A 57671-nucleotide genomic window follows, 5' to 3' on the forward strand; every position below is an offset into this window, starting at 1 on the left:
GCATCAGCCACAGCATACAAAAACGAAAAAATAAATAAGCCTAAATATTTCATTTACCGTGTTACTACAGAATTAACCGCCATTACGCCTGAGTATCTCCGGTGGACGCTCCATACCATCCGGCCTGCGCTGCTTGCGCTTCTTGGTCTGGTCGTTATCCTCGCCTACCTTTTCAGGTTTAAGTTGCTTTTTTGCTTTCGCAATTTCCTTTATTTTATTCTTTTCATCTTCCTCTTGTTGTTTTTTTGACCGCTTGTTGATAATTGTATCGCCACGGGTTTGAAAAAAGGAAGAAGTACGGGTTTCAAAAGTACGCAGATTGGATGCAGTATACCCACTTTTTTTTGCAGCGGATGATAATAGCGGCACTGCCAGGAGCAACAGTATTATGTAAAACCACTTTATCATTTAACGGAGGAAAGTAAAAATATTCTCAATATCACACAATTAAAATTATACCCGCGCATAAAAAAGATAAAACCGCTATAATTAATACAGCGGTTAATTAATTTAATTGTATATAAATTGTTTGGATGAAAATATCTGTTTAAAGGGTGATGCCTTTTGAAGTGTAAACCCTGTCATGATCATCAACAATAACACAAGCTATCTGGTTAAGCCTGTTAATAAGATACATACCCGCGTTAACACCTATGCTGATAACCGGTGAGGCCATAGCATCAGCCATTTCAGCAGTTGGGCTAACTATGGTAACGCTTTTAATGGCGCTAACCTCAAAGCCTTTGCTGGTGATAGCGGTAATGTTCTTTTTAATATTCTCGGCATCTACATTTACTGATGTAGCCAATGCCAGGTTGCTGATGTTCAGTTGAGCGTAAGGCTTGTCAGCTTGCTCCGGATCGGCGGCGGCAACTGTCCACGGCTCGCTGTCGGGTTGTGTACCCCAGCCTACCATGTCGCCACCGGCATTAATAACACCGCTGCTTACACCATTCATTTGTAATACAAACTTAGCCCTGTCGGCAGCGTACCCTTTGCCATTGGCGGCAAAGCTAATGCGCATACCCTCGTGAGTTAAAAACACGGTTTGGGTGTTGGCATCAAGCACAACATCCTTATAGCTAACACCGGCAACCGTTTTTGGCGCGGTGCTGTAAGTAATATCAAAAGTACCGTAAGTAAGTTCGGCAACCTGTAATGAGCGATCGATCAATCTAAATAATTCGCCACTAACCTTTACAGGAGCAATGCCCGCGTTACCGTTAATTTGGTTAATGCTGCTTTCGTCGCCAAAAGTGCTCAGCAATTTATCTACACGGTTAATTTCGGCAATGGCATCATTAATGCGCTCGGTAGCCCAGCCCGGATTTTCACCTACAACGGTGATCTCGAAACGGGTGCCCATTAACATGGTTGAATGCCTGTATATGGTTGATCTGCTTACTAAATTCTTTACTGCCAGCATATTTATCCGGTTTTAAATGAAACTTTTTATGCTAATACGAAAGCTAAAGTACAGGCGCTACATGAAATTAAAATGAAATGTCAGTTTAACTGTTAAAAACGCGTATAGGCATATAAATACCCGGTTAAAAAAATGCCTGCAATAGTTTACTTTTGCAAAGCATGGCAATACGCAACAAACTATACTTCGCATCCGATTTTCATTTGGGTACCGATAGCTACGGCCCCAGCCGCGACCGTGAAGCACGCATCACTCGCTGGCTCGACAGTATTAAGCACGATGCCGCCGAGCTATTTTTAATGGGCGATGTATTTGAGTTTTGGTTTGAGTACAAAACCGTAGTACCCAAAGGCTACATACGCTTTTTAGGCAAACTGGCCGAACTGACCGATGCCGGCGTAAAGCTTTACATATTTAAAGGTAACCACGATATGTGGATGTTCAGCTACTTTACTGAAGAGCTGGGCGCCACCATTATCAGCAATGAGCTGGAGATTGAGCGTAACGGCAAAAAATTCTTTCTGCACCATGGCGATGGCCTTGGCCCGGGCGATGAGGGCTACAAGATCCTGAAAAAAGTTTTCCGCAGTAAGTTGTGCCAATGGCTGTTCGCCCGCCTGCATCCTAACCTGGGTATCGGCATTGCCGGTGCGTGGTCGCAGCAAAGCAGGGATAAACACCTTAAAAAGCCCGACCTTAAACCCGGCGAGCACGAGTGGCTGGTAACCTACAGCAACGAGGTACTTGAGCAAAAACATTACGATTACTTTATTTTTGGCCACCGCCACCTGCCTATGGATGTGCCGTTAAATAAAGGCAGCTGCTACATTAACCTGGGCGAATGGTTTAATTATAACTCGTACGCTGTTTTTGACGGGGAGAACCTTAGCCTTGAGTATTTTGAAAATACTACCGTGCGCCCTTAACGTTTACCTTTCGCTGAAAAATATCCCGCAAAAAAACCGTACTTTTGTGCACTTTTTAGCACGGCACTTTGTCGGGCTAACTGACTGATATTTTTATGTTAGATAAATTAGAAGCTATACACCAACGCTGGAAAACAGTAGAAGGTGAACTGAGCAGCCCTGATGCCATGGCTGACATGAAGCGTTTTGCTCAGCTGAATAAGGAATATAAGGATTTGAACAAGATTGTTGACGAGTATTTTATCTACCGCAACATCATGAGTAATATTGATACCAATAAGGAGATACTGGCTACTGAAAAGGATGCTGAGTTTCGCGACATGGCCAAAGAGGAGCTGGATACCTTATTAGTACAGCAAGAGGAAAAAGAGGAACAGATACGTTTAATGCTGATCCCTAAAGATCCGGAAGATTCAAAGAATGCCATTATTGAGATACGTGGCGGTACAGGTGGTGACGAGGCTGCCCTTTTTGCCGGCGACCTTTACCGTATGTACATGCGCTTTTGCGAAAAACGCGGCTGGCGTACCGAATTGGTTGACTATACCGAAGGTACATCAGGCGGTTATAAGGAGATCGTGTTCAACGTATTGGCTGAGGATGCTTACGGCACATTAAAATTTGAATCGGGCGTGCACCGTGTACAACGTGTGCCAGATACCGAAACACAAGGCCGTGTACATACTTCGGCAGCATCAGTAGTGGTATTGCCCGAAGTTGATGAGTTTGACATCGACCTGAATATGAATGATATCCGTAAGGATCTGTTCTGTGCTTCAGGCCCGGGTGGTCAGTCGGTTAACACTACCTACTCGGCCGTTAGGTTAACACACATACCTACCGGTTTGGTTGCTCAATGCCAGGATCAAAAATCGCAGTTGAAGAACTTTGATAAGGCCTTACAGGTATTACGCTCACGTGTTTACGAAATGGAGCTGCAAAAACACCTGGAGGAAACATCTAAGAAACGTAAAACCATGGTTGCTACCGGCGACCGTTCGGCTAAGGTACGTACCTACAATTTCCCGCAAGGTCGTTTAACTGAGCACCGCATTGGTCTTACCATCTACAACCTGCCCGAAGTAATGAACGGCGGTATACAGGATATAATGGAAGCCCTGCAATTTGCCGAGAACGCCGAGAAACTAAAAGAAGGAACGGTAGCGTAATTGCACCAACCAATACCCGATATGCAAGTGTTATAAAATGTTAAACACTTGCATATCATCATAAAAGCACATAGATTTGTGTTATGCTTAAAAGATCAGGCGTTATAACTTTACTGCTGCTGTACTTTGCTACAGTATCCGGTTTCGCCCTGAACTTTCATTACTGCGGTAATACGGTAGCATCCGTAAAAATTGTGCAGCCTGCCAAAAAATGCCACTCCGAAACAGCGGCTTCAAAAATGAAGTGCTGCAAAGATAAAAAGGTAGATGTTAAGGTAAAGGATGCTCATCAGGCCGAAAAACCACAATCGCTATTAAGCAAAGTATTTTCATTTGATATTGCCGCGCTGCCATTCGAGGAGTTCTTTCTATCGGCACAACGCGCCTTATTTGATAAGCTTTTTGACCGTGGCCCACCGGATAATGAGCCGCAGAGCAAGCAATCCATTTTCCTCATCAACTGCAACTTCCGTATCTGATTCAAAAAATTAGTTTAAGATCAATTGCACGTGCTGTTTAACCGGCTCGTGATACATTTTTTTACATTAATTTTTTTGATAACGATATGAAAACCTTAAAAATATTCATAGCCATAATGGCTATATCTGTTGGCGTTGCCAAAGCCCAATTCACCAAAGCCGAAGTACAGGTTAGCGGCCTCACCTGCTCCATGTGCTCAAAAGCGACCGAAAAATCACTACGATCATTAAGCTTTGTAGGCGATGTAAAGCCCGACCTGAACCGCAACATCTTCATTGTAACCTTTAAAAAGGATGCCGCTGTTGATTTTGATAAACTGAGCAGCAAAGTGCAAAGCGCGGGCTTTTCGGTTAATAACCTGAAAGCTACCTACAACTTTGCCAGCACCAAACTCAGCAACAACATGTTCGAGTATTCGGGCAAGCACTTTCACCTGGTAAACGCCAGCGACAAAGACCTCAACGGCCCCGTAGCCATCACCTTTTTAGACAAAGGCTTTGCCCCTACCGCCACCAACAAAAAGTACGCCCCGCAAAAACCCGCCACACCTGATGGTAAGAAGGTTTATTGTGTAGCGATATAAGCACGCACCTTTGTCATTTCGAGCGATAGCGACAAATCTGCACGCGTTTATAATTAGGCGAGAGATTTCTCCTCGTACCTCGTTCGAAATGACAAAAAAGAAGTGCTATGAATAAAAAGAAGCGGTGGCCTGGCAGAAAACCGGGCCTGGGAGTATGGCCTTGCGGGCGGAAGGTTTTTTCTGCCTTGATGTTTGGTTACTTTGCATCTAAGGTAAAGTAACTGGCCTCTGCGGCCAAGAGCAGGCTGACGATTCGTTTAAAGCACAAGCCTTAGATAAAAGCACTTTCACTGCTAATGAGCACAAGGATATGCTTTATTATCGTTAGTGGTTGTCACTTTCTTTTTTGCAGAAAAAAGAAAGTAACCAAAGAAAAACTGCCGGCTGTTTAATTTTCTATTTACGGTAGTGCTTCAACCTGCTACCCGAAAATTAAGAGGCCGGAGAATTGGTTATGATTGGTTTTTGCTTTTACTTCTTTTTCAATTTTTAACCTATGTCATCTCGAACGATAGTGAGAGATCTGTCTGCGTTCATAGTCAGGCGGCAGATTTCTCCTTCGTCGAAATGACAAAGTATATTCAACACTACACGTCATTGCGAGGTACGAAGCAATCTCTTTAAGATATTCTTCAATACAAGTCGCTCGGGGATTGCTTCGTTCCTCGCAATGACGTGGTTTAAATCAAGTCGTCCCCCTTGGGGAGGATTTAGGAGGGGTTTCTATGAAAAAAATACTATTCATCGCCATGCTAATGGCGATCACTATAACAACCTACGCTCAGGAGCTTTACGTTAATACCGAACCGGCCAGCAACATGGCGGCACGATCATTAGGTATACGGGTGGAAAATCAGGGCTTTTTTGAGCCGGAGTACAAAAACCGCAGCACTATTGAGCTGATGTACGGCGCGAGCAAATACTTTATGTTTCATGGCTCGGCCTATATGTCAAACTTTTACCGGCAGGGACAACGGTTCGAGGGCGGCAGCGTGTATGCCAAATACCGGTTTTTATCGGTCGATTCTGTGCAGCGGCATTTCAGGGGGGCTGTGTTCGTTAAGGCATCGAGCATCAAAAACCCGCTGGTTAATCAGGAAATATCATTGGAGGGCGACAACTCCGGTATACAGAGCGGCTTGATATTTACACAACTGATGCACAAGCTGGCCCTATCCGGCTCGGCAAGTTACCTGCGCGGGTTTGACAACCGTGGCGGGTATAACTTCCCGGATGGCAATGCCCGTAACAGCGTCGGCTATAGTTTATCGGCAGGGTATCTGCTCCTACCCAAAAAGTATGAGAATTACGATCAGGTAAACCTTAACCTGTATGTTGAACTGCTTGGCAAAACCAACCCCGGCCATGCGCAAAGTTACTTGGATATTGCCCCGGCGGTACAGTTAATATTCAACAGCGTTTGCCGGTTAGATTTGAGTTACCGCACACCTTTATATAATGATATGGTGCGCAACAGCAAGAATATGTATTTGCTGAGGTTTGAGTATAATATTTTTGGATTGTAGCCCCCCGGCCCCCTAAAGGGGGAGTTATTGCACAAGCCCTTTCAGTTTTGTTAGGGCTTGTGTGTTAAAATCCATATTTCTTCCGTGTTTCGGTAATATGTGCCAGATGATGGCGGCCGTGCCATGAGTAGGTGGCCAGCGTTTTTTTCAATGAGTTGGTTGCGCCGGTTTCAGGGTGGATGAAGGTGCGTTCCCACTCGTTTGGGGTAAAGCTTTCAAACAGCACTATCATGCGCTGGTGTATACCGTCGAGCATTTTTAGCGAGGGTTCAACGGGCAAATGGTAATCGGCTTGCAGGGCCCAGTAGGCTTCTTCGTAGGGTTTTATGGTCGGGTTATCCTCGGTAAGGGCAAGCTTAATGCGGGTAATGGAGTTCATGTGACTGTCGGCTACGTGGTGCACCACCTGCCTTAGCGTCCAGCCGCCTTTGCGGTATGGGGTGTTCAGGTCATCATCATTTAAACCAATAACCGCCTGCCTTAATTGCCCCGGCAGCATGCGTATATCATTCATCCAACGGTACAGGTCATCATCCGTGTACGATGCCGGGGTTTGAAACTTGCCTATCGGGTAGCGCATTTGTTCGTCGGTAAGCATAGCAATATTATATTATGTATTAATTTTTTAGTTCAACAAGGTTTTGCCCAAATTAGCGTTTTGTATTTTGTTATTTAAAGCCTGATGTTAAAAAAGTTACTACTGCTTTGTATTTTCCTAAAATGTTCTGTTTGTTTTGCCGAAACTATTAAAACCGATGTACTTGTTATTGGCGGCAGTGCCAGCGGCACCGCGGCAGCCATACAATGCGCGCGCAGCAACGTAAAAACCATGCTGATTGAAACCGGCCCCTGGCTTGGCGGCAGCATAACGGCGGGCGGCATTTGCGTACTCCCGGCAAACAGAAACTTTCAATCGGGTATATGGGCGGAGTTTCGCAGGCATGTTACCGCGTTCTACAAAAAAACACCGGGGTATGATACCACACTAAACGCCATACTGCGTTACGAACCTTACACCGGCGCGGCCATCCTCAAAAAAATAGCCGATACGGTAAAAAATCTAACCTACAAACTCAATACGCCCTACACCAATCTTAAAAAAGATGGTACGGGCTGGGAGCTTACCATCACCGAAAAAAACGAATCCATAACCATCAAGGCCCGTGTGTTGATAGATGCTACCGAATTGGCCGATGCCGCCACCGCCGTAGGGGTAAAATTTGATGCCGGTACCGATAGTCGCACGCAAACAGGCGAGGCACTGGCCCAGACCAATGCCACTTCCGAAATTCAGGATATCAGCTTTGCCGCCATAGTGAAGGATAACGGCCGGGCGGCTGATCGTACCATCAAAAAACCTGAAGGCTATGACCCGGCAGCGTACAGCTGCCTTAAAGGCGTCGACGTAAAAAAATTATTGGCCGATAGTAAACTGCCTAATGATAAATACCTGATCAACTGGTGTGCTAATCAATACTCTGTTTCGGTAGAACAGTTAACGCCCGAGAATCGTGCCCAAACATTTAAAAAGGCACGCATGCATACCCTCGGACTGATCTATTACCTGCAAACCGTTTTAGGTTACAAAAGCTTTAGCTTAGAGGAATATAATACGCCCGATAAACTACCATACATTCCCTTTGTGCGCGAATATCAGCGGGCTAACGGCATCCTTAAGTTTAATATTGATGATATATATCAACCTTATTCAAGGCCGAACAAACTTTACCGTACATCCATATCTGTAGGCGATGCCTTGCCCATGCAAGCTTATAACGATGAAAAGAATAAGGTGAACTATCCGCCATTCCCGGCATACGGTATTCCGCTTACGGCCTTTGTAGCCCGCGATGCCGAAAATTTGGTGATTACCGAAAAAGCGTTATCGGTAACCCACCTGGCCAACGCCACAACGGCCGATCCGGCAGTGCAAATGACCTTGGGGCAAAGCGCCGGGGCAACAGCGGCATTCCTGGCATTTTTTAAAACCACTACCAAAAACCTGCATGTACGTATCATTCAGGGTGAGGTGCTTGATCATAAGGGTTACATCTTCCCTATCAGTGATATTCCGTTTAGTGATCCGTATTTCCGCGCTGTGCAGCAGGTTTGTGCTACGGGTTTATTGCAAGGCATTTTTAAAGCTGAAGGCGATCATGTAGCCATGATCTTTCAGCCGGATTCAACCATCAATACGGCCGATATCAAACCATTATTAAACGAGTATTACACACGCGCGTTCATCTGGTTCAACCAAAACAAACCGGGCGAAAAATTTACGGTGGGCAACCTCATGTCGTTCATTAGCGATGTTACCCTTACCGACCCCGAAACGCTGAAAAAGATGATGCAGAAAAACTGGCAACCGGTATACAAATTCAAATCGACGTTTGATATGAACCGCCCTGTTACCCGTTACGAGTTTGCAGCGCTGGCCAATAAATTCATTAATCCGTTTGCCCGCAGGGTAGACCTTACCGGCCGTATAATTAATTGATCGGCATGAAAAAATCGTGGTTGATATTATTGGTGTTGTTAGGGGCCTGTTCGTCTGCCCACGAGGAGCAGATCACGGTAAAGGTTAGCGGTAAAAACGAGATCAGGATACATGGTGTACCTGCCGAAGCGTTAAAGCAACTGGCACGTGATACCTCGAATACTATATGGCTAAGCTTATTGCCGGTATATCGCCAACCTGCCAATGAGGACCTGATTGATGACCAGCCCGAGCAGCCCGGAAAATACAAAATCGTGAATTCCGATATCAGTTTTACGCCTGATACGGCCTTTGTAAAAGGGCAGCCATATTTTGTGCGTTACTACCGCTATGCCGAGGGCGGCAGCCTGTGGGATATAGTGCGTAAAAAGAACAAACCGGGCGAACACCCGTACACCGATGTGCCTTTTAAACTATAACAAAGTACTTGAAAAACAAAATAAATATACTTATATTTGCATTTGAAATACGGAGGGGGCTGGTAGCCCCCTCTTTTATTTTACCGATAAAAACGGAAACAAGTACATGAATATTGAGCAAAGGGTTACCGAACTTGTTGAGGAGAAAATAGCCGACCGCCCTGACCTGTTCATCGTAAGCATAAAGTTTCATTCGAACGGAAAGCTGATGATATTGGTTGATGGTGATAACGGCATCGGCATTGATGATTGCGTGAAGATAAGTCGCCATGTAGGTTTTCATCTTGAGGAAGAAAACACTATTGATACCGCGTACAACCTCGAAGTATCATCGCCGGGTATTGATATGCCGCTTACGTTAACAAGGCAATACGCCAAAAACATAGGCAGGCAATTACTGGTTAAAACAACCGCCGGTGCCAAACGCGAAGGCAAGCTGTTAGCTGCCGACGAGAACACGGTGACCATTGAAGAAAAAGTAAAAGAAAAAGGGAAAAAGGCCGAACTGGTTGAAAGCGTTATCCCGGTAAATGAAATAACTGAAACCAAGGTTTTAATATCATTCAAATAAATAAATGAGCAATATTAATTTAATTGACTCTTTTCAGGAGTTCAAAGATTTTAAGAACATTGACCGCCCTACCATGATGAGCGTGCTTGAAGATGTTTTCAGAAGCATGATCAAAAAGAAATATGGTACCGACGAAAATTGCGACGTAATTGTTAACACCGACAATGGTGACTTAGAGATATGGCGCACACGCCAGATCGTAGAGGATGGCTTTAGTGAGGATGACGATCTGGAAATTGAATTGGCCGAAGCAAAACTGATTGACGAGGACTACGAGGTTGGCGACGAGCATGTAGAGCAGATCACGCTGGAAAGCTTTGGCCGCCGTGCTATTTTGGCCGCACGCCAAACACTGGTATCAAAAATATTGGAGCTTGAAAAAGACGAGATATTCAAGAAATATAAAGACCGCGTTGGCGAAGTTGTAACCGGTGAGGTTTATCAGGTTTGGAAAAAAGAAACTTTGGTACTTGATGATGAAGGCAACGAGCTTTTATTACCAAAAACCGAGCAGATACCTGCCGACTACTTTAAAAAAGGCGACAGCGTAAAAGCCGTAGTATCAAAGGTTGATATGATGAACAGCAACCCTAAGATCATCATATCGCGCACCGCGCCTGAATTCCTGCAACGTTTGTTTGAGCAGGAAGTACCGGAGATATTTGATGGTTTGATCACCATTAAAAAGATAGTTCGTGAGCCGGGCGAGAGAGCTAAGGTTGCGGTTGAATCATACGACGACCGTATTGACCCTGTAGGCGCCTGTGTGGGCATGAAGGGTTCACGTATACATGGCATCGTTCGTGAGTTGAAGAACGAGAACATTGACGTGATCAACTTTACCAACAATATTCAGTTATACATACAGCGTGCCCTGTCGCCAGCCAAGATCACCTCGATCAAACTTGACGACGAGAAGAAAACCGCTGCCGTTTACCTGAAACCAGACCAGGTATCACTGGCCATTGGTCGTGGCGGCCATAACATTAAACTGGCAGGTAAATTAACCGGCTACGAAATTGATGTTTACCGCGAAGCTGATGAATTGGAGGAGGACGTTGATATTGAAGAATTCTCAGACGAGATTGACAGCTGGATACTTGACGAGTTTAAACGTGTTGGTTTAGATACCGCAAAATCGGTTTTAGCGCTTAGCCTTGCCGAATTGGTTAAACGTACTGACCTTGAAGAGGAAACCATAAAAGAAGTTGTGTCGATATTGCAAGCAGAATTTGAATAAAATCAATTAAGCCGATATAAAATCGTATTTTTGCAAATAGTACAAGCAGAGAAAGTATAATAAATGTCAGAAGACAAAAGCATAAAATTAATTAAAGCAGTAAAGGAACTAAACATTGGTATGGGTACCATTGTCGATTTTCTGGCTACTAAAGGGTTTAAAGTTGAAAAACAACCTATGGCCAGGCTCGACAGCGATATGTACACTACCTTGTTAAAGGAATTTGCTGCCGACAAGATCATTAAGGAAGAAGCCAAGCAGATCAGCATAGGCAAGATCAGGAAAGAGGAAGTGCCTGCCACTTCTGAAAAACCTGCTGAGCAACGCCGTTCAAAAGAATTTGAGAACGAGGAGATACTGATCAAAAACGCGGGCAACTTTACTGCACAACAAACTGAAAAGGCAAAACCGGCCGAAGCTGCCGCGCCTGCTAAAACAGATGACCGCGGCGATAACCTGCCGGGTGTAAAAGTAGTGGGTAAAATTGACCTTGACAGCTTAAATGCAAGGCCGCAGCCTGCTGCCCCAAAACCGGCTGAAGAGCCAAAACCGCAACCTGCTCCTACTCCTGCCCCTGTGGCACCGGAGGTTAAGGCAGAAGTTAAGCCCGAAGTAAAACCGGAACCACCGGTTGCTGCTCCACCTGCTCCTGTTAAAGAGGAAGCGCCTGTTGTTGTTAAAGCTCCTGAAGCCCCAAAACCGGCTCCGGTAGTTGTTGAGAACAAACCTGCGCCGCAGCCGCAACAACCGGCAGCGCCTGAAGCGCCTGCAACTGAAAATAATGAGGTGATACGTGCCAAGGCCGAGCGCCTTACAGGCCCTAATATCATCGGTAAAATACAGCTTCCGGTTAACGAGCCGAAGCGTAACCCGGTGGCATCATCATCAAACCCTAACTCGGCCGACCATAAGCGCAAAAGAAAGCGTAAAGAAGGCGGAGGCCCTAATCAGCCTAACAACAATGGCCAGCAACAAGGCCAGGGTCAAGGACAAGGACAGGGAGGTCCGGGCGGCCGTCCTGATTTCAGGAACCGTGGTAACCATCCGGGTGGTAACAGGCCTGATAACCGTAACAACCGTAACGCTCAGCCAACTACTCCAAAAGAGGAACCATCTGAAAAAGATATACAAGATCAAATTAAGGCAACACTTGCACGCTTAAGCGGCGCGGGTAAATCGGGTAAGTTTGCACAGCGTGCAAAATTCCGTCGCCAAAAACGTGATGACGTAGCCGCCAACGCCGAAGAACTGGCAATGGAGCAGGAAGCACAATCAAGGGTACTTAAAGTAACCGAGTTTGTAACCGCTAACGAGCTTGCATCAATGATGGATGTGCCGGTAACGCAGATCATCTCAACTTGTATGAGTTTGGGCATGTTCGTATCCATCAACCAAAGGCTGGATGCTGAAACCCTGACCATTGTTGCCGATGAATTTGGTTACCAGATAGAATTTGTTAAACCGGAGGATGAGGAAACCAACCTTGAGGAGGTTGATGATCCGGCAGATCTGATCCCACGTGCGCCGATCGTAACCATCATGGGTCACGTTGACCACGGTAAAACATCATTACTGGATTTTATACGCAACACCAACGTAATTGGCGGTGAGGCCGGTGGTATAACCCAGCACATTGGTGCTTACGAGGTTACATTGCCTGAAAATAAGGGTAAGATCACCTTCCTGGATACGCCGGGTCACGAAGCCTTTACGGCGATGCGTGCACGTGGTGCCCAGGTAACAGATATTGTTATCATCGTGATAGCTGCTGACGATAGCGTGATGCCGCAAACCCGCGAGGCCATAAACCACGCGCAGGCTGCCGGTGCACCGATCATCTTCGCTTTCAATAAAATTGATAAACCAGGCGCCAATGCCGATAAGGTACGTGAGCAGCTGGCTACCATGAACATATTGGTTGAAGAATGGGGCGGTAAATACCAGTCGCAGGAAATTTCGGCCAAATCAGGTCTTAATGTTGATAAACTTTTAGAGAAGATATTACTTGAGGCCGAATTGCTTGAATTAAAAGCTAACCCGAACAAACGTGCCGTAGGTACCGTTATTGAGGCAGCTTTAGATAAAGGCCGTGGTATTGTTACTACTATATTGGTACAGGCCGGCCGCCTTAAAGTGGGCGACCCGATACTGGCAGGCTGTTACAGCGGCCGTGTTAAGGCATTGACTAATGAACGCGGTATGCGTGTTGAATCAGCAGGCCCATCTACACCGGTACAGGTGCTGGGTATGCAGGGTGCCCCTACCGCGGGCGATAAGTTCAACGCGATGGATAGCGAACCTGAAGCACGTGAAATAGCCAACAAACGTTTGCAATTACAACGCGAGCAAGGCTTACGTACGCAGAAACACATTACGCTTGATGAGATCGGCCGCCGTTTGGCAGTGGGTAACTTCAAGGAACTTAACATCATTGTTAAAGGTGACGTTGATGGTTCAATCGAGGCATTGTCTGACTCATTGCTGAAACTATCTACCGAGCAGATACAGGTTAACATCATATCAAAAGCAGTTGGTCAGATCTCTGAATCTGACGTATTGCTGGCTTCGGCATCTGATGCGATCATCATCGGTTTCCAGGTGCGCCCTTCAGGCAGTGCCCGTAAACTGGCCGAGCAGGAGCAAATTGATATCAGGCTTTACTCTATCATCTACGACGCGATCAACGAGATCAAGGCGGCGATGGAAGGTATGCTTGCGCCAACCTTTGAGGAGAAGATCGTTGCTAACGTTGAGATACGTGAAACCTTCAAGATCAGCAAGGTGGGTACCATTGCAGGTTGTATGGTGTTAGATGGTAAAATTACCCGTAACAGTAAGATACGCATCATCCGCGAGGGTGTGGTAATTTACACCGGCGAGCTTGCATCACTTAAACGTTATAAAGATGACGTGAAAGAAGTGAACGCCGGTTACGAGTGTGGTTTGAACATCCAAAACTTTAACAACATTGAAGTAGGCGACATAGTTGAAGCTTACGAAAACGTTGAAGTTAAACGTAAACTGTAACAGTTTAAAAACTGATATACATACTTAAGGCTTGCCAATCGGCAAGCCTTTTTTGTTACTCTATAATCTCCTTATAAAAGAAAAATAAATAAATATTTGTTTTATTACGAAATTTTCGTAGATTTACGATATAATAGTAATCTGTAATGGAAAAACTTACACAACAGGAAGAAGAAGCAATGCAGGTGGTATGGCAAAAAGCGCCGGCGTTTGTAAAAGACTTTTTAGATGCCATGCCCGAGCCTAAACCGCCTTACACCACCCTGGCATCAACCATAAAAAACCTGGAGAAAAAGGGCTATGTACAAGGCGAAAAAATGGCCAATTCGTATCGCTACTCCCCGCTTATAAAAGCAGAGGAATACAAAGCCAAATTCATGAAAGGCTTTGTGAAGGATTATTTTAAAAGCTCCTACAAAGACCTGATCGCGTTCTTTGCCAAAGAGGAAAAAATTAGTGCCGATGAACTGAAAGAGATCATCAGCATGATTGAAAAAGGTGATAACAAATAAACCCTACCGCTATGCCTGTCATATTTGAATACTTGTTAAAGCTATCTATCAGCATTGCTGTAATCCATCTGTTTTACCTACTGGTGCTGCGCAGGCTTACCTTTTATAACTTAAACCGATGGTATCTGGCGGGCTATACGGCGTTATGCTTTGTGATACCTTTTATTGATGTATCAACCATCACAGCCAATGTTAGTGACCAATCAGTGGTACACATTATACCAACTGTACAAGCCATCAGCGGCAAAGCTACAGTTCCGTCTGTGATCGAAGTAAGCCAGGCTACCGATTGGTGGCAGTTTAGCCTGTATGTTTTGGCAGCGGGTTCTGCTGCGTTGCTTCTCCGATTAGCCGGGCAATTATTCGCGCTCCGCAAAATAAAACGAACAGCTACGGCTATAAGCGATGGCGATACACCTATTTATCATACCGATAAGGAGATAACACCTTTCTCCTTCGGCAATAACATATACCTCAACAAAAACCTGCATACCGAGGCCGAACTGGAGGAGATCATTCTGCACGAATATGTCCACGTAAAGCAGCTGCATACCTTTGATATTATATTGGCCGAGCTGCTGTGCATCATCAACTGGTATAATCCGTTCGCATGGTTCATGAGGCACAGTATCAGGCAAAATCTGGAATACATTGCAGATGATAACGTAGTGAATACAGGCTTAGATAAAAAGGCTTATCAATATCATTTACTCAAAGTTATTGGTGTACCGCAGTACCGCATAGCCAATCAATTCAACTTTTCATCCCTAAAAAACCGTATCATGATGATGAACAAAGTACGCTCCGCTAAGATAAATCTGTTAAAATTCATGTTCATACTGCCGCTGCTGGCCGTTATTTTGGTGGCTTTCCGCAATCAGTTATTGCCGCAGCAAAAAGGACAATTGACGTATGCTATTATATTTTATGATATTGATACGCACCAACGCTTAAGTGATGTTGAAGTAAAAGAAATATACGGCAACAAAACATACAAGGCCGATGCTAAAGGATATACAGCCATGCCGGTAAACATCCAAAAAGATAAGGCATTGCACATAAGCCTTAGTTTTAAAAAGAGTGGTTATCTGGATGCCGAACGCCGCTTTCAATACCCGGTACACAGAAAGCAGGAAAGATCGGTTATTGAAATGATAGGCCTAAGTAAAACCAAGAATGCCAACTGTAAGGAATGCGCTAAATTTTCGGCAATTATGCAGCCATCTGCAAACACAGGCAATGCACTAAAAACTGATGCTGACTATTTTTACAATGCAGTTTCAAAAAGCAGGTCTGCTACTGCACGGAAAAAGAAACAGTCTGTGGCTTCAAAACCTAAAATCTGGAGAACATCAGCCGTATCAATTTCTATAACCGAGAAAGGCAAACCTAAAACATCGGTCAGCGCACATGATTCACTGGTGATAGATACCGCCAAAAAAATGATGACCTTTTATGGCAAAGTAAAAGTTCAGGATGGCGACAAAACCATTACAGCTAACAAAATGACCTTGCCACAAAATACCTGGCTCGGCTGGACAAATGCACTCCTGTTGATTGATGGAGTTGAACATCCTGTTGAAGATTTGCAGAATGTAGATGAAAAAAGTGTTACGTCTATCGAAATACTAAAAGATGCATCAGCCACTGCCCTATATGGCTCAAGAGCAATGAACGGTGTTGTACGGGTACAAACCAAAAAGCACACAGAGAAGAACTAACCTACGCCTTCAATAAATTACCGGCAAACACCTGCCAATGTGGGGCTGACAGGCCGTGACGGGCCGTTAGCCCTACAATGTAATTACGAGCCTTATCTAACAAGTTACCATCGGTATTTGGCTTTTCGTTACGGCCATGCACCTCGGCGCTTAGTTTGTTGCCGTTGCGCTCCACAATAAAAGTATTGGTTGAGCCATGCCCGAAAAAGTGCGCTACCTCTGCCTGGCTATGCGGATTGGCTATCGGCCTAACGGTCATTACATAATATTCGGCATCACCGGTTTCATCTTCCAGTTCGTGCACTTCTTCAATACGCACCCAATCGTACCCATCACCACCGGCCGGACCAGGGCCAGGCATATCCACATAAAATATGTCGCCTTTCTCGGCTATCTTGTAGGCCACATTCCCTTGCGCATCGGTAATGGCGAAGGTTGAACCTGCCTGCCCTACAAACTGATGCCAGTTACCCACATCCTTAAGCCGGTTTTTAATCAGCATAAAGTGCTTATGCGCCTCAATAGGCGAGCTTAATCCGGTAAACTCAACAATATCGTTATGTTCGCCTTCGGTTTGTTCGGGAATGAATTTGCGGGTAGCCTCCATAGGTGTGTTTTGGTGATAACAAAACAAGGGCTACTGTGTTCGGTAGTATTTAAATTTAACCTGATGCTATTGCAGCAACAGCTTCAGGTTAATACCAAAATTGGTGAACGATGTATTAAAGCTTTGCGAAGTATAAGGGCGTGTAATATTTGAATCGTAAAAGATATTGAGGTTAAAGCGCTGGTTGATCACGTAGTCAATTGCCGGGCGCAGGGTAATGTTTTGCGCGCCCGATGATATTTCGGCAGATTGAACATCGGCACGATAGATCAATGTTTTATTATCGCGCAGGGCAACATCCAGCTTAAAGTTCACATCGTTATTATTGCGCGAGTTACCGAACAAACCGAACGGGAATTTGAACTTAGTAGTACGATAGCCAAAGCCCAGCACCACAATGTTCTCATTCAATTGCGCTAACTGGCTGTTCAGCAAACTCAGGCTAAGCGTACGGCTCTTGCGGTATTCAAAGTTGGCCGTCATGCTATTTTTAAAGCGGATATCCATACCTACCAGCGGTACGAATTGCTCAAATATGGTAACCTGTGAAAACTGGTAATAAGGCAAAAAGTCGGCATCAACATCCCTGGAGTTCACCGCGCCATTCTGCTCCTGGTATTGCAGCAGCGTGGTATAGCCATTTACGTTGTATGATGAACGATAGCCATGTCGCAGGTCGAACGAGTCGAAGAAATCCGAAAGCAGCGGCATACGGCTTAATCCGCTGTAATTTATCTGCCAGTTAGGTATCGGCACAGATGGGAATGGGTTTAGGTTATAGCTTGCCGCGTTCTTGCCTGTATACGCCGCCAAAAACGAGGTAACCAATACATCCTGCGAGTTTGGCCCGTAGCCATCGGCATAACCATCAGTAACACCTGCCGAGTTAGGGTTGCCCCTACCCAAACGCTGCGATACTACCGAACGGTTTTGCAGGAATTGCTGAAACACGCTCGACAAATTATCAATGCCACTGGTGCCCTTAAACGCCGTAGCCAGCGACAGGAACGACACGCTATAGCTACCCGTAGTTACCGGACTCAGCTCCTCAAACTGACCTGATGTTTGCTGGAATTTATAATTAGTCTGGAAGTTACGATCCTTGGTGCGGAAGGCGATCAGTTCGATACGCAGATCCTTTATCGGTTCAATAGTACCTTTCAGCCTGATATCCTCATTAAAGGTTTTAACGTAGAGCTGATTCTGCAACGAATCGGTAGAGAGCCAGCCATTGGCAACCGCTTTGGCCCTTATATCTGCCTGACTACCCAGCACAAAGGCCAGCCCCGGCGCCCCGTAACCCAGATCCTGCCCGAATACATCGGTAATAGGCATATAGCCCGGCAAAAACGTACCCTCCGTTCGTGTAAGGGTACCGCTCAGGTTTTTTAAACTGGTGAGTAACCCAACCCAAAAACTTCCCTTATTGTTCGGGTTATTAGCCCTGCGGATGAACGGGAACTTGTTGTACAAGCTCACAAAATTCAGCGTCGGGTTAAGCTGAATGGTGCGCGCGTTCTGTATGCTGTTACCTACCTGCAATTGCGGGTCGCGCAGGGAAAACTCCGGTTGCGATTGCCAGTTAAAGTGCGTGCTGTAACGCAATATGGCCGATGTCCAATTCAGGCCCGGTATTTTGTTTATTGGTGTGGTATAGTTAAAGTTTAGCGTGTGGCTGTAATTGGTGGTACGCCCCAGGCTTTTCAGATTCTCCCACAGGGTATCACGCTTTAAACCATTGATACGCCCGGCGGGTTCATCTACTACCGAGAGGTTAGTGGCATCAATATCCATCTGTAATGATTTGGATATATTCCAGCCGATACCATACACACGGGTAATGTTAAAGTTCTTGTTAAATGTTGTAGGTATAGTGCTTGATGGTATGGCGATAGCGTTCAGAGGATCATTATTCAGGCGCAGGGTATTTTCTGAATAGAACCTGTCGAAATTGATACTGAAGTTCAACCTTGATGGCAGCAAACTAAAATTAATATCGCGGAACAAGGCCAGCAGGTTGTTCTTAATGCGCTTCTCAAACGGCGCGTAATATTTAGGCTGATTGCTGTAATTATATGCCAGCCCGAACCGGTAAGTTTTTTGCAGATCGAGCTCGGTAACGTAATCATGGTGCTGATACTCGGTGTAGGCATAGCTCACGCTAAGGTTCTCTACATCCCAAATACGTACCGGTGCCGATGGATCTGTTCGTGCCTTATGTACGTTGGTAAAGTTGAAGCTTTTGCGCACGGTATAATCTTCAGATACCTTACGTATCGAATCGCGCTGCTGTTCGCTTTTGGCGGCGGCCAGCCTGTCTTTCAGTTCAACATCACCCAGGGCAGGGTCAAACTGTGGTGTACCTTTTTGGGTAGATACGTTGATGTAGGCCGGTATGCGTATACCGCTCTTGTTCGGGAAGAACTTGCCCAGCTCGGCATTAGCGGCAACATCCAGCAATTGGTTATCGCTGCGGCTGCGTTCGCTCACGCGGGAATCCAACGCGCCAAAGCCAACGGTGCTTTTACTGCCCGATACGGTTACATCGGCAAAATCGGCCAGCTTGGCGTTAAAGCGTACCGCTGCAGCCCATCCCCCACGTTGGTCAAAGTCCGTAAGACGCAACTCATCATACCATAAGGTAGCAGTTTTGGGCAGGCCATCGTCGTTATCATTTGTTTTAAGCGGATTGCGAATACCCAGCATAATGGTGCGCAAACGGCTCAGATCGGGCTGACCTTTTATTAATACCTTTTTGCCGTTCTCAACATAAGTATATATCGAGTTAAGGGGCACACCTGCATTGTTACGGGCCAGCTTGGCACGGGTTAACAAGGCCAGTTCCAGGTCAATCTGGTTTTGTTCAGGCCATATCGAACCGGGATCGCGTGTGCCGGGCAGCGTGATCTTTAGCGGCACCTCGTATTCGTAATAGTTATCCTGGTAATCAACCCCTAAACGAATAAACGCGCTGATATCATTATCATTTAACTGATCGCCCTCGGCATGCACAAAGGCCTGTAACCTTTTGTACGAGCGCAGATCGTTATAAAATGTTTTAAAGGCGGCTTTTGAGTAACCATCCCTCAACTGATCAACATGCAGGGATAATGATTGTTCGTTAAGCAGCGTATTGGTTTTTAAGTTATTGTAGTTACGCTGGCGGTTAATGCCCGGTGGCACCACGTATGGTATAGGTGTACGGTTACCGTTCTCCTCCAGGTTTACGGCCTGCACGTCAACTATCCTGTTATCAAGCGTTGGGTTGGTGATGCTTGGGTCGGCAATAATATTCAGCGGGTTATTTTCGCGGTTAAAGGCACGCCACTCGCCACGAACCAGTTGCAGGGTAGCGAAACGCATCACCGCGGTATCGGCAAAATTGGTCATGAACATACGCATAAAGCGGATGGCCTTAAAATCCTGAATATTACCTACCGCCTGCTCATACTCGTTTATCGGTATCCTGAACTGGTACCAGTTCACGTTTTGCGTACTGCCATCGGCAAGCCTTACTTGCGATGTTACCCTATCGGTAATAAAATTCTGGCCAACCAGCATATCCGCCGGGCGGATAGATACCCGGTACTGGAAATACTCATCCGTTTGGCTCATGTTGTTATCCCGGTTAATGTCCTCCCCATCGGGCAGCGGTGTTGATGCTGATGTGCTTACACCCAGTTCGCTTTGCGATTGCTCGGTGGTTTTAGAGTTACCCTCGGTACCGTTGAATTTGATATAACGGTCCATAATAGGCACCGACGCCTGGTTCAGCTCGGGCCCCTGGTAGTATTGAAAGTTATCTGATGATGGGTCGGCAGAGAATTGGGTGGCCGCCGTTGGGTTAAGCTGACCGTTAACCTGCTGCACCACGGTTGAGAATTTATTACGCTCGTCGCCATCGTTCATACCATCCAAACCCACATCCTGACGGGCACGCGCGGCAGGGTCGGTATCAAAGGCGTTGATTACCGGTTGCAGCCTGGTTACACGGCCCCATGAGGTTTCATCAACCTTAGTAAAATCGTTATCAACAGGTAAACCGTTCTCTAAACTCTTACGGCCATCCTTTAATATATCTTCGGATATGCTACCCAGGTTAAAGTACAAATCGCCCCCGCTTGAGTTAGGTTTGTAGATGAACGGATCGAGCATCCAAAATTCGATATAACCTACGTTGAGTGATTCAAAATCGTTAGTTTCCAGCTTGCGGAAAATACCGCCCCAGCGCGAGCGCGGGTTTTGCAGCGTACCATCATTATTGATGCCGGTGGTGGCGTAATTATACTGACCACGTAAATTAGGGTAAAACGCCAGGTTAAAGGTTGGCAACAGCAAGGGCTGCCCGGTTACCGATTGACGGTACGGGAACACCTCGGTTTCCAGCACCTGCCTAACGTAGTGGTTGGATAGCTCGGCACGGGTTATGTTGAGTGTGCCGGAGCTATTATAAAATATCGGGTCGATATTATAAAATGCCAGGCGGGCACGGTTGTAACCGTAACGCAGGTCGTCATTAAGTTCCGACTCGGCAAAGAGCTGCGGCGTGCCCGATATTTGCCAGTTGATGTAGCTCTTTATATCGATAACTGATTTGCTGTTCTCAAAATCATCAAGGTACGAGGTGCCATTTTTTGAGCCCGCATAAGTAAGCGCGCCGGGGCTGCCGGGCACTAATTGCGCGAATTCACCGCTTACGTTAAATGATGATTCCTCTTTGGTATTGATGAATGGTATCTTATCAACCATCCGTGTTAAAAAGCGCGATTTTGACGAATAATTACCATCAAAACCCCAAATGGTGTTTGATATCGATTCAGAACCCACAGCCTCATTTTGTGATATAGGCTGCTCGGTAAGGTGCATCATGGTGGCACCCAGAGCCAGTTTTTCGCTGGCCATGTAATCTAACCTTGTACCGAACAATGTTTTTTGCTGAACGCCGAAAAGCTCGTTATTTTCCAGCTTGATATTGATAGGCTGGCCAGATGACAGTAAAGCCTGGTTAAGCATACGCAAACGGCCCGCGCTATAGTCAACCGTATAATCTGTACCCTCGGTTAACACCACTGTACCCGCTGTTACTACCACCGAACCCTGCGGAATATTAGTTGCGTTCAGTAAATACTCTGATCCGCCTTGCGAACTATAGGTACCCTTTATCACATATCGGTTAAGTTGCGGAAAATACTGCTGCGCGATGGTTTTAAGCGAGTCGTACAATGGCTGGTACACATACCTGCTGGATATATCCGTTTCGGCCGGCAGTAGCTTGGCGGCAAGGTCGCTACCAAATGGTTCTAACTGCGGAAACATGATGCGCCCCTGCTGCGAGTCGATGGTAACACCCTCCAAAAAGTCAAAATAGCCATCCGGCTCACGGTCGTTTTGAATATTCAGGTTATCAACCCCGGTAATGCTGAGCCAAAGTTTTTGGTTAAGGTTTTGCCCTTCGGTGGCCACGTATTCTTCAACACTGCTTTTATCATTTAAACGGGCAACGCGCAGCCTGAAATCAGTAGGACTGATCTGAAACGCGCCCAGCGAGTAGATGTTTTTCATCATCAGATCCCACGATGGCAGCCTCGGTTTCAGCAGCTCATTCTTCAGCAACTTTACAAACAGCACACGCGGCGTATTCGGGTCAACCGATACATCGCTCGAAAACTCACCCACCTGGAAGGTTTGCCCGTTATATGTGTACTGGAAAGCAACGGCCAGCACCTCATCATTATTCAATGGATAGTTAAGCGATATATAACCCAGTTGCGAGTGCAGGGTGTACTCCTTATCGGTAAGCTTACGGGCGTAGGTTAGCTTAGCATAGTTATCGGTATTACCACTACCAGCGAATAAACTGTTTACCGCGTTCGAGTTGGTTTGCCTTGCCGCCGCAGGCAGTTGGGTTAACAGGTTGTTTGATTGCTGGGGAAAGCCCGGCCCCGTAAATGCCGCCGGTAATGCCGAGGTACCGCCCTGTATAACGCCGGTATTGTAAGGCTGGTTCTCGCCCATATCCAGAAAAGCCACAATATCGCGCGAGTCGGTAGTGTTGTTGGTACGGTTGGTTGTCCAAACCTCAATTTTGGTAATGTTTATATTTGAGCTGATTAGCGGCAGGTTACGCAACGCGTTATTATAATTATTACGGAAGTACTGCGCCAAAAAGTAGTGCTTGTTAGCCTCATAGTCTGCCGCTGTTACCCTGAATTCGCCTTGTTGCTGGCCATTGGTGATGGTTATGGTACGCGATTGCGACCGTTGTTGCGAAAAGATACTTGTAACATCCAATCGCCCGAAACGCAACTTGGTTTTAACACCAAACAAGGCCTGGCTACCTGTTATTAACGAGGTATTAAGCGGCATGCTTACGTTACCTGCCTCTATCTTTTGAATAATGTCATCCTCGCGACCGGTATAATCTAGCTTGAATTGGTTATCAAACTGAAACTGGGCATCGGTATTGTAATTGGTGGTGATCTTTAACCTGTCGCCAATATTACCGGTTACGTTTAGTTGTATACGCTGATCAAAGTTAAAGTTGAACTGGCTGCGCTGTCGCGAATTGAAAAGCGGATTTTGATTTTTATTTATCTGCCCGGCCAATATCATCTCTGCCGAACCTTGCGGTTTGATGGAGATATCGTTACTGCCAAATATCTTCTCGAACGTACGGCCACGAACCTTGATGCGCGGCACAAAACCCTCCTGCTGCGAATCAAAGGCATACTGATCTGCCGACGACTGGAAGTTTTGCCTGATGGATTCCTTTTGTGTTAAGCGCAAATACTCAGCAAAGCTGATGTAACGCGGCGGGCGCAGCATTAAGGTACCCACACGCTCTATCAACATATATTGATTGGTTTCCGGGTCGTACTCCACGGTGCGCTCCAGATTTGGCGGATCGGGCAAAAAAAAGCCCTCGCGCGAGCGTTTGCTGCGCGATTGCGGCGACTTAATAGGAACCTTTACCCTGGTGGTATCTTTTTTTACCGGGTTCTGCTGCGCAAATGCTTCGCCAAGTCCGCCCAAAAGGCAGCACAAAGCAACGCAAAGAATAAGTTTTCCGGTAAAAATCCCTTTCAAAAAGTAAAGCTTAAATAATGGGTAATTTATGTACTTTTTATTAAATCTTGCTAATCAGTATTGCCCACAAATTTTATCGCGGGTTTAACTTTATCAGGGGGAGAAAAACATAGGGCAAACCGGCAAAAACCGGCCTGCCTGTATTTTTATAAGCTTTTTAATGCAAACTTAATCAGCTGCTCAACCGTAAGTTCGTCACTGTTACGCTTAAGCTCCAGGTCTATCACCTTCTCAGCCGCGTTGCGTGCAAAACCAAGGGTTACAAGGGCGGTGAGCGCCTCGTCCTTCACGGTTTTATTAACCACAGCCTGAGTTAGTGTATCAGGGCCTTCCTTACGCAGCTTATCCTGCAACTCAAGTATAATACGTTGAGCCGACTTAGGGCCAATGCCCTTGATGCGCTGTATAAGTGAAACATTACCATTTATAATAGCTGCCTGTATCTCATCAGGGGTGATGGATGACAGCATCATGCGTGCGGTATTTGGCCCGATGCCCGATATAGAAATTAAATGCAGAAACAAACGCCTTTCTCCCTCCTCAGCAAAACCATACAATGTATGGGCGTCCTCTTTTACGTGGAGCCACGTAAAAAGTTTAACGCTTTCATCCTGTAGTTGTGAAAAAGTGTTTAGCGAAATGTGTATGTGATAGCCCACGCCGCCGGTTTCAACAACCACGTACGCGGGGTTTTTAAAAGTAAGTTTACCACTAATGTAAGCGTACATCTATTTACGTTTTGATAAGGTTTTGGTGGCCGCTTTTTCTTTTTCCTGCGCATCAATAACCGCGATGGTTACCATGTTCACTATCTCGCGTACAGAGCTGCCCAACTGTAACACGTGTACAGGCTTTTTCATACCTAATAATATAGGGCCAACAGCCTCGGCTCCACCCAGCTCCTGCAACAGCTTATAAGCAATGTTGCCCGATTCAAGGTTAGGGAATATCAATGTATTGGCCGGTTTACCCTTCAGTGTTGAGAACGGAAAGTTATCCGCCATCAGATCGGCATTCAGGGCAAAATTGGCTTGTACATCGCCATCCACAACAATATCCGGATATTTTTGATGTAACATCTTTACGGCCTGACGGCTTTTTTCAGGCACATCACCATCGTTCGATCCAAAGTTGGAGTATGACAGCATGGCCACCCTCGGATCAATACCAAACTGGCGAACGGTGCGCTCTATCAGTACAGTAATATCTACCAGTTCTTCAACCGTTGGGTCAACATTAACGGTAGTATCACCAAAGAAAACCGGGCCTTTAGGCGTTATCATGAGGTACATACCCGCAACACGGTTAACACCATCCTCAATACCGATGATCTGTAAGGCAGGCTTTATGGTAGTACCGTAGTTTTTTGTCAGGCCTGATATCAGCGCATCGGCCTCACCGAATTGTACCATACTGGCCCCGTAATAGTTACGGTCGGTTATCATTTTGCGGGCCTCTAACAAGGTTACCCCGCGGCGCTGGCGTTTTTTATACAGATACTGAGCGTATTCCTCAAAACGTTCGCACTTACCCTCGCGCGGGTCAATAATATGCACATCATCCAGGTCAAGGTCATTTTCGCGGATGATCTGTTTTATCTTATCAATATTACCAAGCAAAATAGGCTGGGCTATGCCCTCATCCTTAACTATCTGCGCGGCACGTAATATCTTGTAAGTATCGGCCTCGGCAAATACTACCTTTTTTGAGTTTTGCTTGGCCTTGCTGGTCAGGTTACGCAGCAATTTATCAGTACCACCTAAACGGCTACGTAATTCTTCGCCGTAGGCATCCCAATCGGTAATTACACTGCGTGCCACACCCGAATCAATAGCGGCTTTAGCCACCGCGGCAGATACCTCGGTAATAAGGCGCTGATCCATCGGCTTGGGGATAATGTAATCCTTACCAAATTTAAGGTTGGTAATGTTATAGGCCAGGTTTACTTCCTCCGGTACAGGCTTTTTAGCCATTTCGGCAATAGCGTGTACGGCGGCTATCTTCATTTCCTCGTTAATGGCTGTAGCGCGCACATCCAGCGCACCACGGAAGATGTATGGGAAACCCAATACGTTATTCACCTGGTTAGGGAAATCGCTGCGGCCGGTGGCCATAATAATATCCTTACGGGCGGCAACGGCTATATCATAGTTAATCTCAGGCTCGGGGTTAGCCATAGCGAATACGATGGGATTTTTAGCCATCGCTTTCAGCATATCGGGGGTTACCACATTACCTGCCGACAGGCCAACAAATACATCGGCACCCTTCATGGCATCGGCCAGTGATTTTATATCCTTGCGCTCGGTAGCGAATTCCAGGCGGATATCGTCCAGATCGGTACGATCAGGTGTTAACAAACCATTGATGTCAAACATCACCAGGTTTTCTTTTTTAACACCCAGCGACAAATACATTTTTGAACAAGAGATAGCCGCGGCACCAGCGCCGTTCACCACCATCTTTATCTTATCGAGTTTTTTGCCCTGTATCTGGCAGGCATTCATCAGTGCCGCGCCGGATATAATGGCCGTACCATGCTGATCATCGTGCATTACCGGGATATTCATCTCGGCTTTTAGCCTGCGCTCTATCTCAAAACAGGTTGGGGCTGATATATCTTCGAGGTTAACGCCGCCAAAAGTTGGCTCAAGCGCTTTAACAATATTTACAAAATCATCAACCGACTTAGCGTTCAATTCCAGATCGAATACATCAATATCGGCATATATTTTAAACAGCAGGCCCTTACCTTCCATAACCGGCTTGCTGGCTTCAGGCCCAATGTTGCCCAAACCCAAAACAGCGGTACCGTTACTAATTACAGCAACCAGGTTACCCTTGGCGGTATATTTATATACATCTTCGGTATTATCGGCTATGCGCAGGCAAGGCTCGGCAACGCCGGGCGAGTAAGCCATAGTAAGATCGCGCTGAGAATTGGTAGGCTTGGTTGGTACTACCTGTATTTTACCGGGACGGCCCTTTGCATGGTAATCAAGGGCATCCTGTTTACGGTTGGGTTTATTCATCATCTCAAATTGAAGGTCAATGGGCCAAAATTACAATACTTTTAGCGAGCGCCGCAAGTTATAATTTCGACCCATTGATTATGAGAGCTTTATATTTAAACACCGCTTATCTTAAGCGTCATTCCGGGTTGTATGCGGCCTTTGCGTAAGCCGTTAAGTTCTTTAATTTTTTCAACTGAGGAGCCTTCAAACTTGGCGGCAATTTCGCTGAGCGTATCGCCACGCTTTACTTTGTAGGTAACAAACTCCTTTATCTTTTTAGGTGATGATTTTACAGTTGATGCCTTTTCGGGCGGAGTTAGGCGCAGTATCTTACCAATTACGGCCTTATTGTTACGCAGATTGTTCCACACTTTTAAGTCCTGCACCTCAACGCCATATTTATCGGCAATGGCACCTAAAGTTTCGCCGTTACGAATTTTATGTACCGATGCCTTAACCGTTGGGGCATCGGCATCCTCTCCCCCATCATTACCGGTGTTTGAGGCGTACCTAACCCTGGCAACCGGCGCGTTAAAGCCCGAACCATTCAGGGCCTCATACAAGGCGGCATAATTTTCTTTAGCGGCCTGCGGTATCACCAATCGGCGTGGCGCTTGTGCCGTACCATTAACTATCTGCTTTTTGTAGGCCGGGTTAAGCAGGCAAAGCTCTTTCATATCCACATCAAGCACCTTGGCTATGCCTTGCAGCGGCACAAACTTGTTTACCATTACGGTATCAGTTTTTATTGAGAAGCTGCAGGCTTGCGGTACTATATTGTGGTGTTTATAATAATTCATTACATAAGCCATGGCGATGAACGCGGGTACATAGCCACGGGTTTCGGCAGGCAGGTATTCACGTATCGACCAAAAATCGTTAGCGCCGGCTTTTTCAACAGCCCTGGTTACGGCACCCTTACCACAGTTGTATGAGGCAATGGCCAGCAGCCAATCGCCAAATTCCTGGTAGGCATCACGCAAATAACCGGCAGCCGCGTAGCTGGCCTGTATAGGGTCTTTACGGTCATCTACATAATTATCCATTGATAAGCCGTACAAACGTGCGGTAGCGAACATAAATTGCCACGGCCCGGTAGCGCCCACACGCGATACGGCGTTGGGGTTAAGCTCTGACTCTACTATAGAAAGGTATTTAATTTCTTCGGGAACGCCCATATCACGAAAGGCTTTTTCGTAGATGGGGAAATAATATTGTGATTTACCGATCACATCAGCCATACCACCTTTGCGGCGGGTGTAGGCATCAATGTAGCTTTGTACATACTCGTTATAATCGAGCTGTATATCTTTTTGTACAGAATCTAAACGACGTTTAAATATGCTGAACTCCTGGCTAGCTGGTGGAATTACCTGTGCCGCTATTGGCACAATAATGGTATCTTTTTGCTGGTGGTAGCCTACTGCCGGGGCTACTTTTAAAAGTTTGTATCTGCCGGTGTCAATACTGTTTGCTTTAACAAGCTGGATAGATAAAAAACAGATAAAAAACGTAAATAATCTCTTCATTCGTTAGGGATTTTTATACGGTTAGTAAAGGCGCATAGTTGCGCAAATTACTAAAGTATTAATTTTTTATAGTTTGAGGAAATATTCGGCGAAATTGAATAGATCCTGCTCTGCAAAGTGTTTGGCTAACAATTGTAACCCTAACGGCAAACCTTTACTATTATTGCCTACGGGTAAAGATATTGCCGGCACCCCGGCTAACGATGCCTGTACTGTAAATATATCGGCCAGGTATGAACGTACCGGATCGGTTTCCCCCTTGCCTATCTCAAAAGCAGGCTCGGGCGCGGTTGGCACCAATAAAAAATCGTACTGGTTAAGTATCTCCTCTGTTTTGCTGCGTATAAGCTTACGTACCTTTTGCGCCTTGGCGTAGTAGGCATCATAATAACCGGCGCTAAGTACAAAGGTGCCCAGCATAATACGGCGTTTAACCTCTTTGCCAAAACCTTCGGAACGTGATCTTTTATAGGTGGATTGCAGATCGGTAGCTTCAGGACTGCGGTAGCCATAGTGTACCCCATCATAACGTGCCAGATTCGATGATGCTTCGGCCGTGGCCAGTATATAATAGGTAGGCACTAAATAATCCAGGTATTCAAAGCTGATTGGTTCAACCGTATGGCCTTCGGCACGCAGTTTATCAATGGTGTTTACCATAGCGGTTTTAACCTCGTTATCAACCCCGCGGCTTGATACAGCCTCCTGCAAATAAGCTATGCGTTTTTTTGAACCATCGGCCACAACCGGCGCGGCATCAACTGCCTTGCGCGATAGTGTGCTGTCGTACTCATCAACCCCGGCCATTATCTCGTAAAGCAGAGCGGCATCCTCAACCGAACGGGTAATAGGTCCTACCTGATCAAATGATGAAGCATAGGCAATAATACCATGACGCGAGATACGGCCATAAGTAGGTTTAAAACCTATCATACCACAAAATGACGCGGGCTGCCTTACCGAACCGCCGGTATCGGTACCAATGGCGGCGTGGCACATATTGGCCTGCACAGCCACTGCCGAACCACCCGATGAACCACCCGAAACACGGTTTTCATCGGCCAGGTTGCGTACCGGGCCATAGTACGAATTCTCGTTAGCGGCGCCCATGGCAAACTCATCGCAATTGCAACGGCCAATGATCACCGCATCCTCAGCAAGCAAACGCTTTACTATGGTTGACGAGAAGATAGAAGTAAAATTTGAAAGGATTTTTGATGAGGCCGATACCTTGTGGCCTTCGTAACAGATGTTATCTTTTATAGCGATAACCATACCGGCCAAACGGCCAGCCACACCTTGCTTTATACGTGCATCAACCTGTTTGGCATGCGCGGCAGCCTCATCGGCAAACACCTCGTTAAAGGCGTTGAGGTGCGCGTAAGTTTTTATCTGTGAAAGATAACCGGCAACCAGTTTCTCAACAGTTACCTCTCCGCTTTTCAACTTACTTTTTATTTCAGTTAAAGAGGAATAGAATTTAGCCATGGGGCTAAAATAAAAAACTTATCCGTTGAAAGTAGAATTATCAACAGATAAGTTTTAAATACCCTTTGTCGCCCGGTAGGCGAAATTAAATCAAACCTTATGAGTTTGCTTTGGTGGTGTTAGTATGCTCGTCGGTATGCGTGCTTGTAACGTTGTCGCCAGACGGGTTGTTGCTTGCGTCTTTAAACTCTTTAACACCTCTGCCTAAACCTCGCATTAATTCAGGAATTTTTTTACCCCCAAATAATAACAAGACCACCACAACGATTACAATAATTTCCGGTGTTCCTAATCCCATGATCTTAAATTTTATGTATGATTAAATAATTCTGTTAAATATTAACCTTTGTACTCAAACGTATTTGCCGGCCTGGTAAAATCAGGCGTTTTAACTTCGGGCTGCTCATCAGCACTGTTATCCTCAGTATTGTTGGCAGCAACCTCTGTTTCGGTATCTACGTTATTTTCAGGCTCGTGGTTGTTGTTAGTATCAGTTATTTCAGCAGCGGTATTATTTTCTTCGGCCGCCTTGCTTTCGTCGGCAGGCTCCTCGGTGCTGGCTATTTGCTTTGTTTTGCTTGGCTTATCCTCGTCAAAGCTATTGATCTGTTTATTGATCTCGCGCTTTACATCCTCTGATGCATCCTTAAAATCACGTATGCCCCTGCCCAGGCTGCGTGCCAGGCCGGGCAGCTTTTCGCCACCAAACAAAAGCAGCGCAACAAAAAATATCAGCATCAGTTCGCCCGTACCAATATTCAAAAACAAAAAAACTGAATTGTGCATGATATTCAATTAGCTTACAAATATATACAATTAGTGTGTTATATAACTTTTAATTAATCAGGCGCAAGCCATATTTTAGGGTTTACCGGTGTTTGGCCTTTGTAAAGGTCAAAGTGAACTTCGGTTTCGCCGGTAGCGCCATCGGTAGCTACAACGCCTACCGCCTGCTTGGTAGTTACCTTTTGTCCGCGTGATACACTTGCCGAACGCAGGTTAGAGTATGCGGTAAAGTACTCGCCGTGCCTTATTACTACAAGATACGTGCCGCTTACGTTAACCACGTTACTTACCTCGCCGTTAAATACCGCGCGTACCGTAGCCCCGCTGCTGGTGCGAATATCTATACCTGTATTTTCGGTTCTAATACCCTCGATATAGTATATACCAAAACCTTGCGAAATTGAGCCGCTGGTTACCGGCCACGGCAAACTGCCACGGTTACCCAAAAAGTCGTTCGACAGTCGGGCTGCTTCAGGTGTGGCGTTCAATACATCACTATTACTTGAGTTTTTGGTAATTTCTTTAGGCTTGTTAGCTGCAACCGGCGCAGGCTTATTATCCTTTTCGGCGGCCGCGACACGGGCACGTTCGGCTGCCGCGCGTTCGCGGGCTTCTTCTTCGGCCTTGCGTCTTGCAGCAGCGATTTCACGCTTAACGGTAACGGCTATCTGTCTGTTTATTGAACTTATCTGTTTAGATTTAGTGCGTTGTTGTTGTTGAAGATAACCTTGTTGTTTTGATAACTTACTTACCACCACAGCTTGGTCTGACCGTTGCCTGTCCAGATTTTTCTTTTCTTTCTCCTGGTCTTCAAGCAGGGTACGTTTTTCTTTTTTAGAACGATCGAGCTGATTTATCTTAACACCCAAATCTTTCTGTGTGCCTTGTATCGATTCGGCCTGGCGCTGGCGGTAATTACCAAACTGTTGTAAATATTTTAGTCGTTTATAAGCCTGATTAAAATCGTTAGCGGCAAACACAAACATCAGCTTATTATAAGCGCTTTTGTTGTGGTAGGCAAACAACACCATGCCTGCATAATCTTTTTTTAGCTGATCCAGCTGGCCTTGCAGGGTATGTACTGTATTGGTATTCTCTGATATCTGGCTATCCAGATTACGTACCTCTTTGTTAATGGTATTGATCTTATCTTCCCGCAGATTAATTTGAGCCTTAAGTATATTAAGCTGTTTTAAGGATACGCTTTTATCTTTTCTTACCTTATTGTATTCTCGGTTGAGCTCCTCAAGCTCATCGTTAAGTTTTTCTTTACGGCGCTTTAGTTCGGCACTGCTTTGGGCAAAGATATCTTGCGCTAAACAACTCGTTACAATAACTGTAAGTACGAATAATAATAACAGTCTAAAAAATTTCATTAAGCTTATTTAAGGGGTCACTCGGCAGCGGGCGAATACTTATCAGGTATACTGAAGGGGTAATCTAACTGCTGGTCAAACTCAACTTTATTGTAACGCAAATTAACCTGTATTTTTTGTTTTTTCACAACAGATGCGATATCAATTTGCGATGGCACCACTTTATTATCCGGCGTTTGGATAAATGTGTTGTTGGTTACCTGTAACGATTGCTGCAATTGCTGGTTGGCCAAAGTGGTTTGTGTTACGCGCATATCGGCACCTAAAACCAGCTTGTAAACCAGCTCATCCAACTTGCCCGAGCCGGTGATATTTGGGGCCGATGCCTCAAAGGTTATACTATCATTAAGCAGTTTCGGGATGGCGTTGCCTACCAGTAACGATTGCAGTGTGGTATAATCTATCTGCTTGCTGGCAAATTTGTGGATATAGTTGAACGGCTTTTTCAGGTATACACCCTGAAACTTGTTCACCACCTGTATACTATCGGGCGTTATCAGCGCGCGGGCTACCTCAACCCCTAATATAGCGGTTACCGATACCCATATCTTTTTATCGCGGTTGATGCGGATATTCAAGGTAACATCCTGATTATTACCGTTAATATTCAGCTGTGTTTTGGCCTTGGCCGAAAAGGTATTAAAGGTAAGCTGCTTTGCACGGATGGCCGTAAGCCTTGCTTCCACATCGCTGGCGGGCTTTACGGCCGTTGTTGCGTTGCGGTTAACCACTACCTGTTTTTTTGATTTACAGCTTGCAAAAACTATAAGGCCCAGGCTTACCAGTAATATTTTATTCCACGTATTTTTTTTCATTTATCTTTCGCTCTAACACTGCCGAGCGGCTGCCGTTCTGTTTCGCTTTTTTCCAGTTTTGTAAAGCAGCCTCGGTATCGCCTAAATAAAACATTATATCGCCATAATGTTCTGTTTGTACCGCACTATTATTTTTATCGTGCACCAATGCCTTCTCTATCCACACTTTTGCTTCGGCATACTTTTTTTGTTTAAAAAGTATCCAGGCGTAAGTATCTTCAAACGAGGCGGTATTGGGCTGAATTTCGTTGGCACGCTTAGCCATTTGGGCTGCCTTATCCAACTGCTCTCCTCTTAACGATAAATAGTACGCATAATTGTTCAGCGTAAACGCATTATCCGGATTATAGGTAAGCGCCTTGGTATACGCATCGTCCGATGCCTTATCATTCTTCAGTTCGTGAAAGCAATCGCCCAGTACTGAATAGATATACGCCCCCAGGTTATTATCGTCACCGTTTAGCGCGGCGGCATTCTTTAAATAACTTAAGGCTTTCGACAAGTTCTTTTTTTGATAATAAGCCGTACCTAATAAATAATTCATCCAGGCCTGGTTAGGAAAGTACGTCATGGCTTCCTCACCAACCTTTATAGCATCGTCTATCTTATTTTCCGACAGCTCTATGCGCACCAATTGCTCATAGGCGGCGTAGTTATCCTTACTTAACTGGATAGCCTTTTGAAACAATGGCTTGGCATCGGCATACTTTTCGTTTTGCACCAGCATATCGGCATACAGTGCCTGCGCCCTGGCATCATCAGGATGGGTGGCAGACAGTACACGACTCAGCTCCAACGCGCTGGAGCGGGCGGCGGGGTCCTGCAACTTGGGCAGGTAGCCTAATATGATCTTGATCTTTTGGTTAACATCAATATCCGGACTGGCAAAGGCGATGGTAAGTTGCTTAAAGCTCCCTTCCAGATTTTTTTGATCCCGGTAGATATCAGCCAGTGCCAAATGCAGCATGCCATTATCCGGATTAAGTTTGGCTGCCTGCTCTAATACTTTCAACGCCTTTTCGCTAAATCCGTTGGAGTTATACAGCTCGGCCTGTAGTAAATAATAGCGTAACTCGGTAGGGTTGGCAGCTATCATTACATCCAGCTCGGCCGTGGCTTTGTCGAGCTTGTTTTGTTTAAGGTAAACCTTTTGGCGGTTGATCAGCAGATCATCGGTCAACCCGGTTATACCTTCCAGTTGATTATATGCCGTTAGTGCCTGATCATATTTTTTTTGCAGAAAGTAGGCGTTGGCCTTATCAAAATAATAATCGGGCTTTTGGTTAATGCGTATCAACTCGTTGTACACATACTCCAGCTTATCAAGCTCATTGGTCTTTTGATAGCTATCAGCCAGTGCCACCCAATACCACTCGTTATCGCGATTAACGGTAACGGCGCGCTCAAGCAATACCTGCGCGTCCTCCTCCCGCTTTTGCGATTTACGCAGGGCGGCAAGCTCGTACATGGCGGCATCATTGGCAGGGTCTATCTGTAAGCAACGGTTAAACAGATCGGCAGCCAGGGTAAAGTTCTCGATGGTTTTCTCCCTTATGGCCGAAAAAAAAAGCTGCTTCACCATAATACTGTCCAGCGAGGTCATGGGTTTGCCCACAACCATTACCACGCCGGTACCCTTCGCCCCTTTTTTACTTTGGGCAATGGCCACAGCGGGCAGCATCAGTATAATGATAAACAACTTTTTCATCTCTCGCAAAAAACCGATTAACCTATACCGGTATGGCCATAACCGCCTGTGCCGCGGCTTGTTTCATTCAACAGTTCAACTTCCTGCCATTCTACTTTTTCGTGACGGGCAACTACCATTTGGGCTATACGCTCGGCCGGGTTCACCACAAAATCCTGATTTGAGAGGTTTACCAGCAACACCTTGATCTCGCCACGGTAATCAGCATCAACCGTACCCGGTGAATTTACTATACTGATGCCATGCTTAAAGGCCAGGCCACTGCGCGGGCGTATCTGTGCCTCAAAGCCTTCGGGCAGCTCAATGTGCAGGCCGGTAGGTATTAGCTGGCGCTCCAGCGGTTTCAGGGTTACAGGTGCTTCAAGGTCGGCACGGAGGTCCATACCGGCGGCATGCAAAGTTTCATAAGCCGGCAACGCGTTGGCCGACTTGTTTATTACTCGTACGATCATCTCTTAAATATGCTCAATAATTCTTTACGTTCAAAATAAAAGGCGGTTGCCGCATAAGCAACCAAAAGGGCATTACCCACAAAAATGTTACGGCTAAATATCACGAACGACAGGTAAACGATCACTGCCGAACTCAATGTATAAGCCAGATTCTTTTTAAGGTTATACGGGATAGGATAGTTTTTTTGTCCCCATACGTATGATAGTACCGACATGAGCGTATATGCACCCAATGATACCCAGGCCGATGCCATGTAGCCGTATGACGGGATAAACATCAGGTTAAACACAATGGTGAACAACGCCCCCAGGCCTGATATATATAGGCCATACTTAGTTTGATCGGACAGTTTATACCAAACGGAAAGGTTCATGTAGATGCCCAGATTCAGGTAACCAAACAGCAGCAACGGTACTACCGGTAAGCCCGCCCAAAAACGCTCGTTAATAAAATACTTTAGTATCTGGATGTTGGCTATCAGCCCTACAAATATCAGGCACATGGCTATCACAAAGTAATTCATGATCTTGGCGTAGGTTTGGCCAGAGTTTTTGTTGCCCGCGTGGTTAAAAAAGAACGGCTCGGCACCCAGTCTGAATGCCTGGATGAATATATTGAGGAACACTGCTATTTTAGCGCAGGCCGAGTATATACCCACCGCCTCGCCGCTTACTTTAGAGGGTAGCAGTTTGCCCAGCATCAGCTTATCCAGATGCTCGTTAATAATAAACGAAAAGTTAGCTACTACCACCGGCCAGCTGTAAACCAGCATCTCCTTTAACAAAGGCCAGTTAAACTTAAAACGCAGTAATAATAACTCGGGCAACAATAGCAACATGGTTATAGCGCTGGCCAATAAGTTCGACAGGAATACATAGCCCAGCCATTTAGGCGTATACCAGGTGGCTATCCACTCCCAACCCCATATTTTATTTTTGAGGATAAGGGGGATAACATAAATAAACATGAGGTTAAGCGCCAAAAACGATATCACGTTGATGAGCTTGATGAGCCCGAACTTGCCCGGCCTGCCCTCGCCGCGAATGCGGGCAAAGGGCACTACGCAAATAGCATCCATTATTACTATGGCAATAAAGTATTTTACGTAGAGCACATAATCGCTCGATAGAATTTTATCGCCAATGCGCACCTCATCCGCTATCTGATCAATAAGCGGAATGGCAATTACCGCGAACAGCAGGCACAAGGTTAGTATAGTACCGAAGGCGTTGTTGTAAACCGTTTCCTTGTCATCCTTACGTTTGTTGAGGTAACGGAAAAAAGTGGTTTCCATACCAAAGGCCAAAAACGGGTTGAGTATGGCCGCCCAACTGAACATGGTGGTAAATACACCGTACACGTTTGTAGCGAACGTGCTGGTGTAAATAGGTGTAAGTATAAAATTGAGTAACCTTGATACTATGGTACTAAGCCCATAAACAGCGGTTTGCCCGGCAAATTTTTTAGCAGTTGACAAATGACTATGAGTTTTTAACCCCTACGCCCCAAGCGTGCGGTTTATTTTTACAACCTCAAAATTACGATAGTTTTTCAATTCGCCCTCATGGGTTTCAACGGCGGCAACCTCGGCATCCTCGGGGCCTTCGTGGCACCAATCTAAAAACATGCTCATGGTGCCGGCATCGGCTTCGGCCTCAATAAAAACACTGCCATCGGCTTCGTTACGTACAAAGCCCCTAACGCCCAGCTGATCGGCCACGGCCTTGGTTGATGCCCGGTAGAAAACATGCTGCACTTTGCCTGTAACGGTTATATCGAGGTGTTTTTTCATTATACTATGCTGATGTATCCGGCAAAGGTAATCAACAAAGCATAAAAGTATCGATACCAATTATCAAGATTAAAAAACAGGTTTAACTATTTTACTGTGTTCTTTTTTAATTACAACAGTATTAGCTAACAGATCGCCCAGGCGTTGATGTTTTTGGGTTTTTAATATCAATATTACAGCAACAATGCCATAAGTAGAGATATCTATCAGATCGCATACACGCCTTTTTAAAGCTACCGAAAAAGATATATCCCTACCATTGGTTAACACTACCTTTAATTTCATTATATCATGTCCCGGCGTTGCACCATTCAGTGTTTCGGTAAGCGGAAAATACAATAACCATAATATGGTGATCGGCAGCATGGCAACCCCGGTTACCTGCATATTTGTAACATCAGGATCTTCATCAAACACCCAAATGTAAACGCATGTAAATAATGAGAAAATGGCATAATCAATAAGTGTAGCAACTATACGTTTTGCCAGATAAGGTCTTAGAGGTAATTCATGAAAGTTCATTACCCAAAAATAACAAAAAAGCCGACCTATCAAGGTCGGCTTTTTGATTGTATAGAGCAATTGTGAAAAGGGTTTTAATATTTGCTTACGTTAAAGTCGGATATACCGCCTTTCATTTTGATGTACATTTTGTTTTTAGCCGATGCGAAACCCGGGGTTTCGTAACGGTTATCGGCTACTTTGGTAAAGCCGTTAATGTCGGTTGATGACAGGCCCGAATCGGTAGTGATGCTGCAAGCTGCACCTTCAGGCACCTTTATCTTGATCTCGGACACGCCGGTTGAAACCTCAACCATAGTTGTAGCCAATGGCTGACCTAACTTAATATCAAATGATGCCGCGCCGCCGCTGATGTTCAGGTTGCGCACCTTGAATTTCGACAGATCAAAATTGATCTCGGCAGCGCCGGTTTTTACATTGATATCCCAAACAGGCAGGGCATTCAGTTTAAAATCGGCCTCGTTGGCATGATCGCTATCCCATTTAAAATTATGCTTGCGGCCATTATCGCGCATCCTGAAGTTCAATACCGCCAGCGAATCGTTTTTGCTGTTGGTGAACTCATAGCGGTTCAAAAACTCCTTGGTTGATGCGCTGAACAATTGCGATGAGGTAGTATCGCTCAATCTGTAGGTTGCGCCGCCACCGCTGATGTTCAGTTCGGCCGCCTTAATATCGGGCGAGTAATCGTATTTAAAATTGCTGTTACCCTCAACTTTTACAATGTCGCGATCGTTATCCTCGTCGTCGTCATTGTCATCACGGTCGTGGTTTCGGTGCCAGCCCTTGTCGTCAAAATTATAACGGAAGTTGCGGGGCTCCCAAAAGTAGTGGTTACCTGTATCGGCAAATAGTATTATTGAAAGGCCACCTACCAAAACCAGCGCCTTTATAGCTGTAGCCGTACCCGATTTGTTATTGGCAAATATTAAGTTAACACCCGCAATTACCAAGAATATAGGCCACAAGCGCCAAAAGTTCATCCAGTGTATATCAACATATCCGTAGTGCGATAGCAAAAACGCCACGCCTATTAGTACAAGCACTAAGCCTGTTATCAGTTTATCGCTTCTCATGGCTTATTCAGTTGGAGGGTTATCATTAAAAGTTTGTTCGGCTTTTTTTTCGGGCTCAGCAGCAGGCTGCTCAGGGGCTGGCTGGCTTTGGTTCCAGTCCTTGCGGTCCCACGGTTGCGATTTAGCGCCCGACAGGATAAAGGCTATACCCGCGCCTACCAGTACCAATGGCCAAAGCACATCAAAATCAACATCAGGTATCAGGTGAAACTCATCCAACAAAAAGGCTGCGCCAACTATAATGAGTATTGCACCGGTTATTATACCCACGGTTGATGTTTTCTTTACCGGCGGCATGCCAAAAGGCTTACCGGCATCAAAACCGGGCATGGTAAAGTTGGGCTGGCTGCTGCTTTTAAAGGGATTGTACGGCTCCTGCGGCGGTACGGTATAATCAGTAGCAGGGTCGATAAATATGTTGCGTTTTGGCAATACTATCCAAAGTATAACGTATATCATGCCACCAAAACCCTTTACTATAAAGGTTACCAAAAATATAACCCTTATAATTGATACATCAACACCGAAGTAGTCGGCTAAGCCAGCGCAAACACCGCCAATTTTTTTGCGTTGCTCGTCGCGATAAAGTTTCTTTTCCATTGCTTTGTCAGTTTGTTTCTAAATCTGCCCGAATGTTGGTTTGATGATGATCTCGTCAACGTTCGCGCCATTGCTCATGTTTAAAATATTTGTAATGGCCGATGCAATATCCTCGGGTAATATCATGCGGTTGGTATCAACCTGTGCGCCTTTCCATGAGTCGGTATACGTTGACCCCGGAATTACAGCGGTGACCTTTACACCGTGAGGCTGCATTTCGAGCTTCATTACCTTATTAAGACCTACCAAAGCATACTTTGTTACGCTATACACACCCGCCTCAGCTATGGGGTGCAACCCCGCTACCGAGCATATATTGAAGATGTGCCCTTTACCGACAGAAACCATACTTTTACCGAAGAAACGGTACAACTCATAGGCCGGGCGCAGGTTGGTATCCATCTGTTTTTGGTACGATTCATCATCGTCATCAAGTATAGCCGCAGGCTTGAACATACCCACATTATTCACCAAAATATCGACGAAGCCCATGTTTTTCTCGGTGAATTCGGCAAAATTTTTCAGTTCAGCAAGAATACTGCAATCGGCAACGGTAGTAAAAACCTGAATTTGGGGGTTGATGCTCAGCAATTCGTCCTTAAATGCATCCAACTCGGCAACGTTACGCGAGCAGATGGATACGTTAATACCCTGTTTAACCAGTGCTATAGTAATGGCGCGGCCCATACCCTTGGTGCCGCCGGTGATGATGGCGTTCTTCATTATGTGTTGTGTGTAAGTTTTGCGTTAAAATTGCGGATAAATATATACCATAAAATTAATACAAATTTTACCTTTACCTTTCCACCCCGATTTTATGAGTACTGATAACAAGGTTTACGATATATGCTGCATTGGCCACATTACACACGATAAGGTTGTTACCCCACAACATGAGGTTTACATGCCCGGCGGTACAGCCTTTTATTTTTCGCACGCCGTGAGGCAAATGCCGGTTAGTTATAAGCTGATCACCGCCTTAGCGCAGGAACAGATAGCTTATGCCGATGGATTACAACAAATAGGTATTGAGCTTACCGCGTTGCCCAGCCAGCATACTGTTTACTTTGAAAACAGCTACGCCGAAAACAGCGATCACCGTACGCAGCGCGTTCTGCAAAAGGCGGATGCTTTTACCGTTGCCGATGTAGCCGGTACCCATGCCCGCTTTTACCATTTAGGCCCATTATTGGCCGATGATATTGATGCCGCGATATTCAAGGAACTATCAGCAAAAGGCACCTTATCGCTTGACGCGCAGGGATTATTGCGAGAGGTGGTGAATATGGAGGTAAAGGCTATTGACTGGGCCGATAAAGCCACCCTGCTACCTTACGTACACATATTAAAAGCCAACGAATATGAAGTAGCCGTACTTACCGGCACTGATGATATACAGGAGGGCGCCAAAATATTAGCCCAAATGGGCGTAAAGGAAGTGGTAATTACCCTGGGTACCCAAGGCTCCATAATTTATGCTGATGGCGAATTCCATACCATCCCGGTTTATAGACCCGAAGCATTTAAGGATGCCACCGGTTGCGGCGACACCTACATGGCCGGCTACCTTTACAAACGCGCTACAGGTGCAGGTATTGAGGATGCCGGGCACTTTGCATCGGCTATGGCAGGGTTAAAAGCAGGCATATCCGGTGCCTTTAAAGGTACCGAACAAGCCTTGCTTCAATTTATGGGTCGTTAATATTGCTCTTTATCCCGGGAAAACCAGTACCGGCACACGCAGGTTGTTCAACCTGTCGGCAGTGAGTTTGCCTTGCAGTACTTCCCTAAAGTGGTATTGATGATTGGCTAAAGCCAGCAGGTCGGTTTTCATGGTGTTAATGATAACATCCGTGGCTTTTTGCAGATCGCGCTCGGTGGTGTTGCTGAATTTCAGGTTATCATAATTCACAAAACGGCGAATACCATCGTTAAATACATCAATGGCGTAGCTTTCGTCCATACGCGGCAGGCCACTGGCCGGTAAATGCGCTACGTGCACACTGGCATTATTATCGCGCGCCATGTTGGCCAGGTAGCGCACTATTGGCAGCTGGCAATACCGCAAGTCGGCCATATAGGTGATGCGCTTAAAGCCGTTAAAAGCATAGTATTCCGGTAATACCAGCAGCGGGCAGGCCACCCTGCTGAGTATGTTATGCAAACAAATATTATTACTGCTGCTGAGGCCGCTTACAAGCAATGAGGTATTGCGCTGGTTAACCAATTGGGCAAGCTGATTTTCTGTAAGGCCGCTAACATCTATCTGCTCACCGTAAACAGTACTCTCGAGCTGATCGGGTTTGGATATCTCTACCCCGCCTGATGCCAGCACCTTAACCCCCGTTTTTACATCGGCAACATTGGCCACCACTAATGGTATACCTGCAAGTCTTGCAATTTCGGCGCCTATGCGCATAGCACGATCACTTTGTACCGAGCCATCACTTAATAATAATACCTCTTTCATAATGTAGAAAATTTAAAAGCAAACAAGGCATAACCGCCTAAAAGGCGCATCAGCATTAAATTCAAAAAATATTAAAACTTTCAGGTTGCTTAGCGGAGGTGGGATTCGCTATTCTTTTAACAAAAACACTATGTTTTTAAAATGGTTTACCCAAAATTAAAAAATAATCAAAGATTAAATCAAGATTACAAAACAAAAATTTTCAGCTTAAACTGTTTATTTAAAGCATCATTAAAAACAATTCTACCATTCTTAATCTTTAATAGTTAATTTTAGAACAACTGCTAAATTCACATCACCATGCGGGTTAAAAAAACAGTTTGTTATTAAAAACGTATTTTTAACCCGGTTTATCTAAAAAAGCAAAAATGTTTACCAGTTTAGGCAGATATATACTTTTACTCAGATTAAGTTTCAGAAAGCCCGAAAAGTTCAGTGTATACTGGGCCGAGATCATGCGCGAAATGATTTCCATCGGCATTGGCTCATTAGGCATCATTGGTATCATCTCGCTGTTTATTGGCGCGGTGGCCGTTATCCAGGTGGCATTTCAGCTTAACAGCCCCATTATACCTGATACTATTGCAGGTAGCATTGCCCGCGATTCAACCGTACTCGAGTTCAGCCCAACCATATCGGCACTGGTGCTGGCCGGTCGTGTAGGGTCAAGCATTGCCTCGCAGATAGGTACCATGCGCGTAACCGAGCAGATAGACGCTCTCGAAATTATGGGTGTTAACGCTCCGGGTTACCTTATATCGCCTAAAATATTAGCCGGCATTACTATGGTGCCCATGCTGAATATATTATCAATATGTTTAGGGTTATTAGGTGGCTACATTGCCTGTGCCGCGTCAGACGATATTGCTCCTGCCGATTTTGTGTTGGGTCTTCGCGATGGATTTTTACCCATCACCTTACAGGCATCGTTAATAAAATCATTCGCTTTTGGTTTCATCATCACTTCGGTATGTGCTTACCAGGGTTTTTATACTTCGGGTGGCGCGTTAGAGGTTGGTCAGTCGGCTACACGTGGTGTGGTTTGGAGCTGTATCATGATCCTTTTTGCTGACCTTATTATTTCACGCGTAATGCTATGATCGAGATCAAGGATATTTATAAAACATTTGGCGATAACGAGGTTCTTAAAGGCATCAGCGCGCAATTTTTACCGGGAAAAAATAACCTTATTATAGGCGGTTCGGGCTCAGGTAAAACCACCCTGCTTAAATGCATTGTAGGCCTGCACGAGCCAACCAAAGGCCAGGTATTTTTTAACGACCAGAATTTTACCGAAATGAGCTTTGAGGAGCGCGTGCCCATACGTACCGAAATAGGCATGTTGTTTCAAAACTCGGCTTTGTTTGATAGCATGACGGTGGAGGAAAACATCATGTTCCCGCTCAATCTGTTCACCAATCAATCAAAAAGTGAAAAGCTGGATCGCGCTAATTTTTGTCTGGAAAGAGTTAATCTGAAAGGTAAAAACAAACTGTTCCCTGCAGAGTTATCGGGCGGTATGAAAAAGCGTGTAGGCATTGCCCGCGCCATATCCATGCAGCCTAAATATTTGTTTGTGGATGAGCCCAACTCAGGCCTCGACCCAAAAACGTCCATCCTGATCGATGAGCTAATAGCCGAACTTACCAAGGAGTACGATATTACCACCGTTGTAGTAACCCACGATATGAACTCCGTGATGGGTATTGGTGATCATATCATCTTTTTACACCAGGGCCAAAAATGGTGGGAAGGATCAAACAAAGAGATAGCCCATACCGACAAACAGGAGCTTAACGACTTTGTGTTCGCCAGTAAATTTATGCAGGCGGCTAAGGAGAAGCTGTAAGTTAGTGAGTAGTGATTGGTGAGCAGTGATTAGTTTTTTCTAACTAACATGTTTGCAGTATTTAATCAATTAACTATTCATTACCTTTGCGGGCTAAATTTAATACTGATCTCTGATCACAAATTTCTAATCTCTGACCATGATCCAACTACTCACTCCTACGCACTGGAAAGATTACGAACTGATTGATTGCGGCGACTTTGAGAAGCTGGAGCGTTTTGGCGATACCATACTTATTCGCCCCGAGCCACAGGCCGTATGGGATAAGGCCCTGCCCGAAAGCGAATGGCAAAAGCTGCACCATATAAAATTCAAAGGCCGGTCGGCCACCGCGGGCGATTGGGTAAAAAAGAACCCTAAAACTGTCGACCGCTGGCATATTGAATACAAAAATCCGCAGGCGGCTATTAAGTTCCGCTTGGGGTTGACCTCGTTCAAGCATGTGGGCATATTCCCCGAGCAGGCCGTTAATTGGGATTACATCAGCAGCAACATCAAAAAATTCAAAACACCCAATCCAAAGGTGCTTAACCTGTTCGCCTATACCGGCGGTGCATCGTTAATTGCCAATGCTGCCGGTGCCGAAACTACGCACGTTGACTCTATTAAGCAGGTGGTTACCTGGGCTAACGAAAACCAGGAAATATCAGGCCTCAACAACATACGTTGGGTGGTTGAGGATGCCTTGAAATTTGTGAAGCGCGAGCTTAAACGCGGTAAAAAATATAACGGCATCATCCTCGATCCGCCTGCCTACGGCCACGGCCCCAACGGCGAAAAATGGAAGCTGGAAGACCACATCAAAGAGATGATGCGCGACGTGGTACAACTACTTGACCCGGAAGAACATTTCCTGATACTGAATACCTATTCGTTAGGTTTTTCATCAGTAATTATCGAGAACCTGGTAAAAAGTGCCTATCCGCAGGTAGAGAATTTTGAAACCGGCGAACTTTACCTGCAAGCCACCGCCGGACCAAAATTACCGCTGGGCGTATTTGGTAAGTTTTGCAAAATAAAAGCTTAAGCGCTTAAGCATTCCCTTATATTTACAGTATACACAAATATTAAAAACTGCGTTATTTCTGCTATGAGAGCAAAGCATCTATTCTTACTTCTACTACTCAGTTTATCAACTTTAACATTATTTTCGAACTGCACAGGCAACGGTAAATCGGCCACTAAGGGCAGCAGCCCGGTATCCGGCGATGGCAAAAGTGAAAATGGTGATACCATTGTAAAATCGACATATCCACCGTTAGATACCGCCCTGTACGATTCACTGAACTTACGCCTGGCCAATGGCGATACCAATGGTTACTGGCCGGTTAAAAAAGCGGCTTATCCCCTGCCGGGTGCGATACTGCCGTTTAAACGTGTAGTGGCATTTTATGGTAACCTGTTCTCGAAAAAGATGGGCATTTTGGGCGAGCTTCCGCCCAATGAAATGCTGGCTAAACTGAAAGGCGAGGTGAAGAACTGGGAAAAGGCCGATCCTAAAACGCTTGTTGTGCCGGCCCTGCATTATATAGCTGTAGTTGCACAGGGCGATAGCGGCAGGGATGGCAAGTACCGTTACCGCATGCCATTCAAACAAATAGATACCGTACTCTATTTGGCTAAAAAAGTTGATGGATTGGTGTTTTTAGATGTACAGGTTGCACTGAGCGATATTAAAACTGAGTTGCCTTTGTTAGAGAAATATCTATCGATGCCTAATGTACACTTTGGTATGGACCCTGAATTTTCTATGAAGGATGGCAGCAAGCCCGGCAAACGCATTGGCACTTATGATGCCGCTGATATTAACTATGTGAGCAACTACCTGGCCGAATTGGTTAAAAAGCATGGCCTGCCGCCTAAAATATTGGTTATACACCGTTTTACCCGCAAAATGGTAACCAACACTAAGGATATCAAGACCCGCCCCGAAGTGCAGGTGGTAATGGATATGGATGGGTGGGGCGACCCAACCCTTAAACTGGGCACCTATCGCCATTGGATATATCCGGAACCGGTACAGTTTACAGGCTTTAAATTGTTTTATAAAAACGATACCAAAAAGGAACCTAAGCGCATGCTTACCCCCGCTGAGTTAATGAAATACAAACCGATACCTGTTTATATACAGTATCAGTAATCATACAGAAAGCCACTCTAACAGGTGGCTTTTTTGTTTTGCAATGCGCTAAACATTACAGGATTTACATGTAACTTGTGGCTTATTAATTTACACCTGTTATGAAAAAAGTCTTTATTGTTATTGCATGCGCAACATTATTAAGTGCCTGCCAAAGTTCAAAGCTTGAAAACTCATATAAATCGGCTACGGTAGAGGCGATCTCTTTTCAAACAGAAACCATGTTTAAAATAAGCTGCGAGAAATTCGACACCTATTACGCCGATAAGTGGCGCAGCAAAACCATTACCGATAAAGCATCCTTTGATACGCTTAATACCCTGCTATTGGCCCTAAAGAAAACAGACAATGCATACGAGCCTGACGTACGTGTGAAGCTACTGCTTACCAACACCGGCGGCAGCATTGATACCGTTTGCCTCGACGATAAAATAACACATTATAAAAATGCCAGTTACGAAACCTCTGTAGAGCTGGCTAATTTTGTGCAGAAGTAGGTTAGATATAACCTCTTCTAAATCCTCCCCCAAGGGGAGGATTTTTATAAACGCGTCATTGCGAGGTACAAAGCAATCCCCAAGCAGCTTTTCCACAAGAATAGCCTAAAGAGATTGCTTCGTACCTCGCAATGACGCGTTTATATTTTTATGTCATTTCGACGGAGGAGAAATCTGTACACGTTCAATAGTAAAGCGGGAGATTTCTCCTCGTACCTCGTCGAAATGACAAAAAGAAGTATTAACAAAAAGCGCGTCGGCCTGCCGGAAAACCGGGCCAGGGAGTATGGCCTGTGCGGATGAAGGTTTTTTCCGGCTTGATGTTTGGTTACTTTGCATCTAAGGTAAAGTAACTGGCCTCTGCGGCCAAGAGCAGACTAACGATAATTAAAGCATAATCCCTTAATCAAAGCACTTCACTTAAATCGCTTCATTACCTATCCTAAATTTCTTTTGAGCGACCAAAAGAAACAAAAGTCGCCGGCTACGCCCTGCCCGGTGAAAGTTTATACTTTGTGCAGGGCTTGTGCTACTCCGGGCATTTCTGATGCCGGATAGATAGGTTATTTACGGTTTGTGCTTTTGTTTGTAATACTTGATTGTGTTTTTCTTATTCTTAATTATATAATACCATATAAGGCACCGCCCTTTTCACCCATTTTATCAACCAGTTTTTCGGTAGCCGGGTCTTTCTCTAATACAGGGGCATGGTGTGGCTTGATACGCGCGTCAATGATCAGCGGACCGGTGCAGCCCCAGTGCTTGTGCTCGGTAAAGCTGCCTATGCCATAAATATCGTGCGATGGGTTGCTGCGGGTAAAGGTTACCCATACCAGGTTGTTTATTTTTTGTGCCGTAAAGCTGGCATCATCACAAAGTACAATTAATGGCAAGCCATTCAGCTCTTTATTGCCCAGTTCTTCTTCCAGTATCTCCAACATCAAAGGCAAATCGCTGGCAGCAATATTTTTGGGTAGCTCCACCGCTAAAACACCGGGCATAGCCATTTTATACCCACTAAACGGACGGGGCAGGTTGAACCAGGCAGGCAACTCGTTCCATAGCTCGCGCTTAATATCACCGGCTACGGTTATGGCCACCTTGCTACCACTGTTGAGGCCGCTGCCGCTGTAATCGAGCGTATCAATGGTGGTTTTGGTATAAAAATGCAGGTCGCGGGTAAGGTCTACACGTTGTAATATATGTTTCAGGAAACCGCCGATATCATGTATATCCAGCTTAGGGTCATCCTCCTTAGCGGCAATGAACAGGTATTTGGCCAGGCTCAGCTGATTTTTACCCAAAATATGATTGGCAATGGTGAGTATTTCCTGCGGATGGCGCTCTTTCAGGTATGGCGTGTAACGCTCGCTACCGATAGCGAACAGCAGCGGATGTACACCGGCAGCATCAACGGCGTTTACGGCCACCAGTCCGGGTATTTCTTCGGGCAAGGCCGAGCCTGCTATTTCGTGGATCAATGCGCCAAAGCTGGTATCTTCCTGCGGCGGGCGACCAACTACTGTGAACGACCATATAGCATCCTTACGGTGATATACATTATGCACCTTCATCAAAGGGAAAGGGTGCGTAAGGCTGTAATATCCCAAATGATCGCCAAAGGGGCCTTCGGGTTTATTATCATGCGGCATCACGGTACCCGTTATCACAAAATCAGCATCGGCAGAAATACAGAAGCCTTCGTCATCATAAAAATAACGGAACCTGCGATTGCCCAAAGCACCGCCGAAGGTCATTTCCGACAGTCCCTCCGGCAACGGCATCACCGCCGAAACCGGGTGCGATGGCGGGCCACCTACAAATATGCTCACCTTTAATGGCTGCCCTTTGGCATTGGCTTTGGTTTGATGCACGCCTATGCCACGGTGCAGCTGGTAATGCAGGCCTATCTCATTATTCAACACATAATCGTTACCGGCAAGCTGAATGCGGTACATGCCCAGGTTGGCGTTCATAATGCCGGGCTTATCCATATCTTCAGTATATACCTGCGGCATGGTAACAAATGGGCCACCATCCATAGGCCAGTTAACTACTTGTGGCAACTCGCTTATTTGGGTGCGGCCAAAGCTGATGGGTGCTGAGCCTCTCCTCACCTTCATGGGCAATGCCGAAAGTGCAGTTAAACCAACATTAGCATACTTAAACGGATTTTTAATGGCCTTGATGGGGTCGTTCTTGATATCGACCAAGGTTTTCACCTTTTCCAGCGTATCCCTGAAAATAAATTTTGATCTATCCAGCGTACCAAACAGGTTTGATACCGCCGGGAACTTGCTGCCCTTTACATTCTCGAACAATATGGCCGGGCCTTCGTGCTCAAAAACACGCAGGTGTATAGCAGCCATTTGCAGGTACGGATCAACTTCCTCTTTTATACGTATCAGGCGGCCGTTGCGCTCCAGGTCGGCAACGCAGGCTTGTAAACTTGAATAACCCATCGCGGGCTAAATTACGTACAAAAAAACATTAAGACATAAGCATCGCGGTAAACTCACCAAAATCTGCACACTATATCACTATTTTGAAATAATGATGAGATTATTATTAAATACTTTTTATTATTGCGCCGTAAGTGTTAAATTTTCAATAAAACGAGCTATGGCTTACAAATACAAATAGTTCTGATTATTATTGTTTTGGATAACATTAAAAACATCGCATCTGCACTTTTTTAAAACCAAACACTCAAACTGTAGTTAACATACTCTAATAACATAAAACAACATGAAACCAACGTTACTGATACTTGCAGCAGGCATGGCAAGCCGCTACGGCAGCATGAAGCAAACCGACGGCTTTGGCCCCAATGGCGAAACTATTATTGATTACTCTATTTACGATGCTATCAAAGCGGGTTTCGGTAAAATCAGCTTCATCATCCGCGAGGAGTTTGCTGAATCATTCAAAGCTATATTTGAGCCTAAGCTGAAAGGTCTTGTTGAAACAGATTACGTTTTCCAAAACTTCGATCTTAAACAATACGGTATTGATAAAGAAATTGAGCGTGCTAAACCATGGGGTACCGCGCATGCCGTACTTGCAGCCCGCAACCAAATAAACGAGCCTTTTTGCGTTATTAACGCTGATGACTTTTACGGTTTTGACGCTTTTGATAAAATGGCCAAATTCCTGACCAGCGAAGTTAGCGACGATACTTACTCGCTGATAGGTTACCAGATAGACAAAACCCTTTCAGAGCATGGCTCAGTATCGCGCGGTGTATGTAAGGTTGACGACAATGGCAACATGGTTGAGATCAACGAGCGTACACAAGTGTACTTTAAAGAAGATGGCAGCGTGGTTTATGAAGATGGAGGTGTTGAATACCCGCTACCGAATGATACCCGTGTATCAATGAATTTCTGGGGTTTCACTCCGGCTGTATTTAAGCAAAGCGAGCCAATGTTTGTTGAATTCGCTCACAAAAACGAAGGCAATCCTAAAGCGGAATTCTTTATCCCATTAGTAGCCGACGAACTGATCAAAACCAACACAGCATCATTTAAAGTGATACCTACCGCCAACAAATGGTTTGGTGTTACTTATAAAGAAGATAAGCCAATTGTTCAGAAAAACATCTCTGAGCTGGTTGAGAACGGCACCTACCCTGCCAATCTTTGGGAATAATCATCCCCTATCAGCAGATACAGAAAAGGCTCACCTAAACAGTGAGCCTTTCTATTTTGATGTCATTATATGATATAAAAATCACCCGATGACCATTCCCCAATGACAACTGACCAATGACCATTGACCACTCACCATCTAAGCCTGCCCTACCGGACCGCCAAAGTTCATGGGGAAGCCGGCGTTATCATCAGGTATGCGGATGCGGCCGTTGGCTGCTTCAAATTTGGCTACGTTCTCCTCAATGGCGGTTAATAAACGTTTGGCATGCTCTGGTGTAAGTATAATACGCGATTTTACCTTGGCCTTGGGTATGCCCGGCATAATACGTATAAAATCGAGCACAAACTCTGAGGTTGAGTGTGTTATAATGGCAAGGTTGGAGTATATACCTTCGGCCATCTCCTCAGATAGCTCTATATTTAGTTGATTGTCGTTTTGTTCTTCCATAACACTAATGTACTAAGCCGTGTTAAAACAGTCAAGTATTAAACAAAATAGCCTTGCCCGAATACAGGCAAGGCTATTTTGATATTATTTATTGCAATTATAATTTGCTTTTAAAATCCTCGTAAGCCAGTTTGATGCCTTCGGGCAGTTCAATAGTATGTTTCCAGCCGTAGCCGTGCAATTTACCCACATCCATTAACTTGCGCGGGGTACCATCAGGCTTGGTGGTATCAAAATCAATATCACCCTCAAAGCCTACAATATCCTTAACCAGGTAAGCAAGATCTTTTATGGCGATGTCTTCGCCTGTACCTATGTTCACCAAGCCAGCCTCGTTGTAATGCTCCATCAGGTAGTAGCAGGCTTCGGCCAGATCATCAGCAAATAAGAATTCGCGCTTGGGCGAACCAGTCCCCCAAATGGTAACGGTAGCCGCGCCTGATTCCTTTGCCTCATGAAAACGACGGATCAAGGCTGGCAACACGTGCGAGTTTTGCGGGTGATAATTATCGTTATAACCATACAAATTGGTAGGCATTACCGATATATAATTACGGCCATATTGATCACGGTAGGCATCACACATTTTAATACCCGCTATCTTGGCAATAGCGTAAGGCTCATTAGTAGGCTCCAGCGGACCGGTTAGCAGGTAATCCTCCTCCAAAGGCTGTGGCGCCATTTTAGGGTAGATACAGCTCGAACCTAAAAACATCAGTTTGGTAACATCGTTAAGGTGCGAGTTATGGATGATGTTGTTTTGTATCTGCAAGTTATCATACAAAAACTCAGCACGGTAGGTATTGTTGGCCACAATACCACCAACCTTTGCCGCGGCTAAAAAAACATAGTCGGGCTTTTCGGCAGCGAAGAAATCGGCAACCTGCTTCTGATCGCGCAGATCAAGCTCGGCTGATGTGCGGGTTACAATATTGGTATAACCTTCTTTTTGCAGTTTACGGTGAATGGCCGAACCAACCATGCCCCTGTGCCCTGCTATATAGATCTTGGAATTTTTATCCATTTAAATAAATACAGATGTTTAACAATTAAGCCTACAGCTTATTCGTACTGGTTTTTAATAGCGTAGCCCGAATCCTTAAGCAGCTTTTCGCGCTCGAACAATTCAAGGTCGGCAGCCATCATCTCCTTAACCAAACCAGCCAGATCATATTTAGGTTTCCAACCCAGTTTTTCGTTTGATTTGGTTGGATCACCTATTAAAAGCTCAACCTCTGTAGGGCGGTAATACTTCGGATCAACCGCTACCACCTCGGTACCTGCCGGTAACTGATATAGCGGATTGCTGCAACTTACCACATAACCTTTTTCAGCATCGCCCTCACCTTTAAATTCAACAGTGATACCGGTTTCGGCAAACGCCATACGAACGAACTCGCGCACGCGGGTAGTTACACCGGTAGCAATAACATAATCTTCAGGAGTTTCCTGTTGCAGTATCAGGTACATGGCCTCAACATAATCTTTGGCATGGCCCCAGTCGCGTTGCGCGTCAAGGTTACCCAGGTATAGTTTATCCTGTAAACCCATTGCTATTTTAGCAGCACCACGGGTAATTTTACGTGTCACAAAGGTTTCGCCGCGCAGCGGACTTTCATGGTTGAATAATATACCGTTGCAAGCGTACATACCATAAGCTTCGCGATAGTTAACCGTGATCCAGTAACCATACAACTTAGCTACGGCATAAGGTGAGCGTGGGTAAAATGGCGTAGTTTCTGACTGCGGAACAGCCTGCACCAAACCATATAACTCAGATGTTGAAGCCTGATATATCTTGGTTTTCTTGGTCAAACCCAAAATGCGCACTGCCTCCAGTATACGCAGGGTACCGATACCATCGGCATTGGCGGTATACTCAGGTGTATCAAAGCTAACCTTTACGTGGCTCATGGCACCCAGGTTATATATCTCATCGGGCTGCACCTGTTGTACAATGCGTATCAGGTTGGTCGAGTCGCTCAGGTCGCCGTAATGCAGAACCAGTTTAGGGTTTACTTCGTGCGGGTCCTGGTATAAATGGTCTATCCTGTCAGTGTTAAATAATGAACTGCGACGTTTTATACCGTGAACTTCGTAACCTTTACTTAATAACAGCTCGGTTAAGTAAGCGCCGTCCTGTCCTGTAATACCGGTGATTAATGCTATTTTGCCCATTTTTTGTTCAGTGGAGTGATATTCTTGTGTAGGATGTATAATTTGATATTTTATGTTATTCACATAATTACATAAATAACTATGTGAAGATAATAATTAATTTACTATTTATTGCCAAAATTACAAATAATACACATTATTACTCGCAATATAAATATTGTGCCACTATTTCATCAGCACAACAGATGAGAAAGGTTGTAAAGTAACCTTTCCGGCGTATGTTTTATTGTCCGCATCGCGGTACGTACCATCAAGCGTAACCGTTTTCGCGGCACCTGTGGCATTGTATTCGAAGCGGGTGTTGTTGTCGTCAGACATTTGTTTGTTAGTAGGATCAAGGGAAACAGCGCTTCGTAGTAACCTGGTAACATTACGCGATACAGTTTGCTGTTTTTTACCTACAAAAACGTTTTGTAAAATTTTGTTTCCTGTTGATTCGCCGCAATTGCTATAACTTACTAATAATTGGTTAGCGTTGTTGTAACATGTATTTTGCCCTACACTTACATTACGGGTACCATGTAAAAATATTCCGGAACCTGTACATTCAGCTACAGTATTATTTTCTATGTCAACATTTTGAGAGCAATCATCCATATAAATTCCATGTGCGCTTGAATTGGATTTATACATGCCTTTTTTTACACTAACGCCATTCAACACAATGTTTGATATGATTTTCTGATTAGTATATCCTCCATTTGTTTTACCGTTAAAGGTATAAATACCACCGCCATCTGTTTTTGTAAGGCCAAAATTCTTGATCAGATTGTTCTTTATTGTAACATTGCTTGATCGGAAATCAATACCACTGTATCCAACATTTTGGATGGTATTGTTACTGATCACAGCTTGTCCATTCTTCATGTTATAACGCACCGCTATATAACTACCTGAACCACTATTACCTCTACCGGCTACTAAGCCGATGTTTTTGATGGTGTTATTGTTGATTGTAATTGATTTATGATCGTAAATAACTATAGCATTATTTAACGCACCATCAATAACACTATTCGTTATAGTTACATCTCCACCGTTACCTTGAAATGATAAGGCATCCTGAGCTATTTGATAAATACCTACGTTGCTAATTTTAATACCCTTAACATTCTTTGCCGAGATACCAAAACGCTGAGTTTGTTTTATTACAATATTTTGTATTGAGATATTTGAAACGTTTTGCAATATTATACCTGCACCCATTACAGATGCTGTTACCCCCAAACTATTAGGATCGGTATTGTAATATAGCATCAATGTTTTAGCAGCCTTATCAAAATACCATTCTCCTGATCTATCAAGTGTTTTGGGGTGATTTTGAATAAAAAAGCCCCAGTTATCTGCAATTGCAGTTCCCTTATCGGTTACTGTAAGTGTATTTCCTGATTGATTGGTTATTGCAGCCTTATCAAGCTCCCAGGCATTTTTACGGATAACTACTTCACCTCCTGCCCAATTATTGTTTAACGCTTCGGTACTCGTAATTTGCGAATGCCCTGTATGCGATTGTATAGTTAAGAAACCGTCGCCATCCTCAGGATTAGGGTATACACCCAACGGAAGATCATCATTACCAATATATACCCCATTTATAGCACCATTGGCATCACCAACATTAGCTTTCCATACATTACCTTCTTGTTTGGTCCAATTTTTAACAGGTATTGCGCCTGTTATTATCGGCTTATCACCTTCGCCATATGCATCAATACAAATAGGATTGGTAGCACTTCCGGATTGGCGGATATTCAATTGCCCTTTAAAAGTATCGCGCCTTTTAAAGTTGATAACATCACCAGGTTTGAGTACGAGTTTGTTTAAGCGACCTATTGTTTTAAATGCTTTATCTGCTGATGTTCCTGTATTACTATCGTTACCATTAGCAGCTATGTAATAATTATTTGTCTGCGCCGAAACCACCTGAATAGTCGCAATCGAGAAAAACAATAAATTGAGTACGATTAATTTTAATGTTTGCATGTTACATCTTTTTATTAATAAACTATCTTTTAGCAAGAACGTTTAGATAACAAGCAAAAATTACACCTTCCATGCAAAACAGTACTACTTCTTCTTAACAAAATAATATTTGCCGTTATATTCTCCTACGGGCAAATACGTTTCTATTAGCTTTGATATTAGTGTGATACCGGCTTCGCCGTCAACACAGAACATCTCCGGGTATTTATCGCCGGTGGTATGGTGTGTGGCTTTTTCCAGCACCTCGTTAAAGGTTATTCCCATATCCTGCAACCCGCTAACGGCTGTAAGCAGGTCGATTTTGGTGTTATCATCAAAATTGAATAATGATGTAAAATCAACCCTCGGGAACACTTCCAGCTTGCCCCCAACACCAGCGTTATGAATACGCACACCACGCGGAGTATAAAACTCCCTGCCCATCTCAAACTTTTCGATCATCTCGTGCACGGTAGGGTTATGGTATTTACGGCCCTTGCCAAAATAACGTGGATCAAAGTGATTAGGATCGTGCTCGTCGGCCTCCCAGTTGCGCGAGTTCATTTTCTTTACCTTTTGGTCGGCAAAGCTCATATCTACGCCTATCAGGTATATATCACTAAAACCCAGGTAAGCGGCTACCTGTATAGCGGCATTAACTACGGTTTTATTGATACCGCATTTAGGCAGATCGGCCCTGAACTCCGGGCGATCGGTATTCAGCCAGTAAACATTTTCGCGGTGATCTATATACTTATCAAACTCAACGTTCGATGGGTGAATGTCAGGAAAGAAAGCATAAGGTACTTTGGGTAATATCTCCTCGTTTATCTGCTGATGCATGTCCTTTATCACCAGATCATCAGTAACCATGTAAAAGCTTGGCAGCCAGTTAAGGCGCTCAAACATCAGGTTAAAGCGATTAAAGCCCATGGTATACTCATCCTTTAAAAAATATAAAGGCATTTTGTTTAGACTGGGCGCATTGCCGATAATGAACACACGCTTGCCTTTATGTATATCTTTCAGATCGGCCCAACGCTTCAAATTATCCGCATCTTTGCCTCTCGACATCCTTTTTAGCTTCACCATCCCATAGTGCCCCATACGCATGGCAAAAACCTTTAAGCCATCGTTTTGTATGGTGCTTATCCCCTTTCTTACTAACGATTTCATTTTACAATTACTTATTGAACAATGTGTAATAATCTACCTTATCAAACACCTCGAGCTTGCCGTTTATGGTAGCATCTTTTATTGTGCGCCCGTGCTTTTCAAAAGTTTCACGTGCCATGCGGTAAGCCAGTTCTTCACCCTTATAGTCTGGTATACGCCAGGCCATGCCTTTTTTGTAATAACCCTGTGTAAAGTGGTTCTTTTCGTCGCCGGTTGAATATACCAGCGCGCCAGGTGTGCCTGTTTGCTCGTAATTATGATCCTTACCTACAAGGTAAACCTCATCAAAACCCATATAAAAGGCCAGCTGCATACAAACAGCGGTAACGCTGTGCCCGCCCCAGGTGGTCTTTGTCAGATCGGTTGAGAATTGCGGTGTATAATCAGACCTAATGAATGACAGGTTATCCTTTTTAGTAAACAGATGACGGGCGTTCCAGTTAAAGAATTTAGGAAGATGATCCAAAGCATCCAGATCATCACGAAACTGTACCAGCTGTATAGCGATATCCTGCACAACGATATATGTTGGCGTAAAGCCCATATCGCCCGAGTTAAGGTACATCCTGTTCATGGCGATGGTAACCTCACCCTTTAAAAACGACAGATCGGTTTGTTTTAGGCTTGGGCCATTGGCCACTATAAAACAACGCTGCCCTTTATGTTTGTTATGATATTGAGCCAGCTTAGCCTTGTTTTGGCGCGCAAACGAGGTGTTGCCATGCCATGAAATAAAATGAGGGATATCCTTTAACCTTACTTTAATGGCGTTCGCTATCCTTTCAAACGAAAGTTCTTTCAGCGACATTTCTTTCAGGTATCTTAATCTGCTCATATTATTTAAGTTTTTGCATTTCGGCGTGGGCGGTGCGGCCCATAAATAAAAAGTCGGTACTAAAGGCTATCAGGTTATAACCATCAGCTTGTTTTGCCTTAACCAGATCAATATGTGGTTCTATCACGTGGTAGCCCATGGTAATATTTTTAGCCTTGCAAATGCTCTGAAACTTTTTAAGCGCCTCAATAACTATCGGCTCGTTATACTGGCCGGGGATACCCAATGAACCCGATAGATCATACGGACCAATAAAGGTACCATCAATACCCGGTGTATCAATAATTGATTCCAGATTATTTACGCCATCAATATGCTCAATTTGCGCTATCACTACCTGGTGCTCATTAACCCACGTTTTATACTCGTCAAAGCTAAAGCCATAACGTTGCGCGCGGTTAAGCCCAACACCACGTTTGCCTACCGGCGGATACTTGGCATAAGCCACGGCCTGTGCGGCATCTTCGGCAGTACAGGTCATGGGTACAATGATACCATCGGCACCGGCATCAAGCACACGCTTTATAACCACCTCCTCGTTTTTTGAAACACGAACCAAAGCGGCCATACCACGTGCCTGTATAAAGCCGATAAGCACCTGCGCCTCATTATAATCAATAGCGGTATGCTCCAGGTCGATACACAACCAGTCGAAACCGGCCTCGGCCAAAATATCAATAATGGCTTGATGCGGAATGGTTACCCACGAGCCTATGGTATTCTCTTTATTTTTAAGCTTTTGTTTAAGCGAAGTATCTTTCATCAATATTGGTTTTCATAGGGCAAGCCACGCTGCCTTAGTAAGTTATATATTGGGTTATGCTGATGTTACAGCAAACCCTTAAGCCTGCGCTCCATCAGGAACTCGGCCCAGTAAAAATCTTCCATATCGTCAATATCGGCAGCCTCAAGCCTGTCAATACTGTACATCATTGGTTTTGAACCCAGGCGCGTTTGCGTACGCTCATTAGTTTCGCGCGAGAAGATGTAGAAACATGAATTCTCGTGAAAAATTGGTGGCAGATCCTGCGTGCGGGTAAGCACCAATGGATCGTGGTTTACGCCCGAACCATCAGCCCAATAGTAACGTTGCTTAACTTCTGTTACAGAAAAAAGCGCGTCGTGCTCGCTTTGCGCGAAGAAAGCCTCGATAGACTCATCAACCGTTTTGGTGGTTAAAAGCGGATTGGTACTGTGGGTTTGTAAAAAGAAATCGCCCGTGGTTTGTGATAGGTCATAAGCTATTAAAGGCTGTATGGTAACCATATCGCCCAATAAAAACTCGGGACGCTCTAAAATGGTTATCTTTTCAAAATTCCGGCTGGCATTTTCAGCTATCTCGTCCGAGTCGGTATTCACTACTATCTCGGTAATATATTTACTGTTGCTGAGGGCTTCCATAACCCAGTGAAAACAAGGTTTACCCGCCAATGGCCTGATGTTTTTGTTAGGCACACGCTCTGAGTAGCCTTTCATAGGCACAAGCGCTTTAATACCCGGAATATTCATATTAT

52 protein-coding genes (2 of these 52 only partly in view) are annotated in these 57671 nt (G+C 45.0%); 19 read left to right on the top strand and 33 right to left on the bottom strand.

Translation table 11 applies throughout. The features are described from left to right. From IM792_RS12655 to IM792_RS12665, 3 genes are all read right to left on the bottom strand, one after another. A protein-coding gene (locus IM792_RS12655; RefSeq protein WP_194102239.1) for a hypothetical protein crosses the window boundary here: on the bottom strand, positions 1-53 show its 5' end (the start). The gene continues 823 nt to the left of window position 1, outside the view; 53 of the gene's 876 nt are visible here — the first part of the coding sequence; it begins with the start codon at positions 51-53; the stop codon falls past the left edge of the window. 19 nt (positions 54-72) lie between these two features. After that, a complete protein-coding gene (locus IM792_RS12660) occupies positions 73-408 on the bottom strand; it encodes a hypothetical protein (protein WP_194102240.1) in 336 nt (111 codons plus the stop codon). Between the two features lie 139 nt (positions 409-547). Next, on the bottom strand, positions 548-1426 hold the full coding sequence (locus IM792_RS12665) for an FAD:protein FMN transferase (RefSeq protein ID WP_194102241.1): 879 nt from the start codon (positions 1424-1426) through the stop codon (positions 548-550). Between the two features lie 161 nt (positions 1427-1587). Here IM792_RS12665 and IM792_RS12670 point away from each other — a divergent pair, with 161 nt between their 5' ends. The 5 genes from IM792_RS12670 (at position 1588) to IM792_RS12690 (ending at position 6110) form a co-directional block, all read left to right on the top strand. Beyond that, positions 1588-2352: a UDP-2,3-diacylglucosamine diphosphatase gene (locus IM792_RS12670; RefSeq protein WP_194102242.1), complete on the top strand. Its 765-nt coding sequence runs from the start codon at positions 1588-1590 to the stop codon at positions 2350-2352. A 95-nt stretch (positions 2353-2447) separates the two neighbouring features. Beyond that, the gene (gene prfA, locus IM792_RS12675) at positions 2448-3521 is read left to right on the top strand and encodes a peptide chain release factor 1 (RefSeq protein ID WP_194102243.1); all 1074 of its coding nucleotides are present in this window, start codon (positions 2448-2450) and stop codon (positions 3519-3521) included. Positions 3522-3604: 83 nt separating this feature from the next. After that, complete coding sequence (locus IM792_RS12680) at positions 3605-4000, top strand: hypothetical protein (protein WP_194102244.1); 396 nt, start codon at positions 3605-3607, stop codon at positions 3998-4000. Between the two features lie 86 nt (positions 4001-4086). Next, entirely contained in the window at positions 4087-4584 is a 498-nt protein-coding gene (locus tag IM792_RS12685; protein ID WP_194102245.1) for a heavy-metal-associated domain-containing protein, read from the top strand. 725 nt (positions 4585-5309) lie between these two features. Beyond that, positions 5310-6110 (top strand): hypothetical protein, encoded by an 801-nt coding sequence (locus IM792_RS12690; protein WP_194102246.1) that lies wholly within the window; start codon positions 5310-5312, stop codon positions 6108-6110. A gap of 64 nt (positions 6111-6174) precedes the next feature. Here IM792_RS12690 and IM792_RS12695 read toward each other — a convergent pair whose 3' ends face one another. Continuing rightward, the gene (locus IM792_RS12695) at positions 6175-6708 is read right to left on the bottom strand and encodes a YfiT family bacillithiol transferase (protein ID WP_194102247.1); all 534 of its coding nucleotides are present in this window, start codon (positions 6706-6708) and stop codon (positions 6175-6177) included. A gap of 84 nt (positions 6709-6792) precedes the next feature. Between IM792_RS12695 and IM792_RS12700 the strand changes: the two genes are divergently transcribed. The 7 genes from IM792_RS12700 (at position 6793) to IM792_RS12730 (ending at position 16097) form a co-directional block, all read left to right on the top strand. Continuing rightward, positions 6793-8607 carry an FAD-dependent oxidoreductase gene (locus tag IM792_RS12700; RefSeq protein ID WP_194102248.1) on the top strand — a complete coding sequence of 605 codons (1815 nt, stop codon included), beginning with the start codon at positions 6793-6795 and terminating at the stop codon, positions 8605-8607. Positions 8608-8612: 5 nt separating this feature from the next. Continuing rightward, positions 8613-9026 (top strand): hypothetical protein, encoded by a 414-nt coding sequence (locus IM792_RS12705; RefSeq protein ID WP_194102249.1) that lies wholly within the window; start codon positions 8613-8615, stop codon positions 9024-9026. Between the two features lie 106 nt (positions 9027-9132). Next, entirely contained in the window at positions 9133-9597 is a 465-nt protein-coding gene (gene rimP, locus IM792_RS12710) for a ribosome assembly cofactor RimP (protein WP_194102250.1), read from the top strand. Positions 9598-9601: 4 nt separating this feature from the next. Further along, positions 9602-10837, top strand: a complete 1236-nt coding sequence (nusA, locus tag IM792_RS12715; RefSeq protein WP_194102251.1) for a transcription termination factor NusA — start codon at positions 9602-9604, stop codon at positions 10835-10837. 63 nt (positions 10838-10900) lie between these two features. Then, positions 10901-13864, top strand: a complete 2964-nt coding sequence (gene infB, locus IM792_RS12720) for a translation initiation factor IF-2 (RefSeq protein ID WP_194102252.1) — start codon at positions 10901-10903, stop codon at positions 13862-13864. 146 nt (positions 13865-14010) lie between these two features. Continuing rightward, positions 14011-14376 carry a BlaI/MecI/CopY family transcriptional regulator gene (locus tag IM792_RS12725; RefSeq protein WP_194102253.1) on the top strand — a complete coding sequence of 122 codons (366 nt, stop codon included), beginning with the start codon at positions 14011-14013 and terminating at the stop codon, positions 14374-14376. Positions 14377-14387: 11 nt separating this feature from the next. Beyond that, positions 14388-16097, top strand: a complete 1710-nt coding sequence (locus IM792_RS12730; RefSeq protein ID WP_194102254.1) for a M56 family metallopeptidase — start codon at positions 14388-14390, stop codon at positions 16095-16097. A 1-nt stretch (position 16098) separates the two neighbouring features. Here IM792_RS12730 and IM792_RS12735 read toward each other — a convergent pair whose 3' ends face one another. The 18 genes from IM792_RS12735 to IM792_RS12820 all read right to left on the bottom strand — a co-directional run bounded on the left by IM792_RS12735 (position 16099) and on the right by IM792_RS12820 (position 39672). After that, positions 16099-16704 carry a hypothetical protein gene (locus tag IM792_RS12735; RefSeq protein ID WP_194102255.1) on the bottom strand — a complete coding sequence of 202 codons (606 nt, stop codon included), beginning with the start codon at positions 16702-16704 and terminating at the stop codon, positions 16099-16101. Positions 16705-16770: 66 nt separating this feature from the next. Next, complete coding sequence (gene sprA / locus IM792_RS12740) at positions 16771-23790, bottom strand: cell surface protein SprA (protein WP_194102256.1); 7020 nt, start codon at positions 23788-23790, stop codon at positions 16771-16773. 146 nt (positions 23791-23936) lie between these two features. Continuing rightward, the gene (ruvA, locus tag IM792_RS12745; protein WP_194102257.1) at positions 23937-24518 is read right to left on the bottom strand and encodes a Holliday junction branch migration protein RuvA; all 582 of its coding nucleotides are present in this window, start codon (positions 24516-24518) and stop codon (positions 23937-23939) included. After that, positions 24519-26822, bottom strand: a complete 2304-nt coding sequence (locus IM792_RS12750; RefSeq protein WP_194102451.1) for an NADP-dependent malic enzyme — start codon at positions 26820-26822, stop codon at positions 24519-24521. 95 nt (positions 26823-26917) lie between these two features. Then, complete coding sequence (locus IM792_RS12755) at positions 26918-28333, bottom strand: lytic transglycosylase domain-containing protein (RefSeq protein WP_194102258.1); 1416 nt, start codon at positions 28331-28333, stop codon at positions 26918-26920. Between the two features lie 66 nt (positions 28334-28399). Then, positions 28400-29821 (bottom strand): Asp-tRNA(Asn)/Glu-tRNA(Gln) amidotransferase subunit GatA, encoded by a 1422-nt coding sequence (gene gatA / locus IM792_RS12760; protein ID WP_194102259.1) that lies wholly within the window; start codon positions 29819-29821, stop codon positions 28400-28402. A 97-nt stretch (positions 29822-29918) separates the two neighbouring features. After that, on the bottom strand, positions 29919-30119 hold the full coding sequence (locus IM792_RS12765) for a twin-arginine translocase TatA/TatE family subunit (RefSeq protein WP_194102260.1): 201 nt from the start codon (positions 30117-30119) through the stop codon (positions 29919-29921). A 41-nt stretch (positions 30120-30160) separates the two neighbouring features. Next, on the bottom strand, positions 30161-30607 hold the full coding sequence (locus tag IM792_RS12770; protein WP_194102261.1) for a twin-arginine translocase TatA/TatE family subunit: 447 nt from the start codon (positions 30605-30607) through the stop codon (positions 30161-30163). Positions 30608-30660: 53 nt separating this feature from the next. Beyond that, positions 30661-31983, bottom strand: a complete 1323-nt coding sequence (locus IM792_RS12775) for a peptidoglycan DD-metalloendopeptidase family protein (protein ID WP_194102262.1) — start codon at positions 31981-31983, stop codon at positions 30661-30663. Positions 31984-32000: 17 nt separating this feature from the next. Continuing rightward, a complete protein-coding gene (locus tag IM792_RS12780) occupies positions 32001-32798 on the bottom strand; it encodes a DUF4292 domain-containing protein (protein ID WP_194102263.1) in 798 nt (265 codons plus the stop codon). Continuing rightward, on the bottom strand, positions 32776-34506 hold the full coding sequence (locus IM792_RS12785) for a tetratricopeptide repeat protein (protein ID WP_194102264.1): 1731 nt from the start codon (positions 34504-34506) through the stop codon (positions 32776-32778). The genes IM792_RS12780 and IM792_RS12785 overlap by 23 nt, the downstream gene beginning before the upstream one ends. A 17-nt stretch (positions 34507-34523) precedes the next feature. Beyond that, a complete protein-coding gene (dut, locus tag IM792_RS12790; protein WP_194102265.1) occupies positions 34524-34958 on the bottom strand; it encodes a dUTP diphosphatase in 435 nt (144 codons plus the stop codon). Beyond that, positions 34955-36436 carry an oligosaccharide flippase family protein gene (locus tag IM792_RS12795; protein WP_194102266.1) on the bottom strand — a complete coding sequence of 494 codons (1482 nt, stop codon included), beginning with the start codon at positions 36434-36436 and terminating at the stop codon, positions 34955-34957. Before IM792_RS12795 ends, dut begins: the two co-directional genes overlap by 4 nt. A gap of 21 nt (positions 36437-36457) precedes the next feature. Then, a complete protein-coding gene (locus tag IM792_RS12800; protein ID WP_194102267.1) occupies positions 36458-36751 on the bottom strand; it encodes an acylphosphatase in 294 nt (97 codons plus the stop codon). A 69-nt stretch (positions 36752-36820) separates the two neighbouring features. Continuing rightward, positions 36821-37273, bottom strand: a complete 453-nt coding sequence (locus IM792_RS12805) for an RDD family protein (protein ID WP_194102268.1) — start codon at positions 37271-37273, stop codon at positions 36821-36823. Positions 37274-37347: 74 nt separating this feature from the next. Next, entirely contained in the window at positions 37348-38349 is a 1002-nt protein-coding gene (locus IM792_RS12810; protein WP_194102269.1) for a DUF5668 domain-containing protein, read from the bottom strand. Positions 38350-38352: 3 nt separating this feature from the next. Continuing rightward, entirely contained in the window at positions 38353-38949 is a 597-nt protein-coding gene (locus tag IM792_RS12815) for a PspC domain-containing protein (protein ID WP_194102270.1), read from the bottom strand. An 18-nt stretch (positions 38950-38967) separates the two neighbouring features. Beyond that, complete coding sequence (locus tag IM792_RS12820) at positions 38968-39672, bottom strand: SDR family oxidoreductase (RefSeq protein WP_194102271.1); 705 nt, start codon at positions 39670-39672, stop codon at positions 38968-38970. Between the two features lie 94 nt (positions 39673-39766). On the opposite strand from IM792_RS12820, the gene IM792_RS12825 reads away from it, so the two are divergent. Beyond that, the gene (locus IM792_RS12825) at positions 39767-40651 is read left to right on the top strand and encodes a PfkB family carbohydrate kinase (RefSeq protein WP_194102272.1); all 885 of its coding nucleotides are present in this window, start codon (positions 39767-39769) and stop codon (positions 40649-40651) included. A 9-nt stretch (positions 40652-40660) separates the two neighbouring features. Here the strand turns inward: IM792_RS12825 and IM792_RS12830 are convergent, their stop codons facing one another. Then, a complete protein-coding gene (locus tag IM792_RS12830; protein WP_194102273.1) occupies positions 40661-41419 on the bottom strand; it encodes a hypothetical protein in 759 nt (252 codons plus the stop codon). Between the two features lie 368 nt (positions 41420-41787). Between IM792_RS12830 and IM792_RS12835 the strand changes: the two genes are divergently transcribed. The 5 genes from IM792_RS12835 to IM792_RS12855 all read left to right on the top strand — a co-directional run bounded on the left by IM792_RS12835 (position 41788) and on the right by IM792_RS12855 (position 45905). Continuing rightward, positions 41788-42519, top strand: coding sequence for an ABC transporter permease (locus tag IM792_RS12835; RefSeq protein ID WP_194102274.1), 732 nt, complete (start codon positions 41788-41790; stop codon positions 42517-42519). Further along, positions 42516-43268: an ATP-binding cassette domain-containing protein gene (locus IM792_RS12840; protein ID WP_194102275.1), complete on the top strand. Its 753-nt coding sequence runs from the start codon at positions 42516-42518 to the stop codon at positions 43266-43268. Before IM792_RS12835 ends, IM792_RS12840 begins: the two co-directional genes overlap by 4 nt. A gap of 139 nt (positions 43269-43407) precedes the next feature. Beyond that, positions 43408-44295 (top strand): class I SAM-dependent methyltransferase, encoded by an 888-nt coding sequence (locus tag IM792_RS12845; RefSeq protein WP_194102276.1) that lies wholly within the window; start codon positions 43408-43410, stop codon positions 44293-44295. A 63-nt stretch (positions 44296-44358) separates the two neighbouring features. After that, positions 44359-45408, top strand: a complete 1050-nt coding sequence (locus IM792_RS12850) for a hypothetical protein (RefSeq protein WP_194102277.1) — start codon at positions 44359-44361, stop codon at positions 45406-45408. Positions 45409-45509: 101 nt separating this feature from the next. Continuing rightward, the gene (locus IM792_RS12855; protein WP_194102278.1) at positions 45510-45905 is read left to right on the top strand and encodes a hypothetical protein; all 396 of its coding nucleotides are present in this window, start codon (positions 45510-45512) and stop codon (positions 45903-45905) included. Positions 45906-46525: 620 nt separating this feature from the next. Here IM792_RS12855 and IM792_RS12860 read toward each other — a convergent pair. Continuing rightward, complete coding sequence (locus IM792_RS12860) at positions 46526-48367, bottom strand: UbiD family decarboxylase (protein WP_194102279.1); 1842 nt, start codon at positions 48365-48367, stop codon at positions 46526-46528. 286 nt (positions 48368-48653) lie between these two features. Between IM792_RS12860 and IM792_RS12865 the strand changes: the two genes are divergently transcribed. Next, positions 48654-49556 (top strand): sugar phosphate nucleotidyltransferase, encoded by a 903-nt coding sequence (locus IM792_RS12865; RefSeq protein WP_194102280.1) that lies wholly within the window; start codon positions 48654-48656, stop codon positions 49554-49556. 138 nt (positions 49557-49694) lie between these two features. On the opposite strand, the gene IM792_RS12870 is transcribed toward IM792_RS12865, so the two are convergent. The 9 genes from IM792_RS12870 to IM792_RS12910 all read right to left on the bottom strand — a co-directional run. Next, complete coding sequence (locus IM792_RS12870; RefSeq protein WP_194102281.1) at positions 49695-50006, bottom strand: DUF3467 domain-containing protein; 312 nt, start codon at positions 50004-50006, stop codon at positions 49695-49697. Positions 50007-50103: 97 nt separating this feature from the next. Further along, a complete protein-coding gene (locus IM792_RS12875) occupies positions 50104-51030 on the bottom strand; it encodes a GDP-L-fucose synthase (RefSeq protein WP_194102282.1) in 927 nt (308 codons plus the stop codon). A gap of 38 nt (positions 51031-51068) precedes the next feature. Next, complete coding sequence (gmd, locus tag IM792_RS12880; protein WP_194102283.1) at positions 51069-52184, bottom strand: GDP-mannose 4,6-dehydratase; 1116 nt, start codon at positions 52182-52184, stop codon at positions 51069-51071. 165 nt (positions 52185-52349) lie between these two features. Next, complete coding sequence (locus IM792_RS12885; RefSeq protein WP_194102284.1) at positions 52350-54167, bottom strand: right-handed parallel beta-helix repeat-containing protein; 1818 nt, start codon at positions 54165-54167, stop codon at positions 52350-52352. A gap of 84 nt (positions 54168-54251) precedes the next feature. After that, entirely contained in the window at positions 54252-55322 is a 1071-nt protein-coding gene (locus IM792_RS12890; RefSeq protein WP_194102285.1) for a 6-hydroxymethylpterin diphosphokinase MptE-like protein, read from the bottom strand. A gap of 7 nt (positions 55323-55329) precedes the next feature. Beyond that, positions 55330-56157, bottom strand: coding sequence for a 6-hydroxymethylpterin diphosphokinase MptE-like protein (locus IM792_RS12895; RefSeq protein WP_194102286.1), 828 nt, complete (start codon positions 56155-56157; stop codon positions 55330-55332). A gap of 1 nt (position 56158) precedes the next feature. Continuing rightward, on the bottom strand, positions 56159-56920 hold the full coding sequence (locus tag IM792_RS12900) for an aldolase/citrate lyase family protein (protein WP_194102287.1): 762 nt from the start codon (positions 56918-56920) through the stop codon (positions 56159-56161). Between the two features lie 65 nt (positions 56921-56985). Beyond that, positions 56986-57633 (bottom strand): acylneuraminate cytidylyltransferase family protein, encoded by a 648-nt coding sequence (locus IM792_RS12905; protein WP_194102288.1) that lies wholly within the window; start codon positions 57631-57633, stop codon positions 56986-56988. A 34-nt stretch (positions 57634-57667) separates the two neighbouring features. Then, a protein-coding gene (locus IM792_RS12910; protein ID WP_194102289.1) for a YhcH/YjgK/YiaL family protein crosses the window boundary here: on the bottom strand, positions 57668-57671 show its end. 446 nt of this gene lie beyond the right edge of the window; the window shows 4 of its 450 coding nt (coding positions 447-450); the start codon falls outside the window, past its right edge — the gene reads right to left on this strand; the stop codon is at positions 57668-57670.

Origin of the sequence: Mucilaginibacter sp. JRF (assembly GCF_015223065.1) — a bacterium.
In the GTDB taxonomy this organism is placed as follows: Bacteria; Bacteroidota; Bacteroidia; order Sphingobacteriales; family Sphingobacteriaceae; genus Mucilaginibacter.

Bases quoted from the DNA above. Each gene is read 5' to 3' on its own strand.
- IM792_RS12780 (WP_194102263.1), bottom strand. From the start codon at position 32,798: ATGAAAAAAAATACGTGGAATAAAATATTACTGGTAAGCCTGGGCCTT.
- IM792_RS12735 (WP_194102255.1), bottom strand. From the start codon at position 16,704: ATGGAGGCTACCCGCAAATTCATTCCCGAACAAACCGAAGGCGAACAT.
- IM792_RS12905 (WP_194102288.1), bottom strand. From the start codon at position 57,633: ATGAAAGGCTACTCAGAGCGTGTGCCTAACAAAAACATCAGGCCATTG.
- IM792_RS12690 (WP_194102246.1), top strand. From the start codon at position 5,310: ATGAAAAAAATACTATTCATCGCCATGCTAATGGCGATCACTATAACA.
- prfA (WP_194102243.1), top strand. From the start codon at position 2,448: ATGTTAGATAAATTAGAAGCTATACACCAACGCTGGAAAACAGTAGAA.
- ruvA (WP_194102257.1), bottom strand. From the start codon at position 24,518: ATGTACGCTTACATTAGTGGTAAACTTACTTTTAAAAACCCCGCGTAC.
- IM792_RS12850 (WP_194102277.1), top strand. From the start codon at position 44,359: ATGAGAGCAAAGCATCTATTCTTACTTCTACTACTCAGTTTATCAACT.
- IM792_RS12695 (WP_194102247.1), bottom strand. From the start codon at position 6,708: ATGCTTACCGACGAACAAATGCGCTACCCGATAGGCAAGTTTCAAACC.
- IM792_RS12730 (WP_194102254.1), top strand. From the start codon at position 14,388: ATGCCTGTCATATTTGAATACTTGTTAAAGCTATCTATCAGCATTGCT.
- IM792_RS12870 (WP_194102281.1), bottom strand. From the start codon at position 50,006: ATGGAAGAACAAAACGACAATCAACTAAATATAGAGCTATCTGAGGAG.
- IM792_RS12865 (WP_194102280.1), top strand. From the start codon at position 48,654: ATGAAACCAACGTTACTGATACTTGCAGCAGGCATGGCAAGCCGCTAC.
- dut (WP_194102265.1), bottom strand. From the start codon at position 34,958: ATGATCGTACGAGTAATAAACAAGTCGGCCAACGCGTTGCCGGCTTAT.
- IM792_RS12670 (WP_194102242.1), top strand. From the start codon at position 1,588: ATGGCAATACGCAACAAACTATACTTCGCATCCGATTTTCATTTGGGT.
- IM792_RS12680 (WP_194102244.1), top strand. From the start codon at position 3,605: ATGCTTAAAAGATCAGGCGTTATAACTTTACTGCTGCTGTACTTTGCT.
- rimP (WP_194102250.1), top strand. From the start codon at position 9,133: ATGAATATTGAGCAAAGGGTTACCGAACTTGTTGAGGAGAAAATAGCC.
- IM792_RS12900 (WP_194102287.1), bottom strand. From the start codon at position 56,920: ATGAAAGATACTTCGCTTAAACAAAAGCTTAAAAATAAAGAGAATACC.
- IM792_RS12800 (WP_194102267.1), bottom strand. From the start codon at position 36,751: ATGAAAAAACACCTCGATATAACCGTTACAGGCAAAGTGCAGCATGTT.
- IM792_RS12785 (WP_194102264.1), bottom strand. From the start codon at position 34,506: ATGAAAAAGTTGTTTATCATTATACTGATGCTGCCCGCTGTGGCCATT.
- IM792_RS12770 (WP_194102261.1), bottom strand. From the start codon at position 30,607: ATGCACAATTCAGTTTTTTTGTTTTTGAATATTGGTACGGGCGAACTG.
- IM792_RS12875 (WP_194102282.1), bottom strand. From the start codon at position 51,030: ATGGATAAAAATTCCAAGATCTATATAGCAGGGCACAGGGGCATGGTT.
- IM792_RS12775 (WP_194102262.1), bottom strand. From the start codon at position 31,983: ATGAAATTTTTTAGACTGTTATTATTATTCGTACTTACAGTTATTGTA.
- infB (WP_194102252.1), top strand. From the start codon at position 10,901: ATGTCAGAAGACAAAAGCATAAAATTAATTAAAGCAGTAAAGGAACTA.
- IM792_RS12805 (WP_194102268.1), bottom strand. From the start codon at position 37,273: ATGAACTTTCATGAATTACCTCTAAGACCTTATCTGGCAAAACGTATA.
- IM792_RS12855 (WP_194102278.1), top strand. From the start codon at position 45,510: ATGAAAAAAGTCTTTATTGTTATTGCATGCGCAACATTATTAAGTGCC.
- IM792_RS12885 (WP_194102284.1), bottom strand. From the start codon at position 54,167: ATGCAAACATTAAAATTAATCGTACTCAATTTATTGTTTTTCTCGATT.
- IM792_RS12830 (WP_194102273.1), bottom strand. From the start codon at position 41,419: ATGAAAGAGGTATTATTATTAAGTGATGGCTCGGTACAAAGTGATCGT.
- IM792_RS12890 (WP_194102285.1), bottom strand. From the start codon at position 55,322: ATGAAATCGTTAGTAAGAAAGGGGATAAGCACCATACAAAACGATGGC.
- IM792_RS12835 (WP_194102274.1), top strand. From the start codon at position 41,788: ATGTTTACCAGTTTAGGCAGATATATACTTTTACTCAGATTAAGTTTC.
- gmd (WP_194102283.1), bottom strand. From the start codon at position 52,184: ATGGGCAAAATAGCATTAATCACCGGTATTACAGGACAGGACGGCGCT.
- IM792_RS12810 (WP_194102269.1), bottom strand. From the start codon at position 38,349: ATGAGAAGCGATAAACTGATAACAGGCTTAGTGCTTGTACTAATAGGC.
- IM792_RS12815 (WP_194102270.1), bottom strand. From the start codon at position 38,949: ATGGAAAAGAAACTTTATCGCGACGAGCAACGCAAAAAAATTGGCGGT.
- IM792_RS12660 (WP_194102240.1), bottom strand. From the start codon at position 408: ATGATAAAGTGGTTTTACATAATACTGTTGCTCCTGGCAGTGCCGCTA.
- IM792_RS12840 (WP_194102275.1), top strand. From the start codon at position 42,516: ATGATCGAGATCAAGGATATTTATAAAACATTTGGCGATAACGAGGTT.
- IM792_RS12765 (WP_194102260.1), bottom strand. From the start codon at position 30,119: ATGGGATTAGGAACACCGGAAATTATTGTAATCGTTGTGGTGGTCTTG.
- IM792_RS12685 (WP_194102245.1), top strand. From the start codon at position 4,087: ATGAAAACCTTAAAAATATTCATAGCCATAATGGCTATATCTGTTGGC.
- IM792_RS12725 (WP_194102253.1), top strand. From the start codon at position 14,011: ATGGAAAAACTTACACAACAGGAAGAAGAAGCAATGCAGGTGGTATGG.
- gatA (WP_194102259.1), bottom strand. From the start codon at position 29,821: ATGGCTAAATTCTATTCCTCTTTAACTGAAATAAAAAGTAAGTTGAAA.
- IM792_RS12820 (WP_194102271.1), bottom strand. From the start codon at position 39,672: ATGAAGAACGCCATCATCACCGGCGGCACCAAGGGTATGGGCCGCGCC.
- IM792_RS12665 (WP_194102241.1), bottom strand. From the start codon at position 1,426: ATGCTGGCAGTAAAGAATTTAGTAAGCAGATCAACCATATACAGGCAT.
- IM792_RS12750 (WP_194102451.1), bottom strand. From the start codon at position 26,822: ATGAATAAACCCAACCGTAAACAGGATGCCCTTGATTACCATGCAAAG.
- IM792_RS12825 (WP_194102272.1), top strand. From the start codon at position 39,767: ATGAGTACTGATAACAAGGTTTACGATATATGCTGCATTGGCCACATT.
- IM792_RS12860 (WP_194102279.1), bottom strand. From the start codon at position 48,367: ATGGGTTATTCAAGTTTACAAGCCTGCGTTGCCGACCTGGAGCGCAAC.
- IM792_RS12755 (WP_194102258.1), bottom strand. From the start codon at position 28,333: ATGAAGAGATTATTTACGTTTTTTATCTGTTTTTTATCTATCCAGCTT.
- IM792_RS12700 (WP_194102248.1), top strand. From the start codon at position 6,793: ATGTTAAAAAAGTTACTACTGCTTTGTATTTTCCTAAAATGTTCTGTT.
- IM792_RS12705 (WP_194102249.1), top strand. From the start codon at position 8,613: ATGAAAAAATCGTGGTTGATATTATTGGTGTTGTTAGGGGCCTGTTCG.
- nusA (WP_194102251.1), top strand. From the start codon at position 9,602: ATGAGCAATATTAATTTAATTGACTCTTTTCAGGAGTTCAAAGATTTT.
- IM792_RS12895 (WP_194102286.1), bottom strand. From the start codon at position 56,157: ATGAGCAGATTAAGATACCTGAAAGAAATGTCGCTGAAAGAACTTTCG.
- IM792_RS12845 (WP_194102276.1), top strand. From the start codon at position 43,408: ATGATCCAACTACTCACTCCTACGCACTGGAAAGATTACGAACTGATT.